Raw genomic sequence first — 57,671 nt, 5'->3', positions numbered from 1 at the left:
ACAGGATCTAGAAATTTAAACTGGGAGATAAAATTAAATTGTGACTGAGGCGTATTAAAAGTCAGATGAATCGATGAAAAATCCTTATATTCTCTCCAATGAGTTAAGTCGACTCCCAAAAGTAAAAAATAGTGATTTAGCCATTCGTTAAAAGAGTTTTGAAATACTCTGGTTTCCCAAAAAATACCCTGAAGGTAATTCAATAGAAATTGATAATTATCAAAAGGTATAATAATTCCGCTATGATTGGGTACGTTGATGCAATATCCACCTACCTGCTCTACCTCTGAGGTCATCATTACGGAGCTATCGGTTAATGCGGGGATAAAGATGCAATTGAGGATTTTGCCTTCTGTAAATTCAACAATACCCAGTACCGCATAACACCATTCTTTAAAAGTCATTCAATTAACTGTCTCTAATAAAATCACATTGGACTTATTATAAACCACTTGTTAAATAAATTGAACTGGAATATGAGGCATTCAATTAGAATAATAAATTCTAATTATGGGATTACTTAGGTTCTTCCAAGCCTAAATTATCTCGTTTGAACACTCGATCGGCTCTATAACTGGATCGCACCAAAGGACCCGATGCTACTTCAAAAAAGCCCTTTTGTAAGCCTATCTGTCTTAATTCGGCAAAAGTTTCCGGGGTCACATAACGCTCTATAGGCAAATGATTTTTTGTAGGCTGAAGGTACTGCCCCAAAGTTAAAATATCCACTTGATGTGCGCGCAAATCATCCATAGTTTTAATGATTTCTTCATTCGTTTCACCCAATCCCAACATCAGACTGGTTTTGGTTAAAACATCAGGTCTGTATCGTTTTGCAAAAGCCAATACGTTTAAAGTTTGATGATATCCCGCTCTGTTATCCCGAACTGGATGTGTCAAACGCTCTACGGTCTCAACATTTTGCGCAAAAACATCAACACCGCTATCCAACAAAACCGCTACGTCATGTTCTATACCCTGAAAATCAGGAGTCAGAGCCTCAACTTTGGTTCGTGGAGATCGTTCTTTAATCGCTTTAATCGTTTTCGCATAATGACTGGCTCCGCCGTCTGGTAAATCATCTCTGTTTACCGAAGTCAGCACGACATAATCCAGATTCATTAATGCAACAGTATTTGCGGTATTATCAGGTTCCTCCATGTCAAGCCAACCATGTGGATTCCCGGTATCTACAGCACAAAATCGACAAGCACGAGTACACACAGCCCCCATTAACATAATAGTCGCGGTTCCATGCGACCAGCATTCAGCAATATTAGGGCATTTCGCTTCTTCGCATACTGTCGCCAGACGGTGCTTCTGAACCTGTTCCTTTACTTGGTTATAAGCAGGAGTGGTGTGATTTACAATGCGTAACCATTTGGGTTTTGGTAAGCGCTCATGAGTAAGACCTGTTGACTTCACCCCATCTTTAATTGCGGTTACCCCATTTGAGGTTTTATATTTTTGCCCGCTTTCAACTACAACTGGAATATCAATGAGTTTACTCATAGTACTGCCCTAAAAACCAAGAGTTTAGATAATCCCAAATCATGGGTACAAGATCAAGTCAAATTTGTATCCAGCTAATCGCTTTATCAAGTGGACTTTAACTCATTAGGGTTTTGATTATAGTATTTTATAGTATCTCAATTCGATTTCTTCCGCTGTTTTTAGCTTTATACATTGCCTTATCAGCTCGCATAAATAAACTTTCAAGATCATCGCCTTCAATAACAGTGGTTAAACCAAAAGAAACGGTCACATCAACTTTTTTATCCCGATAATAAAACTGACAGTGTTCCACTAGATTGCGTAATTTCTCCAAAATAGAATAAGCCTGATTTCCAGGAGTATCTTCAAAAATAAATACAAATTCTTCGCCACCAATTCGCGATATAAAATCAAGCTTTCGAACTGATGATCTTAAAATCATTGCTATCTTTTTAAGAACTTTATCTCCAGCCAAATGCCCAAAATTATCATTGATGTGTTTAAAATGATCGATATCACCAATAGCTAATGATAATGATTTGGAATTCAGTTTCCATCGTTGAAAAGCATCCAAAACGTGTTCTTCATAAGCTTCACGATTAGGTAAACCCGTTAAGCTGTCGTGATTTATTCTGTATTTTTGAAAAGAAAGAAGATTCTTGATTTCTTCCGCATTTTGCTCAGAGACGGCTAATTTTGATTGTAAAGTTACAATCTGTTGTTCCAACTCTTTTTCACGCAATTGCTCGCTCTCTCGAAATGATCTGATTCGTTCACCAATAAGTTCTAAATTTTGACTGACTTTTGCTGACAACTCTTCAATTGTTTTAGAATTATCCAAATGATTTTTGATCTGGTCAATATTGTCTTGAATTCCATGTTCTAATTTACGACTTTCTAGAGCAGCATTTTTCTGATTTGTAGAAGATGTCTTTAAATAAATATCAAAATCATGCAGCTGACTTGTTAACTGTTGAAGAAACCCTTTAAACCTGTTTTGCTCTACATTAAAAGCATCTACAACCAATTCAGTTAATCCGTCAATAAATCTATTTAAATCATCATTTGTTAATTGATGCTCCAAGAGTAATTTTATCTCTTCTCTTTTTGCATCTAAATCTTGCGGTATCGATAAATGATCAATTAACTGATGTAAACTTTCGTTGATTTTTAAACTAATTTCTCCTTCCTTATTTTTTATTTTTTCATTTACGGTAGAAACTTGTGACAAATCATCAAGCTCTTTAATAACTGAAGACACGCATTGGGTGAGTACCTCGTTAAAATGAACCAGAATAGCCTGATTTTCTATCTCTGAATCCAGCATTTTTTGTAATTTGGAAACCGCTCTTTTATCCTGGGATTTATTGGCCAGACGACTTACCGAATCAACACCTTGCTTAATTAAACTCGAAATCACACGAGAATTTTCTGATTTTTTATTTTGCATTTTGGTAAATATTTCAACCAGTTCTTTTACCTTTTTTTCTAAAACAGCCGGATCAAACTCTGCATCCAATTGATCTCGAAATTTAGAGAGTTGATCATCCATTTCATAATTAATACCTAAGGGGGTTATGATCAATTGATTGATTACATTTTTTAATGCATTGATCTGCACTTGCATTTTGTCGCATTTTGTTTCATAACGGCCAATTGTATTGACTATTTTCTTCTTTAGCTCTTGATCGATCATTTAAGAAATCCTTTTCTTAATTCATGTGGTCTGCCTTTTTTTTACTAGTTCCAGTAATAATTTTGCATGTGATCCATCACACAACGGGGGATTTTTGGTTTGTTTGCAATTACAAAAATGAAGTTCTTCTGTTAAATCGGCCAGATAATAAATCGACTTTTGCCCACAATCATCTTTATCGCAAAAAGGTTGCTTTGTACTTTCACCGCAACTGCACCAATAATATTCCTGCCCTTGCTGAACTTCTACTGCAATTGGAAATAAATGTTTGTATTTCAAATCGTCCATGACAGGAACTTCTCCCTATTCAACGCACTGTACCATTCCGTTATCTATTATTAAGTTTATTCTATAAATCCTGAAAAGATCAAAATTCTGAAATTATTTTTTATTAATTCAGATATTTAATCTTTTACCGGGTTACGGTATCTACTTAAGAACCAACCACAAACAAATAAAGTGATTAAGGTAAATAAGGATAATGCCAAATTAGCCAGGGCCAAAGGATAAATTATTAAAAATAGCCCTATTGCCATTATATATAATAAACCTATCGTATTTAATCTTTGCCTCAATTTGGCAAAAAATTCAATACGAATGAGCATGACATATAAAACAAGAATAATTAATAAGAATAATAAATAGATGCCCTGGTATGCTAATTGATACAGGATCAATTGAGCATTGTTTAACTGTTGATTATATAACCATTGCCCAAAAATATAAGACCAGTTCATGATGCAGGTTTGTTGATAGGACTGAATCATAAATGCCAGCAAAAAGGTTAATAAAAATATTAGATGTGTTGATGTACGTTTCCTGTAATATTGGCCTGCAAGATAAAAAGAAAATAAACCAGTAAATGCTGCAGGTAAACGTAAGAAAGGTAACATACTAAAGAAAGTACTGGCATAAGCCTGTTGGAAATAATGTACTCCCCCTACCGTAATAATAAATAACAATCCAGCCAGAAACTGTTTTTTTCTCTTTTCGAGAATAAAAAGAAGGGCAAAAAATCCAGCAAGACAAAAGAAGGCACAGGGATTAAATGCATCCATTAATGCGATTGTTCCAATATATTTTGTTGCAGATGGATGCTCTATCATGGACGAACCAAACAAATTAGCATGTGCCCAACGTTTTAATACATTAACGGTAACGGGTGATAATGTTCCATTTTTCTCAATTTCATTTTTACAGTAAGTCAAACCTCGAAGCAGATCCTTACCCGTGGTCTCATTCGATGCAAAGCCAATCCAGCGCGAATTACAAAAAAATACAGAAGGTACGCTGAAGTCGTACATATTCTGTTCCATTAATAATTGGTTAAACTGAATCAGTGCCTTTTTATCTTCATTAATCGTATAGCGCTGTACATGCAACCATGGAGTGCTGGCTTGCAGTTCACTAAAAAAAGCATCTGCTTTATGACAATACTTACAGGTAGTAGACAGATACAATTCAACATTAAGAATAACCTGTTTATCCTCTTTCTGGGTATACCAGACGGAAGGATTATCAGCCGCCCAAAGATTGGACCATACTACAAATAACACTAATAGAATTCTGAACGTTGTTGTCATAGCTCGGATGTATAAGTCAAAAGATTACTATAGCACCCGATGAACATTTTGAGAAATGAAGAGATTTGGGTGTTTTAACACAAGACTAGCGAAAAACCCCAGAATCGAGGCAGTGGGAATTGGCGTAACGTCTCAAATACCGCAGAAATTTCGTCATCCTGAACGTAGAGAAAGATCTCCACAAGCAGGCATCAGACCGATTTCAGGAGATCTCTCACTTCGTTCGAGATGACGCCTCCCGCATTACTTAAAAAGTCCCTTTAACGAAGAGATTGGGTGTTTTTCGTAAGTACTGATTAAGTATGAATGTAATTTTCCAAATGCTCTATTACCCTTGCTTTATCATCCAGCGAATGAAAAAGTAAATCACCAATTGATAATATCGCCAGAAACTCATCATTTTCACGAATCAAAAGATGTCTTCTTTTCGTCTGGGTTATTACTTGCATGGCTTTTTCAACTGTATCATGTGGACTCAGTATACTTACGTTGGTAAATACTACATCAGATACCTTGCCTTTATTGAGATCCACACATTTATTCAAACAGGAGCGAACAATATCTCGTTCACTTACGATACCAATCAGTTTATTCTCTGCGTCAACAACTACAACTGCACCTATATCCAGATCCACCATTAATTCAATACACTTTTTTACACTTTCATTGGGATGAATGTACACAATTTTTCGCGGTGGCATTGGTAATACACTGTAAATTAAGTGAGCCATTTCACTCTCCATGAGTACAAATTACTATTATTGTTAACTTACTGTATAAATATAGCACAAACGTTGATGCTGTTTTGAAATTCTAGCTACTTATTTCGGACCGAACTCACGAAATACCTCCATGTTCAGTTTGCTTCTATCTACACGCTTGAGCGCACAAGAAAATTGAATTATGGGTTAACGCCTGGTGGCTGGAAGAGAGTGGGAGAAGATCCCATTAAGTTAAGGGTTTTTATTCAAAATTATCCATTCGGGCTGAGGACTTAGTACTCCTCTCTTAATTCTGGCGAGGAAAATTAGCTCCAATTCGGTATAAATTTTCGCCATTGCGAACAAAATGAAGTAATCCAGAACACATCTCCAATAAGTCTACGTTGTGAATTGCTTCGAGTTACTCGCAAAGATGGGGCCTTATATGATCATAGAGATTTAAAAAAAACATGTTCGGTTTTATGACTTATAAGAGGGGTTCTCAGTTCTCAGCCCGAACGGATCGAGGTGAAATCCTTAACTGAATGGCGTGATGTGGGGGCTATAATCAAGCCCCCTATATTAAAAGAATAAAACTGATTTTATTATTTTCTGAGAAGTATCTACAGATTAATTCACAACACGCCATGAACCGTCAGCCTGACGACATGCTTTACCATAGATTTGCTGCGTTTTACCGCCAATCAAGGCTTTGGTTATGTATTCACGACAAGGTTGTTGTGAACGATAATATGTTCTCGTTGGTTGTACCGTATAACGATTTCCATTATCAGGGTTGGACCAGACTACAGCCCTGCCAGTTGGAGCAGTTTCTAAAGCACGTTGCATTTCCATGCGATCCTGTCTGTCCATGGTCTTACCAATTTGACCACCCAGATAAGCACCTAAAAGGGCGCCTCCAGCTGCGGCCATTACTTTTCCTGAACCACTACCAAATTGACTGCCAAGTAATCCACCTACAACACCACCTGAAATAGTACCTACGCCTTCATTATTTATTGGCGCACAACCAACTAACAAAAACGACAAAGATAACGATGCAACAGTTAATTTTTTCATTACAGTTCACCTGATTAATGAGTTACAAATCGGTTGCCATTCTACCATCACGGCCAGATATTATCCATAGTTCGGGATTTTGCCCCAAATTACTGTTTAATCTGGAGGAATTATCGATAACCTATTCCTTAGTCATCACTAATCGTGACGCACCCGTTCGGAGATCTGACATAGCAGTTCATAGCCTATAGTACCCGCAGATTTCGCAATTCGTTCAACCAAAATATGATTTCCCCAAAGTTCAACAGGATCGCCTATTTTAACTTCAGGATGATCAGTTAAATCTACTGTCATCATATCCATGGATACTCTGCCTACAATAACAGCCTCTCTTCCACAAACCCAGACCGGAGTACCGGGATGTATATGCCTGGGATATCCATCACCATATCCTGCTGCAACGATACCAATCACTGAAGGTTTATCACTTTTCCACGTGCCACTGTATCCTACTTGAGCATGAGGCGGATGGTAATGAATGGCGCTAATTGCAGACATAAAGCGCATTACTGGAATTAATCCCAAATCTGGAGCCATCTGGTGAGTAAATGGTGACACACCATAAAGCATGATACCTGGCCTCACAACATCCCCATGCGTTTCTGGAAATGAAATAATTGCTGCTGAATTAGCGATGCTGCGTTGACTGAATCCAGGAACGTTAATATGTTCAAACTTAGAAATCTGGTGAAGATTCTCTTGTCTGTGGGATTCATCCGCACAAGCCAAATGAGTCATTAACCCAATATTTTTATCAATCCAGGAACAGGATTGCAATGCACTCATTATGTCCTGAAGCTCCTGGACTTTAAATCCTAACCGGTGCATACCTGTATTTACCTTAACCCATAATTTAATGGGGTTAGGCAACGGTGTATTAATAAGCCATTCTAATTGATGAGGATGATGCAGTACGCAACCGAATTGATTCTGAGCAACTATCAATAATTCATCGGGACTGAATACTCCCTGAAAAAGGATGCATTGAGTCTGACTCCCCATTGATCTAATGGCTAAGGCTTCCTCAAGGCAGGCGACTCCGAAACCATCCACTTGCCCTTCCAGTACAGGAACCACTGCCTTAACACCGCAGCCATAGGCATTGGCTTTAACCATAGCAATTATTTTTTTACCCGGAGCGTAACGTCTTATTTGTACTAAATTATGTAATAGTGCGCTTGGTTCTATTACCAGTCTGGTAGGTCTCGACACCTTAATCTACCCCTTGATACCCATTAAAAGCCAAATCTTCAAAACGCGTGAATTTACCAAGGAATGCCACTCGAACCTTACCGATCGGTCCATTCCTTTGCTTGGCTATGATAATTTCAGCAGTTCCTTTATCAGGGCTATCCTCATTATAGACTTCGTCCCGATATATAAAGCAGATTAAATCGGCATCCTGCTCAATAGCGCCTGATTCCCTTAAGTCGGACATTACTGGGCGTTTATCAGCCCGTTGCTCCAAACTTCGATTCAACTGTGACAACGCAATGACAGGTACCTGTAATTCCTTTGCCAAAGATTTTAGACTTCGTGAAATTTCAGATATTTCCGCAGTTCTGTTGTCAGCACCAAACCCTGGAGCTTTCATTAATTGAAGATAATCCACCACAATCAAACCCAGTGAGCCATGCTCTTTTGCCAAGCGTCTGGCACGCGCTCTCATTTCTCCTGGACTTAATGCTGGCGTATCATCTATAAATAATGGAGCTTCGGATAACATATGTACTGCTGAAGTAACACGAGGCCAATCATCATCATCCAGTTTACCTGTTCTGATACGGTGTTGATCGATACGACCCAGAGAAGACATCATCCTCATTGCAAGAGAATCTGAAGGCATTTCCATAGAGAAAACCAATACCGGTTTACCCGCCTTGATGGCCGCATGTTCTGCCATGTTCATAACTAAAGTTGTTTTACCCATTGATGGACGACCCGCAACGATCACCAGGTCTGATGGTTGTAAACCTGATGTCATTTCATCTAAATCGGATAATCCTGTTGCAAGTCCGGTAATCGCATCGCCACTATGATAGAGAGCATCAATCTTTTCAACAGCACGTACTAAAATCGACTTGATATTTTCAGGGCCGCCATCACCGCCAGTTTGTTCTCCAATAGCAAATACTTTGGATTCAGCCAGGTCCAATAATTCAGGTACTTGCCTTCCTACTGGATTATAAGCTGAATCAGCAATCTCTGTGGCGACTGCGATTAACTGTCTTTGAACTGATTTTTCCCTGACTATGTCTGCATAGGCCGATACGTTAGCCACACTTGGGGTATTATTTGCCAATTCAAATAAATAAGCTTCACCACCAGCGTCATCCAACTCATTATGAGACTTCAGAGCATCAAGAAGTGTCACTACGTCAAAAGGTTGATCTTTTTTCGCTAAAGCAGCAATAGATCTGAATAAAATTCGATGTTCAGTGCGATAAAAATCTGCTTCACATAGTTTGGTACTTATTTTATCCCAAACCTGATTATCAAGCATTAAACCACCAATGATGGATTGCTCTGCTTCTGCAGAGTGAGGTGGACGTTTCAATGGATCAACTGATTTTTTAGAAGTTTGAAGCTCTAGCATAGTCGGGGCACGATAGTTAAGTTACAGATACTTTTTTATTGATACCATTGTAATGTGCTTTTAACAAAAAAGGCACACTTTAGTGTGCCTTTTTATACTATTTTTTATAAATCAGATTATCTAACCCAGGTTTGAGTACGACCCAGAACAGAAACACCAATATAACCTCTTACATAAAGTTTGTTACCTTGAAGGGTCATCTTGGCTTTATAAATTTTTCCAGTTTTGGGATCCAGTATTGAACCGCCACCCCAAACTCCATTACCTTCGTCTTTTAGACCCCATACAAAACCAATGCCTTGAATCTTCTTACCTTTGAAGGCTCCAGGACATTTTGAGCAAATACCAGTATCACCTGGTTGTGGATACACTTTAACGATATAACCGCTTAAAGTTCCGTTGGAGATAGACAAATTAACTACAGCTCTTTTGGCGCCTGTTTTATCATCAATAGTCGTCCAGGTTCCAGCAGGTGTTCCTGCAGCGATAGCTATAGGTAAATAACACACTGCAATCAAAAAACCACATAATGACTTCCATACGTTCATAACCATTCTCCATAATTAGCAACCAATAAAAGCATAAGCCATGATCATCAACTTTGCCAATTTTTTTTAAATCAGATATTTATTAAGCAGTTAGAAGTGCCCGTTTCCTATTTTAAAAAAACAACTTCAGGATTGTCAGTTCTTAGCCAGTATTAGGCGAAGCCGCAATACGAGCCTCATGATTGAACTTCTATTCCAAAACTCATCAAATTGTATTGAATGGGCAGATTTGAGTGCAGGTTGAACGATCTCGTCTGCAAAAAAAGCGCAGCATACACAAGTATGTGAGCATTTTTTTGCGGGCGAGATCGTGCAAGATCCGCCAAATAGGCCCATTCAAGTGAGGGGCATGAAAAATTGATCCAGGTCTGCTTCCGTCAAAGTCATGGTCTTGGACGCATCTGAGGACAAGATACCATCTACCAACAATCGTTTTCTTTCCTGCATCCCCAAAATCGCTTCTTCTACAGTTCCTGAGGTTATTAATTTATAAACAAAAACCGGATTTTCCTGTCCTATCCTATGAGTTCTATCCGTTGCCTGATCTTCAACTGCAGGGTTCCACCAAGGATCGTAATGAATCACGGTATCAGCCCTTGTCAAATTGAGCCCAGTTCCACCAGCTTTTAAACTGATTAAAAATATGGGAATCGTACCTTTTTGAAATTGCTCAACCAAAGCCTGTCTGTTTTGAGTTTGCCCTGTTAATTTCAAATAATCGTATTTTCTTTCGTTTAATGACTCTTCTATTAGTTTTAACATTGAGGTGAACTGAGAAAAAACCAATACTCGTCTCCCTTCTTCAACCAGATTATCCAGTAGCTCCATCAAAGTCTCTAATTTACTGGAAGTACCATGAGCAATAGCCGCTTCTGGCAGGGTTAATAATCTGGGATCGCAACAGACTTGACGCAATTTCAATAATGCATCCAATAACAGAATATGGCTTTTCCCTAATCCCTGTTTGGCAATTGCGTCTCTGACTTTTTTCTCCATACTCATACGAATTGCTTCATAAAGATCTCGTTGAGGGCCTACGATTTCTATAGTACGCGTCATCTCGGTTTTAGGCGGCAATTCACTGGCTACTTGATTTTTCGTTCGCCTTAACATGAATGGCTTAACCCTTCTGGCTAATAATTCCCTTCGCGCTAAATCAGCGTATTTTTCTATAGGAGATCTAAACCAAAGTCTGAATTGTTTCGCATCACCCAGCAAACCTGGCATTAAAAAGTGAAATAAAGACCAAAGCTCGCCTAAATGATTTTCTAAAGGTGTTCCTGTAAGACACAAACGATGCTTTGCTTTTAATTGTTGAATAATCTGAGTTGTTTTAGTGCGCGCATTTTTAATAAATTGTGCTTCATCAAGAATTAAATAATAGAAATTATAATTAATAAATTTCTCTTTATCCCGATGAATTAAACCATAAGTAGATATCACTAAATCGTAATCATCAAAATTATCCAGGTGCCTGTCACTGCCGTGATAGGCGACAACAGATAAATCCGGAGTAAATCGTTTCGCTTCCGCCAGCCAGTTTCCTACCAGACTGGTAGGGGCAACAATCAAGGTAGCCTGGGTCAATCGTCCTTGTTCCTTTTCATGAAGCAAATGAGCAAGAGTCTGTACCGTCTTACCTAAACCCATATCATCCGCCAAAACCCCATTAAATTTACTTACCCGTAAAAACTGCAACCAATTCAGTCCATACTGCTGATAATCTCTTAAACTGGCATGCAGTCCTGAGGGTGTTGGAATTTCTGGTAAATCGTTCAAGGTAATTAACTGACTCAATTCCTTTCGTAATGACTCAGCGCCCTGCCAACGTGATTTCGTCGCAGCTAGTGCCAGTTCAGCTTCCTGCATCAATATGAATTGATATTTATTTATTTGTAATTGATGATTTTCATCTATTTGACGCAATCCAAATTGGAACAACAGGCGAATCAACGGTTTAATTCGTCCCATTTGTAACTGCAAAACCCGTCCATCTTCCAGAGGAAGATTAACGCGTTGTTCATCAGGCAAACCATCCAGATCATTTCCACTATATCGTTGAATTAACTCTGCAACCAAAGGTACGATACTGACGGGTCTGCCTTCTACTAAAATACCCAGTTGGTAAGAAAAGAAATCGGTAGTGCTTTCCTGAATATCTGAAAACCACTCCACATCCTCGGCGCTCACTACTTCCTGATATAATGAACTTTTAAATTCCACCTGCCAGCCCTGGCTTTTTAAATAAGGCAAGGATCTGGCATATAAAGGTTCAAGATCTGCTGGCACAGTCGCATTTTTAAACACGAAGCACTCATGCTCACTTAAATTCCAATTATATTCTTCCCATTTATGAGTGGGTCTTAATTCAATTGATTGTTGTAACTCTTCCAATTTTAATTGTTCAAAATCTTTGTCCCGTTTATATTCGACCAATACATCTTCGTGCTGACGCATCACATTGAGACAGGGTTCAGCATAAGGGATAATCAAGCCATTGTAGTCAAAGGAAACCTTTGCGATAAATACCGCATTGATGTCTTCATCTCGATCGTAAAACCAGGAAGACTCACTATCAAACTCATTAATTGTATCCAGAGTTAAAATAGGTATTGGTTTAATTTCTTTAACTTCACGGTTTTTAAATATGTGTGGTGTGGGAAACTCTGGACAAGTTTTATCCATTTTTTGAGCTAACAATTCAGCTTGATCTATAGGTATCGGAGGTGCTTCCAATAAATGACGTAATTGCCTTACAGGATAGGGTGTAAGCAGTCGACCCATCACAGGCTCAGAACTGTCAAAATACCAGCTTTCGTCTAACAGTAAAGGCTCAAGACTGATTCCATCGTGCATTAATTTTAAACTTTGATTTCCATTTGAGGCCAGAACCCACTCACAAGTTCCAGTCAAGGTTTCTCCTAATTGGATAGGGATGTCTTCATTTTCAATAAAAAATGCACGTCCTGTAGCAATAATTTTTTCCAATAATTCCGTATTACGAATCGTTAAATTATCAAACCAACCGGATACACCACATTTGAATAATAATTGCGCGACTATGTCATCATCATTATCTATAAAGTGTTGTTTTTTGGATTCTGGCAAACTATTAAAAACACTTTTTTTACCATATCCACCGCGTTTTAAAATTTTAGCTAAAGCCAGTTTAATGGAAACTTTATGTTCATAACCCGAAAGTTTTACGGTAATTAAATAATTTAAATGATGAGTAGCTTCATACTTTTTAACTTCAGTCGCTTCCTGAGCGCGTAGGTTCTTCAGCCAGACATCCAGTTTTTTATCCAATTTAGTGGAAGATTGCGACTGAAGATTCAGTTTTTCCCTATCTCGCAAGGCGAAGAGGCACGCGGCTGCATGTTTACAATTACTATGATAGGAGCAGGAACAACGGGAAGGTTTACCCGGCCATGTTTTCAAATCCATGTGAATATCGTAAATCTGACTGCTGCTGCCTTTAACTCGTCCTTTCAATAATCCATCACTCAAGCGAATATTGAGTACTTGGCCATGTTGAAAGTACTCTAATCCCCGGAGCAGTATCTTCGATTCAAAAGCCTCGGGCATTTTTGATATTGCTTCATTTAGCATAAAATAGAATTATCCAGGCAAAAGGGTCTATTGTAGTCAATTTTGGTTCTGAATGACAATTGTCTCTGTAAAAGGATGTCTGTGTACTGTTCTTCATTATCTTCATCAAGTAGTACAAAAATTTCTTGGTGTACTGTGACCGGACCTTAGCCATTTTTTGCAATCAAAAGCAAAAGGTCATCTTTGCGTGCATTTGCAAGGAGAACTGGCGCAAATGGATAAAGTCCTATTTGATACCCTATTATTAATACATTAAAATTTATACACAGAAACAAATTATGATAAAATATGGTTTATTAATAACTGAGTAAGCCAATTTTAGATCATTTCTTTTATTAAAAGGTTAACGATGCCCTATGATCCAAATTAACACGCACAAATCATTATAAAAGCAATTCTTTAAGATTTTCATGTACAAGCCGATAACTCGATTTGAATAAATAGAATTCCTGTTAACAAAGTGATTGGGTGTTTTCATAAGCCCTGACAAGAATGAATAAAAGAATAATGGCTATGACGAATAGGCACTTAACAGGGTGTGTTAAGAATACTGATTTCGACATCACGGGATGTTGGAACTGGTTTGATCCCGTGTTAACACACCCGAATGGCACTATAAAAATTAAAGGTCCTTGAACCATGATATTTCATTATCGGACAGCACATTCGCCAAGGCTTTATGTAAAAACAGGTAAAATATGAAAAAATATAATGCACATAACAGCTTATTACCTTTCTTGATGGCACATCAACTTGAGGTCGATAATCATATCAATAGATATAATCTGTGCTTCTCTTATCAATTACACGATGAACATTCAATCACAGTATTAATTGAAAAACTGCAGGAACTTGTTAAAGCCAAGTCTTATTTAAGACAAACATTCAAACTGGATCACCATAAAGTTATTGGACGTATTCATGCGAATCTTCCTCCCGAAATACATTATGTAACTACATCCATGGCGGATCTTGATACAGTTGAGAACACACTGATCAGAGAACGGCATGATATCAGCAATAACTCATCCATCCGATTAAACATCATCACTATCACAGATAATTCGAGTTATGTTGCATTGTTTAATATTCATCACATCTTATTGGATGCCAACACTCTGGATCACTTTGTTAACGATCTTAATCAATTAATTGCAGGCAAATCCATCAAAAAAGACACTCCTGAAGAATATATTAACAGATTGGAAAAGGAAGTACCGTTACACACGGAAAGTGACTATTCAGAACTAAAAAACTACATTCAATCAATAAATAGCATTGCTAAAAATATGGATAACACTGAATACAACCCAAGTCAGAACGTCTTATATTTTAAAGAACAAATGCCCGGCGGAGTGATGCAAAAATTGGTGAGTGCAAGTAAGCGCTACCATGTAAGTATGTTCAATTTGCTCCTGCTCGCCTGGAGCGTGTTTTTTGCAAAGCTGAATAATCAAAAAAACATTCTGGTGAATTACCCCACTAATATTCGAAAAGATAAAACCATTCCTGGCTGTTTTATCAATACGCTCATCTTGCCGTTAAGCTTCGCTGAAGAAGAGACCTATTTGTCATTAACTTATATGTTACGCGACAAAATGCCCTTTTTTAAACACCTCGCGTCACTCCAGTTAAATAATCAACTCAAACTCGGTGCTGTCTCTAATTTTTCCAACTCCAATCTCGCCAAACCTGCGGATTTGATCCTGCAGGAAGGACAGATACCAAGCAAAGGCTACGCACAAATAGCGAACTCAATAGTGTGTATCAAGTATAGAGAATATCAGGACTCGCTGTATTTTAGTGCAGATATACTCTCAGATATACTTCCAGAATATGTTGCCGCATCACTACTGCCTCGTTATTTTAATTACCTGAATAAATTATTAGATGACCCGAAACAATTATTATCACAAATTGACCTTACATTCCCTGAAGAAAAAAGACAGGTTTTATATGAATTTAATCAAACTGCTCAACAATTCCCGCAGGATAAAACCCTTGTAGACCTTTTTGAAATGCAAGTACAAAAAACACCTGAAGACATCGCGCTGGTATTTGAAGACATTAAATTAACTTACGATCAGCTCAATCAAAAGGCCAATCAACTGGCTCATTACTTGATAAACTGCCACCAGATTAAACCGGATGACCTGATTGCATTATTACTGGATAGAAATGAATTTACTGTGATCTCAATTCTTGCCATATTGAAAGCCGGAGGAGCTTACGTACCTATTGATCTCAGTTATCCGCAAGAACGAATTGAGTATATTCTTGAAGACACGCAAGCAAACATAATTATCCTGAATGAACATCATAGAGATAAAATTAAACCTCAATTGGCTTATCCAGGCTTCGAGTCAAAATCCCGTTTTGACCATTTGGAGATCATTGCCATTGATAACTATAAAACGCAACAAGAACTCGAGAAATTCGACAGTACCAACATCATTACTGCAGATACCAGCACTAACCTTGCGTATGTAATTTATACGAGTGGAACTACTGGAAAACCCAAAGGAGTCATGATCGAGCATAAGAATGTCATTAACACCCTGCGAGCGCTCTCGGATGTTTACACACGTGATAATGAAGCTATTCCATTAAAAATTACTGCTTTTACCAGTTACGCTTTTGATGTCTCTGTTTCCGAATTTTTTGTCCCACTTATTCAGGGCGATGAATTACATCTTTTAAGTAATACCTTACGGCAGGATATTTTATTAACCAGCAAATACATCATTGAAAATCAAATCAATTATATTTACCTGCCACCTGTGCTGCTTGCAAATTTACCGAGAATAAAATACTCATCACTGAAAGCAATCATCTATGCCGGAGAGCCTTGCGATAAAGAAACCGCAATGTACTGGTCAAATAAAACAAAATTATATAATTACTATGGGCCTACTGAGGCATCCATCTATGCTACCGGATTGCAGATTAAAGCCAGCGAAGTTCACTTGATTGGAAAACCAATAGTTAATACGACAACTTATGTATTAAATACCGAACAACTACCTCAACCTATAGGAGTTATTGGGGAGCTTTATATTGGTGGTCAGGGAGTAGCCAAAGGCTATTTGAATCAGAGAGAACTCACTGAAGAACGTTTTATTTCTAACCCTTTCCAATCAGAAAAAGAACAAATTCAGGATATTAACAGTCGTCTATATAAGACAGGAGACCTGGTTCGATGGTGTCCTGATGGAAATTTAGAATACATCGGGCGTAATGATTTTCAGGTAAAAATCAGAGGATATCGCATAGAGCTTGGCGAAATTGAAGCAGCGATTTGCAGTTATCCTAATATTCAACAGGCTGTAGTGCTGGTTAAACATCTGATGGATTCTGAAGACAACCAGACACATAACAAATATTTAGTTGGATACTATGTCGCAAACAAAAAAATCGATGAACGTAAAATTCAGGAATATCTGGCATTACATTTACCCGATTACATGCAACCCAGCGCCTTGGTACACTTAACCCATTTACCACTGACACCTAATGGAAAACTGGATAGAAAGGCATTACCTGAACCTGAGTTAACAGCAATGAATCAATACTCACCTCCAACAAATGATAAAGAATCACTGGTTTGTGAGGCCTTTGCTAAAGTACTCACTTTACGTCAAGTGGGTATTGAAGATGATTTCTTTAAAATTGGCGGGAACTCCATCATCGCCATCAGCCTCGTAGCCAATTTACAATCCAATTTTAATATTAATGTGACGGATGTGTTTCATTTAAAAACCCCTAAAAAAATTGCACGAGACATACCGTTTATTAAGGATAATCTGAAAAAAAATCTGGAAGCTATTAAGGAAGCTTATCATTCCCAGGCGCAGAGTTCGTATTCCTACAATGAAGCCAGATTTCAAAATAAACTGGACTCTTATTACTCATCCATACGGCAACTGAATGTTGATTTTGAAAAAGCCCCGATAAGCAATGTATTGCTCACTGGAGCAACTGGCTTTTTAGGATGTAATCTACTTCATACACTTTTAACATCTACTAATTACAGTATCTTTTTATTGATAAGAGCAGACACGGATGAACACGCATTTGAGCGAATCAATAAACAATATAAATTTTATTTTGACCACCATTTAAATCACTTCCTGAACAAGCGCCTTTTTGTTTACGCCGGTGATCTGGAACAAAAGGATTTAGGGATTTCCAAAGAAACCTATCAAATGCTTATCACACAAATTGACAGTATCATTCATTCTGCAGCCCTTACCAAACACTATGGGGAATACGATACTTTTTATCGGGCGAATGTTCAGGCTACAAGTCATTTGCTGGAATTATCCAAATTAACCAAATTGAAACATTTTCATTATATTTCCACCTCATCTGTTTTAAATGAAGGCTATATTCCGAACTGTGATCATCATATTTTTACAGAAGATGATGACGGGGATAATATGGAGGATCGTTCAAATATTTATGTAAAAACCAAATATGAAGGCGAAAAAATTGTAATGAAATACCGAAAGCATGGGATTCTTGGATCGATTTACCGTGTTGGCAATTTAGCGTTTAATGCCAGTACTCATCGAGGACAGGAAAATATCGAAGAAAATGGTTTTTTTACACGGATCAACTGTTTAATTAACTTAAAAATGGTAGCGCCTGAAATCAGCATGGAAGAAATCTCTCCAGTGGATTTAACTGCACAGGCAATTGTTAAACTTTTTGATATCAGCGCATTAAGTAACACTATCTTTCATGTTTTTAATCCCCAACCGTATAATTTAGGAGATATTCTCACTCAGGACGACAGTCTTGATGTTAAGATGGTTACAATTAACCAGTTTATAACTACTATAATGAAACAATTGGAAAATAAAGAATACAACCAATCGCTTGAACTCTTTTTGCTTCACAGGCGGTGGTTAAATGAGCAACATCGATATACTACACAGATAAAAATACTTCAGGATAGGACACAATCGATACTAAAACAGCTCGGTTTTGCATGGGACATGATAACCAATGAAGACGTGCGCAAATACATAAAAAGGGAGGTGGAGCATGTCAAAAGCAAGCATTCTTAAACTACTTGAAATCGTTGCTCCCATTCTGCCTGCGCCTATTTATTGGGAAGATGTGAACAGTGTACTGTTGGGTGGTAACGAAGCCGTATTCAATGCGACCGGGGCACGCTTTGCAGAAGCCTATGTGGGTAAAACCCTTTTTGAACTGTACCCCAAAGAAATGGCTGCCTATATCAAGCGGCATAATGAAGAAGTCATGAGAACCGGAATGGTTTTATCCCAGGAAGAAGTCATTAAAGATATATCCACTGGAGAAACTAAATATTTTACTGCCATCAAAGCGCCCTTACGCGATGATGATGGAACTATTATAGGTATAGTCGGAACCTCAATTGACATCACTGAGCAAAAAAAATTAATGGTTGCACTAAAACAGGCCAAAGAGAAAGCAGAGGCAGCGAACCAGGCCAAGGATGAATTCATCCGTAATATGAGTCATGACATTCGTACTCCATTAAGTGGCATTATCGGTATGTCTACCATTTTAGAGCAATCGGTAAGTTCGCAGGAAGAAAAAGACCACGCCCATCTGATCAATATCAGCGGTGAACAATTACTGGCGATGCTCAACAGTGTATTGGATATTATTGCTACAGGTAGTGAGAAAGAAAATCAGGTTAATCTATCTGTTTTTAACGTAGTCGATTTAATCCAGAATATTGCAGATTTGGAATTACCAACCATTAAACTGAAAAATCTGGATTTAAAAATGACTATTGAACACGATGTCCCTGTGTTCATAGAAACGGATAAAACCAAACTGCATCGAATTTTGCTGAATTTACTAGGAAATGCAGTAAAATTCACGGAAAAAGGATTTATTGAAATCGGAGTCAAACTAAAAGAATCTTCTGCTGAAAAAACAATTTTGTCGTTTTATATAAAAGACAGTGGTTCAGGAATCAAACATGAAGATAAAGAAAAAATATTCAAACGCTTTTATCGTGGCACACCTTCTTATGAAGGAATTTATGCCGGTCATGGCGTAGGATTACACATAGTCAAACAATACACCCATATTCTACACAGCCATATCACAGTGGACTCAACTCCAGGAGTTGGTTCAACGTTTACTCTCAACATACCCGTGATGTTACCTGCCCAGGCGCCCTCAACAAGGGACAAAACGACAGTTGACGTGAATCAATCGGTATCAGCCACTTTGGGTGCTGATACACAGGAACACCTACAAAAAGATAAAACATGTAATTCAAATGAATACATTCCGTTAATATTATTGGTAGAGGATAATGCCATCGCACTAAAAATGGCTGAAAATGCACTAAAACAAGCCCATTGTAATTTTCTGTCAGCTACTACTGGCAAAAAAGCGCTGGCACTGTTTAAGGCTCATTCATTTGATCTGGTATTAACCGATATTGGACTACCTGATTTTTCCGGGACAACTTTAGCAAAATTATGCCGCAGATATGAAAAAAAAATCGGACAAAATCCTGTACCTATCATTGGATTAACAGCTCATTCTATAGCTGATGCCGAACCAGAAGGATTAAAAGCGGGTATTAACAAAATGCTGACCAAACCCATCAGACAGGATATGCTCACTGCTTTGCTAACTGATTATGTATTAAATAATAAAGACACATCCTTCGGAACAGTAAATAACTCATCGTTCAATCAACTACTCAATTTTGAGCAACATCCGCTATTGGATATAAACAGCGCTCTTGAGCATATAGAAACAAAAGAAACCCTTCCTGAATTATTAAAAATGCTGCTGACTCAAACCGAACAGGATCTTCAGGAAATGGATCAAGCCTGGAAAAAACACAACTTTACTCATGTACAAAAGATCGCACATAAAATGAAAAGCAGCGCTCTTTATTTCGGAACCATCCGTATGCGATACGCTTGTGAAGCATTGGAAAATTATTTCAAAGATAAAAAACCCGGAATTCCCCAAAAACTGTATGAAGAATTTTATTTAATCAATAAACAAACAATGGAAACAATAGAGAATTGGCTGCAATAAACATTCTGTTTTTACTCAAGTAGATTAGGACACCTCATCGCCGCTTATATGCCAGGCCTCTTATCCTCCTCCTTGTCAACCTTCCCTGGCTTGCCCCTTAGCGCTCCTCATTTTTTATACGTTATAAAATATACCAATTAGGTTTAATTAATATGCTTTTTAAAAAGTGAGGATATCTCAGCGCTTGGCCGCGGGACGTCATTGAAGGGAGTCAGACTGGTTTTAAGATAAATCAAAACTTCGATTTCAAACTATAATAATGGACAGAGAATAAATCTGTCTTTCTAACACAGACTTAACCAATATCAATTTGTTTACAAACCAAACCAATTGAATTAAAATTAACCTATATTATGTGTTAAGGAAGCAAATATCCTATGTCAGACCCTAGAGAGCGCCAGATTGCCCTTGCTGCAGAGAAAGAACAAAGCACGCACGATAGGATTGTATCGAATGCAGCGGCCTCGCTTGCCATTCGTCTTGCGCCAAAATATCTTTTTCCTAACCGTAACGCAAGCTCTTCGTCGTCCTCCTCATCCGCAACATCACGTATGTCCCTCAGCGCCGAAGGCAATGCTGCAGCGCAAGCGCGTATGAAACACATCAGGGAGCGATATGTAAAGCGTGAAACCACATCGCTCCTCACCGACACGACTAAATCCTGGCTGGCTACAACCTTGCTCCCTCGCCCTCTGAATCCGGAACTGGATCGGGTCACTTTAGTGCGTACCAAGAGTGATTCTGAAATTTCGGAGGAATGGTACCTGCCGCTGCCAGAAGTCTATGCTATTGTACTTTCCGCTTTGATAGATACCGATGTAGACGTCTGGCCAGTTCCGCCTGGTAGTTCGCCCAAAAACGAACGTGGTCTGCGCCTTCAGGAATTCGATCGCATCAACAACGCTCTTGCCACTGCTTATCCCCCCATCTGTCCCACCGGGATTCGCCATTCCTGGCTTATGGCACTCAATGGCTACGAAGGCAAACGTCTGCCTCTTAATGCAGATGACCTGTTATTTCGAGGGCTGTTTGATTTTATGGCTCATAAAGTGCTCGGCGAACAGATGAAGATAGCTCTGCCGGAAGGACGAGACCCAACGGGAGAGGAGCGTCAAGTGTTCAACAAGCAGTTCCAGCCGCTGTTTTTGCCATGGATATTCGAGGGCATGCCGAAGCAGGTCGAAGAGGCGATAGTAGCCGCTGGTGGGGCTGAAAGCGCACAGGCTTTAGTGCTTTCGCGTTTTCATGACATTGAGACCCTGCCCGACAAAGGCATGATGAACACGATTCAAAATTATTGCACCATGGAAGGGCTTAAAAACATACCGTGCAATTTCACCCCGCTTCTTGCCGCGCTGAACCATCCAGCATTATTGAATGCCGCGTTAGGGAGGGACACTACTTCAGCCACGGGATTTGAGCAATTAGCCCGTGAACTACTCAGCTGGCTCCGGGGGCCAAATTTCCTGCCCGAAACGTTGGCTGAGACGGATGCAAACGACGATTTTAAAAGAGTGTATCTGCTCATCCGCCTTCTGGACGCCCTTCATCAGTACCAGACGCATAAAAGCCTGCTGGATATAGGTGACATGCCAGCAGAAGACCATCTTGCCTGGGAGGACTCCAAAGCTTTTATGTCCAGATGCCTCGAAAACCCAGCTCTTAGCCTTCAAGAGCTTCTCTCTGACGTCGGGGCGATTGAGCGCAACCTGCGGGCATTTGAACGCGGTTTTGGCATGTGGCGAAACTCTACCTTTCACGATTTTATCAGCAATTACTTTGCCAACTGGTTTGCCGCAGCCGGAGATAACGAGATAACGGTGCGAGCGAATCTGTTCACCAAACTTTTTGAGCTGTTTCTTCAGGATTGCCCGCAGCAGCAAGATGCCAAGCATGCAATCCACGTCAGTGACAGAATGCTTACCGAATGGACCGGCCAGATGAATGCTGACGGTGTGCTCGAAATTACTCCTTATCAGATAAACCGCATCCTGCTCCATGCACTGTGCTATTCTAAAGACACCTGGTCAGATGCATTTCAAATGAATCTTCGCATCCTCCTGCAATTCCTGCGCAATCGATTCAATGAGGCGCAGGGCATAGGCGCACAAACTCTTGCGCACGACTCCTATCCGGATGAACTCCTTGACTATATCGCGAATAGTGCTAACGGCGTGGCACCAGACACAATATCTCCGATGGTCTCGCCCGGGAATATTACCCCCGCCACCAGCCTTGATATAGTAAAACTTCTTGCCGTTTCTATGGATACACCGGAAGCTGTTATTCAGACTGTCGTGAAGCATCCGAATTTCAATCCTGATGCTGTCGATGATGACGGATTGACGCCTTTTTACCTTGCCGCAGAGCAAGGCAACATCCCCCTTGCCTCCGCCCTGCTTTCAAGGGATGTGGACTACCTCGTTCAGTTTAATGGTTACCTTCCGCTCAGCACAGCGCTGCATAATGGCCATCTGTCTTTTGTGTTATGGTTCCTTGGCGCCCTGCCTGATGACAAAAGGGCGGGAGCCGTGATGGAAGAGGATGGATTTGCAAATACTGTATTGATTGAGGCTGCAATAAACCCGGAATCCCTTAGACTCCTTCTTACCTCTTTATCAGAAACCGCAAAGGCAGCGGCCGTGATGATCAAACTTAAGGATCAGAGTACCATCCTACACCTTGCGGCAAGCAACCCGGTGTCTCTGAAGCTCCTTTTGGACTGTACTGCCTGTCTGCCGGAAGACACAAGAACAGAACTATTGATGGCAAAGAACACTAATGGTTTCACCGTACTTCACTATGCTGCAAACAACCCGAAATCCCTGAAGCTCCTACTGGACTGCCTGGGGGAATCCGAAAGAACTAATGCCGTCATGGTGACGAATAGGATTGGTAGCACTGTGTTGCACGAGGCGTCAAACAATCCGAAGTCTCTGAAACTCCTTCTGCGCTACCTACCGAAAGCTACAAAAGCAGCGGCTGTTATGGCCAAGGACATTAATGGTTATACCTCACTGCACCGCGCGGCAAAAAACCCCGAGTCTTTGAGACTTCTTCTGACTAACATACCGCAAGACGAAAGAGCAGCAGCCGTGAATGAGAATGACCGAAAAGGCGAAACGGTTATTGACTTGGTTCTAGGAAATCCAGAATCACTAAACCAGCTTCTTATCTGCCTGCCAGAGAAAGCCAGAGTAGCAGTCGTTATGGCGAAAAACTGGAAAGGCGAAACCTTGCTGCACCGGGTAGCAGCTAATCCTGACTCCCTGAGACTCGTTCTGGCCAGTCTGCCTGAAGATATTATGGCGGCGGCCATAATGGAAAAAAACAGAGATGGGGAGACCGTACTAGATTGTGCGTTTCATAATCCAAAATCGATGCATCTCCTTTGGCCTTACCTGACAAAGGTAACAACGGCAACACTCTTGATGGACAAAAAAAGATCTGGCAATACCATACTGCACATATCGGCAATCGATCCGAAGTTTCTGGAACTCATTTTGACCTATCTGCCAGAGCAAACCAAGGCAGCAAAAATTATGGAGAAGAACCAAAATGGCGAAACCGTGCTGCTCAGAGCTGCAAACAATCCGGAATCACTGAAACTCCTTCTGGCATGCTTCCCGGAAAACGAAAGAGCAGCAGCCCTGATGACGAAGGACAAATATGATTTTACAGCATTGCACTATGCTGCGAATAATCCAGAATCCCTGAAGCTTATTCTGGCCTGCCTTTCAGAGGATACAAAATCAACAGCTGTTATGGCTAAGAACAGATATGGCAAAACCGTACTGGACTATGCGGCAAGAAACGAGGAATCCCTGAGTATCCTTCAAGCGTATGCTACGGCAGCAAAAAGCACCGCCGCATCCTCTTCGCCTTCGTTTTTTAGTCACGATCACTCATCTCAACCCTCAAGTTCCGAAAAGATGGATCTCGATAGCGAGACATCTCAAAGACCAAGGCGCTAATTGTCAGTCCAACGTAGCCTGGGAGTAGGCCCAAAGGGCCGTATCCCAGGTTTACATTGCCCCTTCATTCAATCGCGCCGCACTCCTTAAACATAATGAAACCCTGGGATACGGCCCTTTGGGCCTGCTCCCAGGCTACCCCTATGCGGCTAAGAATCCTTCTGACGTATACTACGGTGGGAAAGAGGATAGGTCTCAATATATCTTTAGGTTTATATACGATACAATAGCAATTAAACAACTCAATTAACCTAATGACATGCAAGCGAATATCAAGCTTTTGATGGCACAGATCAATCCAACAGTTGGCGCGATTAAGTCCAATGAAACCAAAATAATTGAAATCATTGAAAACAAACAATCAGAGCATGATTTAATCATTTTTCCTGAACTGTCACTAACGGGCTATCCCCCTGAAGATCTGTTGTTTCGCAGTGATTTTTATCAGGCAATTAATGAAAGTCTGCAACGAATTCAGTCAGCGACTCAAGACTGCTATGTACTGATTGGTCATCCTGTTGTAGTTAACGACTGCTGTTATAACAGCATGAGCATGTTCCATATGGGTCAAAAAATCAGAGAATATCATAAACAAAAATTACCTAATTACCATGTATTTGATGAAGCACGATATTTTACTCCTGGAATAAAGGATCCATGCACCTTAACTATAAAAAATCACATATTGGGAATTTGCATCTGCGAAGACTTATGGCAACCAGGTCCAGTAGAGGATTTAATTGAAGCAGGAGTGAGCGCTATCATAAGCTTGAATGCCTCTCCATTCGATTATCATAAATATCCTGCCCGAGTAGAATTGCTTCGCTCTTTTGCCAAAAAAGGGATCGCGATGATTTATGTGAACCAGATTGGTGGTCAGGATGAATTATTGTTTGATGGTCAATCATTTGCTATGGACAAAACAGGTGCCCTGTGTGCTCGAGCACCTGCTTTTGAAGAAGATTTATGTACTGTAGAACTCTCACAAGAGACAGTTAAGGGAAATCTAACGCCCCTTCTTTCAAAAGAAGCATTAATTTATAAAGCATTAGTCTGCGGTACAAGAGACTATGTCAAAAAAAACAAATTTCCGGGCGTTCTGCTTGGTCTTTCAGGAGGCATAGACTCTGCTCTAACTTTAAGCATAGCAGTGGATGCCCTGGGATCCGAACAGGTACATGCGGTCATGATGCCATCGCGATATACTGCGTCAATGAGTAAAGAAGATGCTTTGCAGCAACTGAATACCCTCAAGGTTACTCATACAACAATTTCAATTGAACCTGTATTTCACTCCATTCTGTCTGTACTTGATCCGGTTTTTCAAGGATTAGCAACTGACACTACTGAAGAAAACATACAAGCCAGAATTCGCGGCATGTTGCTTATGGCCATGTCCAATAAAAGTGGAAAAATGGTACTGACTACCAGCAATAAAAGTGAATCAGCAGTAGGCTATGCCACATTATATGGAGATATGGCCGGTGGTTTCTCTGTACTAAAAGATGTACTTAAAACGCAGGTGTATGATCTGGCACATTACAGGAACACCATTTCGCCAGTCATCCCGGAACGGGTCATTACTCGAGCCCCATCAGCTGAACTAAAGGAAAATCAAACAGACCAGGACAGCCTGCCTGAATATCCCATCCTGGATGCAATTATAGTTGCTTATATGGAGCAACGAATGAGTGCCAAAGCGATTATCAATCAGGGCTTTAAACCTGAGGAAGTCAATAAAGTCATTAAATTAATAAAGCGCAATGAATACAAACGCCGCCAGGCTGCTCCGGGAATCAAAATCAGCCCAGTGGCATTCGGAAAAGACTGGCGTTATCCAATAACTAATGGTTTTTATTAACTACCTGGCGTGGACATTTGAGCAGGCGAATCTTCATCTAATTTAATATCCTGCTCTCCTCCAAATTTGGAGACTACAGTACTGAACAGTTTCATGTTGAGTTTGCCTGGTAGAGGTAATTTCGAAGTATTTTCTTCTTCTTGAGCACGTTGCGATTGAACAGCAGGAACTTTCCTTTCCTTTTTCAAACATGCTTCAAGATCAGCGAATAAACTTAAATCAAGTTTTTTAACAGTAGTAGGTTCATCTAGATCTTTAGGTGGAGGTGGTGGTGGCCTTTTTTCCAAACAGTTCTTCAACTGAGTTTTAAATTCATCCATGCCAATTGATTTTGATGTATCTACATACATTAAATACGATCTCAATTTGTAAATATGCTCTTCTGTTAATGATTGTTGCGAATCAAGCCAGGTTAACATTTGAGGGTATTTATCTAAAGAAATAGACTTATCCGTACCTAATGAATTGATCCAACACAAAGAATAATTCTCAGGTTCGCCACGTAAAACAAAAGTAGTCAAGTTCCCTTTGTTTACCAGTTCTTCATTACTCATCTCTTTATTAGTTCTAGGGTCTTTAGGATTTACCAAGATCTGAACTCTATCAAGAAACATGTCCCTTGCTTTAACACATTCCTTCTTCAATCGCTTCATAGTCATAGGATGCACACTATCCAGATCCCCGGATTGTTGATTAAGAAGTATCTTGATTAATTCTTCGCCCGGTTCAATGCTGTATGCTTTTCCCAAAACATCAACCCAATGCAATTTCCAAAGATCTTTTTGTCTGGATAAAGAAAATTGAATTTTATCAGTTGAAGATTGAGCAGAACTTGAAGCGATTTCCATATTTTTAGCAATAAGTACATTATCAACTGTTTGTTGAATGCTTTTTTGCGCTTGTTTCAGTTCTCGTTCCTTTGCTTCAATCAATTTACGATTTGCTATGTATTGAGCAATAAAGGAATCGATTCGTTCTAAAATTAATTCACTAACGCGCTCAATGACCGCATCCCGATTTTTATCTGTCAAAGGTTCATATCCGGGAACACTACCGATTAAGCCATCAAACAAATAATAATTATAAGAACCGACGTTCCATTTACCTTTACTGACTAATAATTTAATTTCTTGCAATCGAGTACAGGTATCATGAAATTCTTCCATACTTTTGATCGCCAGGTCCACTTCGGAACCTCTGACTCTGGAATATTGATAAATGAATCCAAAGAACCAGGATTGAATTGGTTGGTTGTATTTTTTTTTTGCTGTTTCACATATTTCAATTAAGTCAGCGCGGGCTTGTTCTGATTCTTCCGCAACTCGAGTTAATAATTTTTCAACGAATAAATCCAAATTATCCAGAATGACTAATCTCTTCTTACCATCCTTGAGAGGCATATAAGCTCCTTTTTATGTCCATCTATCATATTACCTCAATAATATTTTTATACAAGCAACAAAATTCTTAAGCTCAATTCGTTAGTAAAATTTAAGTCTGTTGACAATTCTCTATAACCCCTACGTGACGCGGCTTGTCCACGCCATCCAGAAGATCTCTGGATACCGCGGACAAGCCGCGGTACTTAGGCGTTTATGGGTAATTGATAAAATGAGTTGTCAACAGACCCTAGGTTAATTTTTAAAGCACCATCCATATGAGAAAAAAAATTCAGCACTGCTCGAGGTAAAGCACTACAGAAGGCTTGCAAATTTAAAGTAAATCGCTAACATGGTTTAGTTAAAAAATAATAACAAAGGGATGTCATGAGAATTTCACTACTTTCAGCGGCTTTATTAGCCACTGGCGTTGCTTCAGCAGCAACACCAGTTGACGGTTGGTATAGCAGCGTATTTGGTGGTTATACCTATATACCTGCAAATATCGAAAATTATACGACCATTTTTATATATAGAGACCGTACAGGATATAAAAGTGGTTATAATGCCGGCGGACGCATCGGATTTCAGAGTAATCCGTTACGCTATGAAGCCGAATATACTTATCTTCGCGGCAATCTGAAGCATTTCAGCATCAATAACATTAATCAGCTGGGTGTTTCAGGCTATTCATCAGCCAACTTGTTAATGGCCAACATCTATTATGATTTTCCTGAAATGTTACCAGCGATATCTCCATATTTAGGTTTGGGTATTGGTTATGCGTATCTTCAAGCCAATCTTTCCAGTTTAGGTCCTTTTGCACCAACCTTTTTCTCTGTTAGTGATAGTGTTTTTGCTTATCAGGGAACTGCAGGGATTACTTATAATTTTGCGGAAAATTATGCCGTGAACCTGGCGTACCGCTATGTAGCAACTGATAAACCGAGTAGTTTCGGAAAAATCTTCCAGGCGCATATGGCCAATGTTGGGGCAATTTATCGTTTTGATCAGGTTAATTATAAGTAAGGATTTTTAATGAAGCAGCTAATTCAACTGGGTTTGTTATCGAACCTGCTAATCAGCAGTTCAGCCTTTGCAGTAAACCCGGAACAAGGGTTTTATATGGGCTTGCTGGGCGAAATGAGTTCTGGTCCTGCGAATCATGAAATTGCATTTGTAGAGCCGCCTGATCCAACGATTTGGGTGGGTAGAGTAGATAATAGCAGAATTGGAGGCGGAGGTGGCGCTATGCTCGGTTACCGCTACCATCAATTCAGGGTTGAGGGTGAATTTCTTTATAACTGGAATGGTTCGGGTTCTGTAGATATTGGCGATTGTACTCTGCTCAGTCCAATTGTTCAGACACCCACAGGTATTTGTCCACAGGATCATTTTCAGGCGAATAATCTCGCGTTTAATGGCAGTGTAGCAACCATGTACGGTTTAGCTAACCTATTTTGGGATTTTATAAACTATGACAGCGACAATCAGAGTGTATTCCCCTATGTAGGATTAGGTGTTGGTTATGCGCGTGTTACGAGCAGAGGCAATTTCATTCGAAACTATTACGAACTGGATAGTACCTCTCACGGTTCAAGCAGAACCTTCACTAGCGGAGCCGCGCAAGGTATTCTTGGTTTAGGTCTCTTTATGGACGATTTCACCTGGGCCGGGATGGACTATCGCTATCTCACGACCAATACATTGAAAAACTACGGAAACGAGCGATATGTAATTAATTCACTCAACTTTACTGTCAGTTTATCTTTCGATAAAAGCAGTACTTAGGCTCGTTCATGTTGTTTACCCTGAGGCTCTTGCCACAGGGTAACAAATAAAACCATGACCATAGGCCCCAGAAATAATCCCAGCAAGCCTAAAGTTTCCACACCTCCCAGGATACCAAATAAGACCGCTAGAAACGGGAGTTCTATAGCCCCGCCAATCAGCACCGGTTTAATAAAATGATCTGCAACAAACATAACCAATGTTCCCCAGACCAAAACAATTATGGCGCTTATCAAACTGCCAACAGAGAGTAAAACTAATGCCACTGTGATAAACACTATAGGCACAACAAAAGGAATCATTGCCGCCAACGCGGTGATAAATCCGGTTAATGTAGGTGCTGGGAACTCTACAAAAGCATAGCAAACCCCCATCAAAATACCCACACCAATACCTACTACTATGGTTCCATTTACTGTGGCACGCAATGCCCTTGGCAATCGATCGGAATAACGAAACCATCGATTTCCCAGACAATATTCTCCCACATGGTGAACTTGTAATAGTAATTTATCGCCATCACGATAAAAAAAGAACAACGTTAATAAAGTAAAGCCAACCTGAAAACTTCTATGCGCCAGGTTAAATCCAATTTGTTTAATATAATAACTTGCTGGAGTCAGTGTGACATGAAGATTGGATAAGAAATCTTTTATATTGCCGGGTTTACCAATATTGTTATCCCAATATTGTACCAATTCATTACCTACAAAAGGAAAATTTTTAAAAAACTCAGGCGCTTCCCCACCATCCTTATTGATTTGCTGCAAAAAATTGATGAATAACTGCGACTCTTTAATGAGTATCCCCACTAACCAACTTAAAGGAATAAGAAACAGCAACCCCATAAGCGTAGTAAATAATAATGCAGACACATTATCTCTCTTGCCAAAAAAATCACACCATTTTTTATACAAGGGATACGTTGCTATAGCAATAATTGCCGCCCAGATCATTGAAGGAATAAATTTATGAACAATAAAAATAGAGAGAACAACGATGCCAACGGTCAATCCCATACTGATTAATTCTTTATGATTTTCATTCATCACGAAAAACTCCAGGCTAAGGCTTGCATGATCAACCAGGCTGGAACAGCAGCTCCAACATCATCCAGCATGATGCCCAGACCTCCATGTACTTTTTGATCAATATAACGGATTGGCTGGGGTTTCCAAATGTCAAAAAGACGGAATAAAAGAAAACCGGCAATCATCCAACATAATCCTGTAGGGGCTAAAAACATGGTTAATAAATAGCCTACGACTTCATCCCAAACGATGCCTTTGTAATCATGAACTCCTAAGTCTTGCGATACTTTATCACTGACCCAGACTCCTAAAATAAAAGCCAGGACAGTCAACGTCAGATAAACACTCCAATGAGTACCAATCATTAAAAGATATAAAGGAACAGCAGCGAGAGTACCCCAGGTTCCCGGAGCCACTGGCATCAACCCAGTACCAAACCCGAACGCTATAAAATAAGCAGGATCCTGCCATACACGATTAACCAAATTTACCTGATTCATACTTTATTTATCCAATTTAAAAATGAGAATAACCAACTGGTTTTAATTCTTCCAACTGATCATTTGAGGTTTTAATCCTTAAACCAGGGAGCTCTTCTATAACTCCAATCGGATAACACTCTAAATTTAATACATTCAACTCGTGTTTTAATTGCTCCAGGTGCGAAGCATTAACTGTAAAACATAATTCATAATCATCGCCCCCCATTAAGGCCAAGTCAACAGCCTGTTCCCTCAAATATTTACTTACCAGTGGATGAACAGGTATATCTCTTTCATTTAAACAGGCGCCAACTCCACTGGCAATACACAGATGATTCAAATCAGCACTTAATCCATCTGAAATATCTATAGCAGATGTTGCATATTGGCGAAGCAGAGTGATCAAATCAACCCGAGGATTAGGATGCAATAATTGATGCATTAACTCGGCTTTTTCATTGGCTGGTATATTCTGATCATCAAGTGATTTAACGGCCAGGGCAGCCGCACCCAGAAGACCAGAAACCAAAATAACATCCCCTGACTTTGCACCGGAACGTCTGATTGATTTTTTATGCGGTGCAAGACCCATTATAGTCAATGTAATCGATAAAGGACCATGGGTCGTATCACCCCCAATTAAATCAATATTAAAACGATCCAGTGAGTCCCTTAATCCTTTTGAAAAGCCCTCAAGCCAGGGTTGTTGTAGTTCAGGAAGTGTTAATGCCAAAGTCACATAACCTGGTTCGGCTGCCATCGCAGCCATATCACTTACATTGACCATCACCGCTTTACAGGCAATGTCATAAGGATCCCATTCGGGCAGAAAATGAACGCCTGACACCAAAGTATCTGTACTGACTAATAAATCGAATCCCTGAGGCAGATGCAAACAGGCTGCGTCATCACCTATGCCGTACATCACCTCTTTATGCCGGACAGGGAAGGACTTAAAATAATAATCAATTAGAGAAAATTCATTCATTGCCAAGATTGATTTCTACGGCACGTACCTGCTTTGCCAAATTATTCAATACACCGTTGACATAACGATGTCCATCCTGCGATCCAAATTCTTTAGTCAGCGAAATGGATTCATCAAGGACTACCTTATAAGGAATTTCGGGACAATGAAAAAGCTCAAATGAACCAATACGTAAGACGGTTAATTCTATAGGATTCAATCCACTCACATCTCTGTCAAGAAATGGAGAGAAACTTGCTTCCAAAGCCTCTACATGGGCCGGAACTCCATGAAGTAACCGTGCGAAATATTCCACATCTACTTTATCCATATTATTAATAACCCGGAACTGCGCTTCAATTTCATGAAGATCAGAACCTGACATTAACCATTGATACAATGCCTGTAATGCTAATTTGCGTGCTTTCCTTTTACCACTTATAGATTGTTTTTCCACTCGTACCTCTTAATTTAGAATAGATTAGGGCTAAAGCCCGTAACTTCTCAATAAATACCGAATTAGTGTCATCCTGAACGCAGAGAACGGTCTCCTGATTGCAGTATTGCTCCTGCATAACGAGATCGTTCTCTGCATTCAGGATGACTGTACTGCAATAATCGAGAAGTAATAAAAGTTACTCTTTGTCGTTTTTCATCTGATCTATAGTCTGTCTAAAATCACTCACATCTTTGAACCGTTTATAAACTGATGCGAATCGCACATACGCGACATGATCCAGTCTGAATAGCTCATTCATAACCAGTTCACCAATAAGTTGTGAATCCACTTCACGTTCACCTCTACGGCGAATCTCCTGAGTAATAGAAATGATTGCTTCTTCCAGACTATCCACACTTACCGGTCGCTTTTCCAAAGCGCGAAGCATGCCTGAACGTAAGTTATCGATATTAAAAGGCTCTCGTCTTCCATCACGCTTGATTATTAAGGGCATAATCAATTCAGCAGTCTCAAAAGTTGTAAAACGTTCATGACAGAGCAGACATTGTCGCCTCCTGCGCACCTGTGCGCCATCAGCAACTAAGCGAGAGTCAACAACTTTGGTTTCTTCAGCATGACAAAAAGGACAGTACATGATTAACCATAAACCGGAAATTCACGGCACAAAAGCAAAACTTGTGTTTTTACTCGTGCGTTGATCGTCTCATCATTCACATTATCCAGGATATCGGCCACCCAATTGGATAGAAGAGTAATTTCCTTTTCTTTAAATCCTCGTGTAGTTGCTGCAGGAGTTCCCAATCGTAACCCACTGGTTACAAAGGGCGAACGGGGATCATTAGGTACCGAATTCTTGTTAACCGTGATATTGGCTTTACCTAAAGCAGCATCCGCTTCCTTACCTGTAATATTCTTATTAATCAAATCAACCAGCAATAAATGATTATCGGTACCTCCGGAAACAATAGTATATCCTCGACTTTTTAACACGTCGCACATCGTTCTGGCATTGTTCAGAACCTGTTGTTGATAGGCTTTAAACTCTGGTAGTAATGCTTCAGCAAAAGCGACTGCCTTCGCTGCAATAACATGCATTAATGGCCCACCCTGCATACCCGGAAACACTGCAGAATTTAATTTTTTTTCAATTTCTTCATTTTCTTTACACAGTATTAAACCACCTCGAGGACCTCTTAAGGTTTTGTGAGTAGTAGTTGTAACCACATCAGCATAAGGTAAAGGAGATGGGTAAAGACCAACCGCAACCAAACCGGCGACGTGTGCCATATCGGCCATTAAATATGCACCTACTTTATCAGCAATTGCTCTGAATCGTGCCCAATCCAGAGTTCTCGAGTAAGCGGAAAAACCGGCGATGATTAGTTTGGGTTTATGTTGCACGGCCAGACTTTCTAAAACATCATAATCAATTAAACCCGTGTTCACATCAACACCATATTCTACGGCCTGGTATAATTTACCGGAGAAATTCACTTTCGAACCATGAGTAAGATGACCACCATGAGGCAGTGCCATTCCCATAAAAACATCCCCAGGTGATAACAAAGCCATCATTACTGAAGCATTAGCCTGAGAGCCTGAGTGCGGCTGAACATTAACATAATGAGCGCCAAATAATTTTTTTGCTCTTGCTATAGCCAGATCTTCAGCGATATCAACATACTCGCATCCGCCATAATAACGTTTCCCTGGATAACCTTCTGCGTATTTGTTTGTAAGTACAGAACCTTGAGCCTGCAATACCCTGGGACTCACATAATTTTCAGAGGCGATGAGTTCAATATGTTCTTCCTGACGACGCTTTTCATTCGCAATAGCCTGAAAAAGCGCATCATCAAAATGTTCTATAGTATAACTTTCATCAAACATGAGAAATTCCTTAGCCTGGATGATAACTATCGTGATTTAACAATAATGTCGTTTCGAACGCTTTTAACACCACCTACTCCAGCAGCAATAGTTGCAGCTCTTTGTTTTATTCGCGGTGAATCTACAAAACCACTAAGCTGTACCTGATCTTTATACGTCTTAACTTTAACAGCAAATCCATCTGTTCCTAATTGATCAACCAAACTTGCTTTAACTTTTGTAGTCGTCGTTGTGCTGTCAAGGTATTCTCCAGTGCTTTCAGCTTGAGGAGAGGCAGCACAGGCAATAATGATCATGGATATAGATCCCACCAGTAACATCTTCAGTGAGTCAATCATAAAGGCTCCTTAAAGAAAAAACGTTATTAGAGTACCACAAAATTTATCCAGATACGAAGGGGTAATCACCTTGATTAATTTCTATAGACAGGACGTAGAACGCTCCTTTGTGGGATTGGATCCCCGCTTTCGCGAGGATAACCTATCAAAAATGTGGCTCGACCAGAATCAAGTCAAGGGAAATCGAAATCAGAATTGACAACACCCCTTAAGCATGTCCATGGGATTTAGCCTGAACCTCAGAGTTTTTTGGATGTTCCTGGGCATTACCGCGGTTAACCATCCCAGAAGGATTACTTTTGGCTTGATTTGAAACGCCGTTATTTTGAGAATGCTGCAACACAACATTATCATCAGTTGGAGCATGGCCGTGAACAACTCCGGAATTACCCGTATGTCCATGGACAGTTCCTGAATTTCCAGCGTGACCATGAACTGTTCCGGAGTTCCCAGCATGACCATGTACATTTTGTTGTACTTCAACCTGAGCTGAACGAGGTCGTGGGGCAATCAATACCGTATTACCATTGGTTACAGGGTGACCATGATAAACTCCGCCGGTTCGAGCAGGTCGATATACCGGGTTAGCATGATAGTGTCGATTTGGATTTACAGGTCTTACTTCAACTCGTGGAGCTGGAACATAATATCCACGGTCATAATATTGCTCTTCAATTACAGTGCAGGAACTCAGTAAAGGCAGGACTAAAAGACTTGAGACGAGGTATCTCATAAAAAACTCCTCAGAAATAAAAAAGGTTCATCAGTGATGAACCTTTTTTTTGTGATTTATCGGGTTGATAATTCGGCTTTTGCTTGTTTCAAATAAGGAACTACACGAATTGTACTGTTGACATTAGTCCAACCGGAGTAGATGGTGTAAAACGGTGAAGTAATAGTAATGTACATGCCACTATGACAGTAGAAATTATAGAATAAGCTAATATAATGAGGTGACTCATAACGATAAATATTAAAATCTACAGTAGAACCATCATCAAAAGTTCCGAATACATTAACGTCAGTATAACTTTGGTTAATGATTTCAATTTGACAGTACCCAGGATAAGTTACGCCTTTTTGAATGGATTGTTTGTCTTTGCTGTCAGCATTTGGATTAAGGTGAATATTTGCTGCAAAAACATTGGTAAATAAGCTAAAACAAACTAGAAACAATAACGACTTCAACTTCATGGTTTACCCCCTTATTAAGATGGAAGCCGCATAGTAACAAAGTATTCAATTTAGTCAATAGGTTATTTTTATATCCATGAAATAAATAAAAATTGAAACAAATCGAAACAATAAGATGATTAAGTATATCTTTATGTTATATTTGACAAATTCAAAAATTTACCGAATATCTGCAGGGGAAGACAATGAAAAAACGTATGACGATCATGGGAATTACCTTATTGGTTGTTTTCGGTGGGATCATTGCCTTTAATCTAATTAAAGCCATGATGATTAAGCAATTTTTTGCCAGTTACGAACCTCCTGCCGTAACCGTTTCTTCCGCAGTTGCTGAATCAGTGGATTGGTTACCAACCATCAGTGCCATTGGTAATTTCGTTGCGATTAATGGAGTTGATGTCAATTCTGAAGCATCAGGAAATGTAGTTAAAATTGACTTTGAATCAGGTCAATTTGTCAATAAAGATGCGCCATTAATTACAATTGATGACAGCATTGATCAAGCCTTGCTTAAATTTAACCAATCTGAATTAACTCTTAAAGAACTGAATTACAAAAGACAAACGGATTTGTTTAAACGTGGCGCTACTCCCAGTTCAAATGTTGATGAAGCAAAAGCGAATCTTCAACAAGCGCAGGCTAAAGTAGAGCAAATGCAGGCACAAATAAATCAGAAACACATCACTGCCCCTTTTTCCGGCCGCCTTGGAATTCGTCAGGTGAATCTAGGTCAGTACGTCTCCCCGGGACAAACTTCCATTGTTTCACTCCAATCATTGGATCCTCTTTACCTGGAATTCTATATACCAGAACAACTCTATAAACGAGTCCAGTTAAATCAAACCATTTCTTTTTCAGTTGAAGAATTCCCCAATGCACTTTTTGAAGGGACTATATCCGCTGTTAACTCTAAAATTGATTTGAACACACATAACGTTCTTATTCAGGCAACATTACCCAATTGCCCTTCCCTGGCAATCAAAGACCCAACAAAATCATCCCTTATTAAAACTCGTAAGGAAGTCAGGGGAAGCAAACTCGTCATTTCCTGTAACAGTGAAGTCAACCGTCAAAATAAAATAAGTGAATATGTATTTATTCCTGGCATGTTTTCTTCCATTGAAATTCCACAACCGGCGGAACCTAATACAGTAATTGTTCCCTCCACAGCCATATCGTACAGTCTGTATGGAAACTCCATCTACACCATTGAAAAAAATACAGAAGGCAAGAAAAACAAGGATGGTTCGGATCAACTGGTGGTGAATCGTGTATTTGTGGTTACCGGGGAACAACAAGGTAATTATACAGTAGTTAAAAAGGGAATAAAGGCCGGACAACTGGTTGTCAGTACTGGAGATCTAAAATTACAAAATGGAACACCTGTTGTTATCAATAACAGCGTCCAACTGACTGATATCAGTAATCCAGATAGCATGGGACAATAATAGAAATCCTGAGATTTCTCCTGTTTCAAGTGCAGAGCTCAATAATTTGAGCTCTTTAGTTTAATAATTGCTGGTTTTTTTGCAGGATAACTTATGAAATTTACAGATTTATATATCAAGCGCCCGGTGCTTTCGATAGTAGTAAGTATGCTGATTTTTCTATTTGGTATTAACTCCATTAATAAAATGCAGATTCGTCAATACCCACGTATGGATAATACGGTAATCACCATTATTACCGCCTATCCCGGCGCTGACGCAGAGTTGATTGCCGGTTTTATTACTTCACCCCTGGAAAGTTCTGTAGCAAGCGCTGAAGGCATAGACTACATGACATCAACCAGTGATCAAGGTCTGAGTACCATCACCCTCACCATAAAACTGAATTTTGATCCCCAAATCGCTTTTACAGACGTAATGAGTAAAGTCCAGCAAACACTAAATCAGTTACCCAAAGAAGCACAACAGCCCGTGATTCTTAAAAAATCGGATTCATCTACTGCCTTGATGTACATCAGTCTGGACAGTAAGGAAATGACGCCTCAACAAATTACAGACTATGCAACTCGTGTAGTACAACCTCAGTTACAAACTGTTGATGGGGTGGCCAAGGCGGATATTTTGGGCGGAGCGACCTACTCCATGCGTATCTTCATGAATCCGATTAAAATGGCGGCTCTAAACGTTACTCCAGCCGATGTGGCATCTGTACTGGCCAGTAACAATTTCCTCACCGCAGCGGGCAACACTAAAAGTGAATACGTTGCAATTAATATGACCGCGAAAACCGATCTGAACAACGCAGAAGAGTTCAGTAAACTCATCGTAAGAAGCTCCAAAGGCTCCATAGTAAGACTTCGAGATATTGCTAAAATTACTTTAGGCTCTCAAAATTATGACAGTTCAGTAACCTTTAACGGTAAAAAAGCGGTATTTATCTCAATTACCCCAACCCCAACAGCAAACCCGCTGACAGTGATTAGCGATGCCAGAAAACTGATGCCCTCTATCGTAAAAGAATTCCCACCATCATTAACAGGTACAATAGTTTATGATGCGACTGCCTTTATTCGAGCGTCAATCAGTGAGGTGATGCATACCATTATCGAAGCTGGGGTAATCGTTATTATTGTTATCTTTTTATTCCTTGGATCCATTCGTTCTGTGCTGATTCCGGTAGTCACCATACCGCTTTCTCTGGTTGGGGTATGTACTCTCATGCTCATGCTGGGGTATAGCGTTAATCTGCTTACCTTGCTAGCCTTCGTTCTGGCTATTGGTCTGGTGGTTGATGACGCTATTGTCGTTGTAGAGAACGTCCATAGACATATTGAAGAGGGAAAAACCCCTTACGAGGCAGCCATTATAGGGGCCAGAGAAATTGCAACTCCAGTGATCGCGATGACGATTACACTAGCAGCTGTATATGCCCCGATAGGATTTATGGGAGGATTGACAGGTGCTCTGTTTAAAGAGTTTGCTTTTACTTTAGCCTGTTCCGTTATCATCTCTGGAATTATTGCCTTAACCCTATCTCCTATGATGTGCTCTAAAGTATTAACTAAAGAAATAAGCAGTGGAAAATTTGTACACTTCCTGGATGAGTTATTTAATAAACTGAAAATGAAGTACCAGAATGCATTACATCATTTATTAGATACACGATCTATTATGCTTGTTTTTGCTGCGGCTGTTCTCTTGATGCTGCCTTATTTATATAATAACACTGCTGCTGAAACAGCTCCCGATGAAGATCAAGGATTCTTCTTCGTCATGGCAGTAGCGCCTCAATCTGCAACACTTAATTACATAGAGGCATTTACCAAACCTTTTGATGAAATCTATAAAAGCTTTCCCGAAACAGAAAATTACTTTACGGTTAACATGGCGCAACCGATTTCGGGAATGGTGCTGAAACCATGGGATCAAAGATCAACCAACCAATTTGACTTGAAACAACCTCTTCAGAATAAATTATCAAGCATTGCGGGTTTAAATGCTTTTGCGATAGTACCTCCTCCTCTTCCTGGTGGTGGTGGCGGCCCAGCAGTACAATTTGTTATAAAAACTACAAATGACTTCCAGAGTTTATATGATGTTTCGAATAAATTAACGCAACGTGCTAAAAAAAGCGGACTGTTTATCTATATTGATAACTCACTCAAATTCAATCAACCTCAGGTTGAGTATCAAATAAATCGTTCGAAAGCTTCAGAAATGGGGCTGGATATGCGTGCGATAGGAAGCAGTTTAACCAGTGCGCTTTCAGGTAACTACATCAACTATTTTAATCTGGAAGGCCGTAGTTATCAGGTTATACCCCAGCTTGATCGAAAATATCGCCTGACGCCAGAACAATTAGGACAAATCTACGTTAAAACATCAAACGATGTTATGGTTCCACTCTCAACAGTAGTAACCCCGGTTGAAAAAACGCAACCTAATGCCGCAACTCACTTCCAACAATTAAACTCAGCCACCATCCAGGCTGTAATGATGCCAGGGAAAACCTTGGGAGATGGGCTTAGCTTTTTACAAAAAGCAGCTGATGAAACCTTACCTAAAGGATTTACCTATGATTACGGTGGTGAATCAAGACAATTCATGCAGGAAGGAAGCGCTCTGGTATTTGCCTTCCTGTTTGCGATCGTCATTATCTTTTTAGTGCTTTCAGCTCAGTATGAAAGCTTCAGAGATCCTTTAATCGTATTAATCAGCGTGCCCATGTCCATCTGTGGCGCATTAATTCCCCTGAATTTAGGTCTGGCAAGCATTAATATTTATACTCAGGTTGGATTGATTACCTTAATAGGCCTTATCAGTAAGCATGGTATTTTGATTGTTGACTTTGCGAATCATCTGCAACGAGAAAAAAATCTTGATAGACGTGCCGCTGTAGAGGAAGCAGCTGCAATCAGATTAAGACCGATATTAATGACAACCGCAGCAATGGTTTTCGGCGTTGTACCTCTGCTTATTGCAACAGGAGCAGGTGCCGTCAGTCGATTTGATATAGGTCTGGTTATTGCAACTGGCTTGTTAATTGGAACCTGCTTTACTCTGTTTGTGGTTCCAACCATGTATACCTATATTGCCGAAGATCATCGTCATAAACCTGATGAACCCGCGGATGTACACTAGGGTGTGTTGACAATTCATCTATTTATATCCAACGTCCCGCGACTGGTTCCTGAGAGATCCTCAAGGCCAAAACCGCCTACGTACCGCGCTTTATGCGCGGTATCCAGTGCCATGTCACATTTTAATTTGAGTTTGATGCATTGATTAAGCATCTCTGGATACCGCGCATAAAGCGCGGTACGTAGGTACTTTAGCATTTGTTATTTAAAAACATGATCTTACATTTAAATTTTGTGACCATCTCTCAGGACTCGTTCGCGGGATCCAGAGATCGAGTATCATTAACAAACATAATGTATTCATCAAAATTGAACTGGATCCCGCGAACAAATCGCGGGACGTCGAAATTGGAAATATCAACAGCCCCTAGATCACTATCCTACAATAAAGCTGTCAATTCAGATGGCACTGATCCACAGTAAACAGCCCGTATGAACCTCATGATATCCGCCATAATATTGGCCATGATCCCTTAGTCTGTGATAATATTCTCTGTTTTACCAGTACAGGCTCAAACATGGATAAAACCTATTCCCCCGAAGCCATAGAACAGGCTTCCTACAAGAAATGGGAAAGTCACCATTACTTTCAACCCCGAGGTGATGGAAAGCGATTCAGCATTATGCTCCCTCCTCCCAATGTTACAGGTAGTCTGCATATGGGACATGGTTTTCAACACACCATCATGGATGCTTTAACTCGCTATCATCGCATGCTTGGAGACAAAACTCTGTGGCAACCTGGAACGGATCATGCCGGTATTTCTACTCAACTCGTCGTTGAGCGTCAATTAGAAGCACAAGGTATCTCCAGAAAAGATCTCACTCGCGAGCAATTTCTTGAGTACGTGTGGAAATGGAAAAATGAATCAGGAAACACCATTACCCAGCAAATGAGACGTATTGGGGCATCAGTGGATTGGAGCCGCGAACGGTTCACTATGGATGAAGGCCTGTCGGCAGCTGTTCAAAAAGTATTTGTTCAACTCCATGATGAAGGATTGATCTACCGTGGTACTCGTCTGGTCAACTGGGATCCCAAACTCGGTACTGCTGTTTCTGATCTTGAAGTACTTTCTGAAGAGGAAGAAGGATCACTTTGGCATATTCGCTATCCAGTGGTTGATTCCGATGAGTTTGTAGTAGTCGCGACCACACGGCCAGAGACCCTTCTTGGTGACTCTGCAGTGGCAGTCCACCCGGAAGATCCACGATTCAAACATCTGATTGGCAAACAGGTTCATCTGCCACTTTGCGATAGAACTATCCCCATTATAGCCGATGACTATGTGGACATGGAATTTGGCAGTGGCTGCGTCAAAATAACACCAGCACATGATTTTAATGATCATGAAGTTGGCAAACGGCATCAATTACCGTTAATCAATATCTTAACCAAGAAAGCAACAATTAATAAAAATGCGCCATTAAAATATCAGGGTATGGACCGATTTGTTGCCCGTGAGCAAATCATTAAGGATTTGGAACAAACTGGAGCACTGATTAAAACTGAACCGCATCAATTAAAAGTACCACGTGGCGAAAAATCCAATGTAGTTATCGAACCTTTATTAACAGACCAATGGTATGTAAAAACCAAACCATTAGCTGAGCCGGCCATAGCCGCAGTTAAAAAGGGAGAGATCCGTTTTATACCTGAGACCTGGACTAAAACCTATTATCAATGGATGGATAATATCGAAGACTGGTGTATCAGCCGCCAATTGTGGTGGGGACACAGAATTCCAGCCTGGTATGATAACCATGGTAATATTTATGTGGGTTACAGTGAAAATGACGTTCGTTTTAAATATAAAATTGATGATGCCACACCACTAAAGCAGGATGAAGATGTTCTGGATACCTGGTTTTCATCCGCACTATGGCCATTTTCAACACTGGGTTGGCCTGAACGTACTCCTGAACTGGATCAGTTCTATCCGACCTCAGTACTGGTTACAGGATTTGATATTATATTTTTCTGGGTAGCCCGCATGATCATGATGGGCTTGAAATTTACAGGAAAAATTCCCTTTAAAGACATCTTTATTACAGGTTTAATTCGAGACAGTGAAGGACACAAGATGTCCAAATCCAAAGGAAACGTTCTTGATCCTCTGGATATAATCGATGGAATAGATATTGAATCACTTGTTGCAAAACGAACTTCCAATCTCATGCTCACCTCTGTTCGTGACAAAATTATTAAAGCAACCCGCAAGGAATTTCCTGAAGGCATTAACGCTTACGGTACCGATGCATTACGTTTCACCTATTGCTCGCTTGCATCAACCGGCCGTAACGTACGTTTTGACATAGGACGTGTTGAGGGATATCGAAACTTCTGTAATAAATTATGGAATGCAGCCCGCTATGTGTTACTTAATACCGATGAAGAACAAATTGATTTTGGGGATGGCGCGTTCCAATACAGCCCTGCCGATCAATGGATACTGTCACGTTTGCAACGAACTATAGACAAAGTACATCATTATTTTGAAACCTATAGATTTGATTTATTAGCAAATACTCTTTATGAATTCGTATGGCATGAGTATTGTGACTGGTATCTGGAATTATCCAAACCTGTATTACAGGATGAAAATGCACTGAGCGCTATGAAAAGAGGCACTCGCAGAACCCTAATCCATGTGCTGGATCAGATATTAAAATTACTCCATCCTTTAATGCCTTTTATAACAGAAGAAATTTGGCATAGAACTACCAAATTTACTAATGAAAATGGCAATAGCATTATGCTAAGCAGCTATCCTCAGGTCGATGAACAATTTATCAATGATACCATTGAGGAAGAACTGGATTGGCTCAAATCAGCGATTCAAGCCATCCGTACCATTCGTAGTGAGATGTCTATTTCACCTGCTAAATTAATCCCGTTATCGATTCGTAATATAACGCCCACATTAAAAAAACGCGTTGAAAAATATCAGCAAACACTTAAGGCACTCAGCAAAGTGACTGATATACATTATCTGGCTGCTGATGAAAAAATCCCGGTTTCAGCAACAGCTGTTTTGGGTGAAATCGAATTACTCATTCCAATGGCCAATTTAATTGATAAAGAAGCTGAATTAGTTCGTCTGGCGAAAGAAGTAGCCAAACTGGATAAAGATATTAATCTTGCACAAGGCAAATTAAATAATCCCAAATTCACTGATAAAGCTCCTGCAGAAATTATTGCCAAGGAACAGGAAAAACTTTCTCAGGCTCAAATAGCCAAAGACAAACTATTACAGCATAAAATCAGGATTGAAACTTTATAATCACATAAGACATGCATTGCTCAAGAAATATTTGAGTAATGCCTAGTACAACGACTCACTGATTCTGTCCTGAGTGGCTCCGATTCAGTGAAACGTTGGACTAGTTCTCTTCAAACGAAAGGAAGCTCTGGCGAGTGATAACACAGTACAAAACCTTAAAATCGTATACCTTCCCCATTATTTTAGTCATATCAATCGTGATGGGTGGTTTAACAGGATCATTTCTTGATCATGGCGATGCTCTGTGGTTAAAACCGTTTGGCGATATTTTTCTTAATTTGATTTTTACCGCAATAGTTCCATTGATCTTCTTCAGTGTCTCATCTGCAATTGCTCGCGCCGGTTCCATAGGAACACTTGGGTCAATAATGTTTTATATGACAGTAGTATTTCTTTTTACGGGACTAATGGCAGCAATGTACGCAATGATCACCGTACAATTATTCCCTCCTGCTGAAGGAGTATCGTTGCAATTGGTTATGCCAAAACAGATGAATACGATCAGTTTTTCCAGCCAAATTTCCAATATATTCACCGTGTCTGATTTTTCCAAATTATTATCACATGAGCACATTCTTGCTTTAGTCGTCTTCTCGATTCTGGTTGGTCTCGCAGTCGCTGGCTCTAAGGAAAATGGAGCAGCATTTAGAACTTTTTTACAATCAGGTGAAGAAATATTCATGAAGGTTTTTGGGCTAATCATGTATTACGCCCCTATCGGATTTTTTGCTTATTTCGCTGTATTGGTAAGTGAATTGGGAACACAATTGCTGGACAGCTACATTCGTATCACCGTATTGTATTATGCTTCTGGCCTGCTTTATTTTTTAGTGTTCTTCACCTGGTATGCCTATTTAGCCGGGAAAAGTTACGGGATCAAATTATTCTGGAGCAATATCTTCCTTCCCATGATTACTGCAATTGCGACCTGCAGTAGTGCGGCAAGTATTCCAGCGAATTTAGCAGCTACAAAACAAATGAGCGTTGCTCCTGAAATTTATGAAACTGCAATACCACTTGGAACCATTATTCATAAAGACGGCTCAGTGATTGGTGGGATTTTTAAAATTGCTTTTCTGTTTGGGGTATTTCAATTAAATTTTTCCGAATTACCGGTTATTCTCACTGCGTTAGGTGTATCCCTGTTGGTTGGTACTGTCATGGGAGCAATTCCAAGTGGAGGAATGCTTGGGGAATTATTGATCCTGAATGTTTACGGTTTTCCTCCCTCAGTTTTAATAGCAATCGCAGCCATCAGCATCATCATTGACCCCCTCGCAACCATGCTCAATGTAACAGGTAATAGCGTAAGCAGTATGATGATCGCTCGGTTGATTGAAGGAAAGAAATGGTATCATCCAAAAAATGAACCAGCGCAGCCGATGTAAAGCAAGACTCATATAAAACCAAACGAACTGTGATCTACGTTGTACCATCCTTAGGCTATAATCAACTAAGCGGACCCATCTGGATAATTATTATGAACAAAACCGTTTGGTATCTCTCAGGAATTGTATTGTGCCTCCAAACTTTTGCCCTGGGAACTACAGGAACAATTTTAGATCCCAATTTTACTCTGTTACCTTCACCCTTTCCTGTGTATATTCTTAAAGATACTCAAGTAATTAATCACCCATACCCTGGAGCCACTCAGGTACTGTTACCGACGGACAACAGTTATTTTGAACCGCCTGGTTGCTATGTAGCCTGTTATTCGCATAACCCAGGTGTGTACTCTGTTTCTGCAACCATATCAGTAATGGGTCAAATTCGAGTTAAGGGACACTATGTAGAACGTATTTGCCAACCTGATGGCTATAAGGGTAAGGATATCAGTGCCTCTGAGACCTTTACACAACTTTGTGCCGATAAAATACCGAATTGTAAAAACAGTGCTTGTTGGGGAGGCGGTGATACAGGGGGTTGGTTTGGTATTCAATAAATTGAATGCCCAAAACATCTTTATAAAAATCAGGATTAGCTTATGAATCCACATAAAACTTCAGTTAAAAACCTGGGAATAGTACTGTTTCCCAATTTTGAAACACTCGATGTATTTGGGCCGCTGGAAATGTTCGGAATGATCCCCAATTACCTGAACTGTATATTGATTTCCGAGCAAAAGGGATTGATAAAATCAGCACAAGGGCAATCAGTCCTCTCTGACTACAGCTGGCACGAAGCTCCTCATTTGGATCTTCTGCTCGTTCCAGGCGGCATGGGAACACGAACAGAAATTTATAATGAACCATTAATTCATTGGCTTCAAAATCGCTGTGTCAAAGCTGAAATTATCTTATCTGTCTGTACAGGAGCCGCATTACTTGCTAAAGCCGGTATACTTGATGGACATAAGGCAACAACAAACAAACTGGCTTTTGAGTGGGTGACGCAACAAAGTAAACAGGTTCAATGGATAAAAAAAGCACGCTGGGTAGAGGATGGCAAAATCATTACCTCATCAGGAATTTCAGCTGGCATTGACATGAGTCTCTATGTTATTTCACGATTGTTTGGTGAATCAGTCCGCAATGATATCGCTAGAAAAGCAGAATATACCCTTAATACAGACCCAGACAATGATCCGTTCATGATTACCTGACAGAGTTCTACCCAATCACGATGTATGCCCGAAATTATCGAGCATGATATATTGTTCCAGTCTGTAATCCTTCCACACTTTTACTGAACGCACGAGCTACACGTTCAACTGGAACAGGCTCGTATCCGCGAAAATAAGAACCATAGACATCCATTGCTTCGGTTACTACGGTTGGACTTACCGCATTAATCCGAATTCCTCTGGGCATTTCGATGGCTGCAGCTGTAACAAATCCATCAATGCCGCCATTAACCATTGCAGCAGAAGCACCTGCAGCAATAGGATCGTGATTTAAAATACCACTGGTCAGTGTAAAAGACCCCGCATCATTCAAATAGTCCAAACCCAATAAGACGCAATTAACCTGCCCCATCAGCTTACTGTTTAATCCCACATTAAAATCGCTGGTAGTCATTTGGGATAAACCAAGAAAAGTTACTCGTCCCGTAGTCAGGACTACAGCATCTACTCGACCAACTTTTTGATACAGTGTTTTTATCGTTTTAGGATCTTCTATATTTACGGTGTAATCGCCACTGGAATGACCGACGCATATAACCTCATGACGAGGTTTTAATTCTTCAACTACCGCTGAACCGATTAATCCGGTACCGCCTATCACCATAATTTTCATATCCATCCTTAGTATATTTGCAGGAACCAAGATTAATTCTTTTTATATTAATCTACAAGATTGATATCGAAGACTAATCAATTGTACTGGAGGGTTAATCGCTATTTTATTTCACTCATGATTGAAATAATTGTTATAAATGGCAAGATAAGAGCCATCAGACTCCATTTGTAATAAAGCTGAATTAATTTTATTGATCAATTTCTTATTCTTTTTAAGTGCTAATACACCATAACCATTTCCTAAAGGTATGGGAGAGCCTACTAACTTAAATTTACGCATATCATTAAGAGTTATAAATCGAGCCACATTGTTATTTAAAATAATAACGTCGACATTCTTGTTTACCAGTGCAGAAATTAAATCAGGCATGGTTGAGAATTGTTTGATTACGTCTTTCGAACTAAATTGGGAATTAATAAAAGAATAATATAAGGTACTCGTTAAAACACCTATAGTCAGATTCTTAATATCCTTTAAGCTATTAATCGTATCATTATTTTTTAAAGTTACAAATTGAGCATCACTGTTTATATAAGGCAAGCTATATATAAAATCTACTGTGCTGGTTTTTTCTATTGGAATAGCCGAGAACACTAAATCAATAGTACCTTGATTGAGTGATTTAATCTGATCCGCTAATTTTGTCGCTTTATAGGCGCATTTGAGCTTACTACGCTTACAAAGTTCATTCATTAAATCTATATGAAACCCGTAAAAACTTTTACCACCATCGGTCGAAGTAGAAAAAGGAGGAGCAAACCCCATGACGCCAACATTTATTGGAGCACTGTAAACAATAACTGTACTGCACAATAAAATGATACAAATACACAATTTCATACAATAAATCCCTTTTGACGTTATTATAAATCTAGAAGGGGTAGAACATATTGTCAAACAATTGCGCTTAATGGATGTAATAATATCGATTTAGACTATTTACTGACTCTTTATAACTACCTCTTCAAGTGTCTCTATCAATGAAGGTGAATAGTTAACAGGATAAATCAACTGTCATTAGTACCTGTTGGAAGAATATAGAGTGCCAGATAGGTTAATAATTGAAACCCTCCTTGTACCATATGGTTTTCTTCCAAATCAAATTTCATAATCAATTGATCTGCTAAAAACATCGCTAACCAAAAACTGAGTGAAATAATAAAGGCTGTATCCGCTCTTTTCATCCATCGCTCGGTTTCCTGATTCATAGCAAGACAGGTCCAGATAAACGCGAGTGAGGAAATGAATGACCATATCATGATCCCGGCAAAACACAGCTGTGGAACCAAAGCGGGTACCTGATACATTTTTAAAGATTCGACCAGAAATGGATAATTAGCATCGGGAGCCCAACTTTCTTTAATCAACTGCAAATGAGCAAACATACCAATAAAATCAGTCCAAAATGTCAAAATCCACCAAAGAGTCCAAAAAATAATGATGGTTTTTTTAAACCAGACTATGTGCCGATCTTGATAGTACACTATTGAATTATCCCTAAACGTGTTTTACTCGATATTATCCTTATTTATTAGTCGATGTCACCTAATCCAGAAAAGAGTATTGTGTTAAATTAGTACATCGAGTCGACGATCTTCCCTATCTTGCTTCAATTGTACAGAAAAATCCGAAGATACTTTACTTAGAGCAAATAGAGCGCCCGCTCCTGCTCCAATAATTGAAGAATAGATGGGAATAAATTCCGAAATTGCAGGGGTAATTCTGTTAACGTGTCGATTACGGGAAAAATGAAGAAATTCCTCGGCATCAGGAACATAGCCGTCTACAAGATCAACAGCATCATGTTTCTCCTGAGCAAATTGAACAATTGAGTTTTTACAGGCAAATGCTGTTCCGAACCCTAAAATAGCACCAAGAAGCCCATACTGTACTGTATGTTTAATTACCTTGGGAACGTAGCGGACTGTAAACAATAAATCATTATAGAGATCAGGAGCAACACAGCTAATGGTCATAAAACGGTCTTATTAATTAAATAGTGACCCATTATACTCTATTGGCACAAATCAAATCCAGTTGTTTTTTATTTATACATTATGGAAAGAAGAATACTCTAACCTCAGATTTTATGTTTGCAAACTCTGTGACTGATCCACCAAGCCAGAACGAAGGTAGTAAATACCCCTAGATAGACACCTTTTTCCTTCCATTCTGGCCCTACCAACTGCAAAGCATCAGGACTATGGAAAATAGAAAAGGGTATAGCGAGCACTACATCCATTATTGCAGAACCAGCAACCAAACCGCAGGCGATTAAAGTACCTTTTTGTTTTCGGGTTATCGCTTCTTCTGGACCTGTCTTCATTTTCTGTAACCGTTTTTGCACAAATAAAGCAATCATCCCGCCTATAAATAAAGGAAAAGATGAAGACAAAGGCAAATACATTCCAATAGCTATACCAAGGATTGATAAATTCAGAATACGTTTTAAATTAAAAATACGATTCAAGACTATAGCGAGTAAAATAATTAAAGAACCAAAAAACATCATGTTCCAGGGCAATGAATTTCTAAAAACAGCTTCGGTAATTGCTGCCATCAATGCGGCCGTTGGAGCAGGCAAAGTCTGAGTGACATCCATACCAGGATGAGGCATAACTCCAGCGATTCCATACACATTGAATAATAATTGCATTACAGGAGGAATCACTAAAGCAGAAACGATCACTCCCAGCAATAACATGACTTGTTGACGCCAAGGGGTTGCTCCGACTAATTGCCCTACTTTCAAATCCTGAGTATTGTCGTTGGCAATTGCGGCGATACCCGTCACCACCGAACCAATAATAATAGTAATCGCTTCTGCAGCCTGTATTTGATGAGCACTTAAAGGAAGAGGCAATAAATGATCAATCGCGGTTAATAGTAACCATGCAGCAAACAGCATCCCGGAAATAACCACAGAGCTGCCTGGGCTTGCTGTTACTCCAACCATGCCGGAAAAATAGGCAGTAATAACAGAAAAAAGAAATCCAATAACCAAAACATAAACCACACCAAAGAACACTAGGGTCGGAGAGTAAGTGTTATCCAGTCCTACTTGACCTAAAGGAAAGATAAACTGGAAAAATAAAAACAGAATGGCTGCTATGGTTCCTACACCCATAAAGATAAAAGGTAGCGGTATATCTTTATCTGTTCGCAAAATATCCTTATCGGCATTGTTTTTTGAGATAAAAGCGCTTAAGGATCCTTTAATGCTTTTGGTTAATGGTTTTATTAATTTAATAAACGTCCACATTCCAGCGAACAACATGGCACCAATCCCCAAATAGCGCATTTCGCTATTCCATAATAAGGTCGTCGCCTGTTCGGGAGGATATTGAGTAATAAAATCAGGGTAAAACTGACTGACTATAGGTAAGGCGACCAACCAGGATATGACAGCCCCAAGAAAAATACTGATGGCCATATCATGTCCGACAAGATATCCAGCGCCTATCATTGTTGCTGAAAAACCAGCACCCAGACCAAACAAAGACCTTTTTACAACAAACCAGTAACCCCAACTATTGGCTACCAATTTGAATCCAATTTGCAGCAACTCAATAAAACCACCTATAGCGCCACCAATAAAAATGTCCTTTATACCAGCCTTCTCAGCAGAAGATTTCAAAACTTCAGCAATTGCGCGCCCCTCAGGAAATTTCAAAGATTGGTCATTTACCAAAATTCGGCGCAATGGAATTGAAAATAAAACGCCCAATATGCCACCGCAAGCGGCAATAAAGAAATTGGTGAGATAATCAAAATGGTTCCAAAATCCAATAATAATCAAGGCAGGAATTGTATAAACAATACCGCCTGCAACTGCCTCTCCGGCAGAAGCAGCGGTTTGCACCGCATTATTCTCAAGAATGCTGGAGTTTTTAAATAAGCGCAAAATCCCCATAGAAATAATAGCCGCAGGAATAGATGCCGACGTTAAAATACCTAATTTGAGTGCAAGATAAGCATTAGACATCGCTAATAATACGGTAAGTACTATTGCCAAGAGGATGACTCTCAACGTTAATTCTGGTACCTGTTGATTCGCGGCTATAAAGGGGGTATCAGACATTAATTACCCCACACTGATTTTGCAATTTCAGATGTGACAAACCTGGAGATTAAAGACAACGGAATCTTCACGGTTTGTTCGCCATAGACATATGCGGCAACCTGATAACTATTAAAAATTATGGCGATACCTTTAGGGGTAAAATACCAGACTGAGTAATTTTTAGCAGTAGGCTTGGTACCGTCATTAATCCAATTGTCATCTGAAATATTTTTTTCGGTAATGTTCTTTTTAGCAAAAGCAGCAATAGGCGTCAAATAATCAGATCCTGCTACAAATAAATCAGCCAGATTAACGTTTTTTCCATTGACAAAATTTTTCACCACAACCGTGTTTGAAGGATGTGCCGCGCCTTTATGAAAAATGGATATATCAAAGCGAACACTTAAGGCCGTTGGTGTTTTATAAGGGACTGAATAAGTAATATTAAGCCCTGTTTTACCAGGGGCATCAGCAGGAGTGGATGCATCTTCTGATAACTCACCCATAAAACTGTTTTGCGTCTTTGCGATAAACTCTTTTATCGATGCATTAACTGAGGGAGATTTAAAACCCTGAGGATATTTAATATCAAGAATGTATTGCGCGGTTTCCTGTTTAATCACTACAGGAGTGATGGAATAGGCCAGCAATGAATTTAATATCAGACCTAAAATCAGACCCGTTTTAAGTACCCGATTCATTCGATTAATCATTATTTAACTCCTGATCACTATTTGTATTGGATAACCACTCACCCGCTATCATCGTCTTGTGTGACAATGGGTAAGCGAAATAATAACAAAGAGACGCACTATCAGTTATAGACCATAATACCAAATCTGCTGCCTTACCCTGTTCAATGAGTCCCGTTTCCTGTTCCAAACCTAAAGCTTTTGACGCTTGAGCAGTTACTGCAGACAATACCTCAGGAATGGACATTCCAAAAAACTGACAGGCCATGCTCATCATTAACAATAACGAAGTAGTGGGCGATGAGCCTGGATTTGAGTCCGTTGCAATGGCCATTCGAACTCCTGCCTGTCGCAATAACTCAACAGGAGGCGTTCTCTTTTCACGTAAAAAATAGAACGCTCCCGGAAGCAACACGGCTACCGTATCTGATTTTGCCATGGCAGCAGCCCCTGCTTCATCCAGAAATTCAAGATGATCACAGGATAACGCTCCTGAATTAGCGGCCAATACACTTGCCCCAAGGTTGGATAATTGTTCTGCATGACATTTAATCGGTAGATTCAATGCACGCGCAGCTGCAAATATCTGTTCCGTTTGCGCTACTGAAAAAGCAATAGACTCACAAAAAACATCTACAGCATCAACCAATCCCATTTCGGTGATTGATGGCAACATGTCCTGACAGAGATAATCAACATAAGCCTGACTGTTTCCTTTATATTCCGGACCTATGGCATGTGCACCTAAAAAAGTGGTCTTCACTCTTAATCCGCTTAGCTCGCCAAGACGTCTGGCAACTTGAAGCATTTTCATCTCATTAACCAAGTCCAGACCATATCCCGACTTGATTTCAACCGTAGTCACACCTTCATTTCGCAACGCAAGTATTCTGGGTAAGGATTGTTGAATCAGTTCCTCTTCAGAAGCAGCCCGAGTATGCTTTACCGTAGAAAGGATTCCACCACCCGATTTGGCAATCTCGGCATAACTCACCCCTTCCAGCTTCATTCGAAACTCGGAAGCTCTGTTACCCGCATAAACAAGATGAGTATGACAGTCAATCAAGCCGGGAGTGATCAATTTACCTGAACAATCCTCTTGCTGTCCTGCTCGCTCGATAAATTCGCTTGGCAGATCCCCCATGAAACCGCACCATTTTATCCGGCCGTTCTGAATAGCAATCGCCTGGTTCTGCAATGGTAACCCTTGTGCCGTGATAGTCGTCGCATTCACTAATAATTTATCGCAGGCAAACATTAGAAATCCCAATGAAGAACTTGATGTGGTGGTTTAAGCCAGGACGCATGATGTGATGATTCATAGATATCCCATTCTTTAGAAACATAGGTTTCTTCATCAATTTCCAGCAAGAGCCAGGATAAAAATTCCGCGACTGTATCCGGAGAGATTAACCTGTTGTGCTGTTTTAAACGTTTATAAAAATCAACTTGTTCAGGATCCATATTGGAGCCATTTCTGGCAATTGCCTGCATTTCGGTATCAATAATACCAGGCATTACACTAGCAAACGATACTGCACCGGATTCCAGCTGCCAGCATCGAGTCAGCATTGCCAGTGCAGCTTTGGAAACACAATATGCTGCCCATCCTTTTATGGGAAAATATGCTGCTCCAGAACCAATGTTTAACACTCGACCATGCTGTAATTTATCAGCTAACAGTTGTGGTAAAAAAAGAGGAGCATCGAGATTTGTAGCAAGAGTCTGATGCCAGTCGGTCAAGGGGATATCCTGGATAGAAACAAGTGGTTCCAATGATCCGGCATTGTTAACCAAAGCGCTTATTTGAGGTATATTATTCAGATAGTCTCTTATCAACTCTCGGCCTTCACTGGTGGATACATCGGCGCATAAATATTTAATCGAAGTAAACGCGGCAGCAGTTTCCTGCAATAAAGACTCACGTCGGCCTATTATCAATACTGATTTACCGCGTTCAGCCAAATTCAAAGCTAAAGCCCTTCCTATTCCACTTCCTCCACCAGTAATAATAAACACGCTTTCCTCATTCACTATTCGACGATATGCGCAGATAATACCAGACATTGAACTAACATGGCATAAATTTAATACATAGGAGAAGTAGATGTTTGAATATCTACCCAATTATCAAAGAGCCAATCCCTCTCTTTGGCAAGGAAGAAAAGATACAGTAAATGAAGAGCGTTTTTTTCAAAAAATTCAATTTTTAAATGATGAAAACGAACTGATCACTGAGGATAAAAAAACCATTTTTCTCGGCTTTGCCAGTGATGCTGGTATCAAAAGAAATCTCGGCAGACCAGGAGCTCAATTGGGTCCAGATCAACTCAAACAACACCTGGCGAAGTTACCCTGTCCCTATGATCATCACTTTATTGATCTTGGCAACATTACCTGTGTCGATGATGATCTGGAGTCGGCTCAAACGCAATTCGCCGAATTAATACACCGTTGTGTTCAACAAGGGCATAAAACAATTGCTTTTGGTGGAGGACATGAAATTGCCTGGGCCCATTTTCAGGGCTTGTCTCGTCATTATTCTAAAATAGGTATAATCAACTTTGATGCCCATTTTGATCTTCGTCCCTATCAAGCAGGTCAACCCGGTAATTCTGGCACCCCGTTTTCTCAAATTGCAGAACACTGTAAAACCAATAAACTACCCTTTGAATACTGTTGTATAGGAATTCAAAAATTTGGAAATACGCCGTCACTCTTCAGCCGTGCCAAAGAATTAAATGTCAATTATCTCACTGCTGAAGAACTTAACGAACAAAGCCAGGCCTGGCAAATTGCGTTCCTTGATGATTTTATGCTTAATCTGGATCACATCTATCTGACTATTTGTCTTGATGTCCTTGCTGAGTGTTATGCACCAGGCGTAAGTGCGCCTCAAACCCTGGGACTCACCCCCTGGCAAATACTTCCTTTGCTTAAATATATTATGCAAAGCGGAAAAGTCATCAGTCTTGATATTGCTGAACTTTCTCCACCACTGGATCAAGAACAAAAAACTGCTAGACTAGCAGCTCTTATTATCGCAGAATTGTTAGATACTAATTAAGGAGTATAATTCATGAAGAAAACGATGCTGTGGGGTGCTTTATGTACACTTATATGTACTCAAGTACATGCAGAAGCAACCCAACAAGCTGTGCAGGCACAAACTCCAGGCGCAACCAATAGCGCTGTGACAACAAACCAAACGCCTGCTGCGAATCAAAATACACCAACTAACCAGACCAATCAGACGAATCAAAGCAACCAACCAGCACAGCAGGTTCAAACCACCAATCAGCAACCCGCTCAAAACGCTCAACAAAATCAAACCAGTCAGCCTCAAGCAACCCAGCCTGTGCAAACGACGACACAACAACCGACTCAAAATGTAGAGCCCCAGACAACACAACAGGTTCCTGTTGAGCAGCAACCAGTTTCCCAACCAATCAATTGCGACTATAAAATTTCTGCTGATACCAAAACTATAGATCAAGCTCTGGTCTTAACCTGGTCCGAAAAAGCGGCTACTCAGGCCTTTGATTTTGAACCAGCGTCTCTGGATGCTCAACTTCAAAAACTGCAAGCATGCTTTACTGATCAAGGATGGCAAGGATTTAACTCCGCCTTACAAAAATCAGGTAATATCGAAGCCATTAAATTGCAAAATTTGACTGTCAGCAGTCAACTGGATGGTCAGGCTCAAGTGACTGAAGCGACTGCAAATGAGTGGAAAATAACCCTGCCTTTGCAAGTAGTCTATCAAAATAATAAAGAAAAAGTGACGCAATTACTGATTGTGAATTTAACCATAGGTCGAAAAATGTCAGGTGATCTGGGTATCACTCAAATGATTGCTACTCCCAGAACATCAGTGACCATGCCACAATCAAACGATGCGAATACGACCACTAATCCAACCAGCACATCAACCACTCCCAATAATGTGGATACGGGCACACCACCGGCGAATACTGGCACAGAGGTTAACCCGACCAATACGAACACAACCCCGACAAACACCAATTCGGGTACTACCACTCCTGGAAATACTACTACACCAACTACACCGGCTAATTCAGGAACTCCATCGTCTTCAATTAATAACGGTTCCAATCAGCAAAATCCAGGTTCAGGAACGACTACTACTCCCAGCACAACTAATTAAGACATTAAACAAGCAGCATCCTGTAAACAGCATGCTGCTCTGATGATAGGAAAATCATGCGGAAATTATCTACAGGAGTTTTATGTATTTTAGCCTTTAGTGCACATGCAAACGTAATACAGTATTTTGCAGGTATCAGCTATAATAATCCCTCCGAATTATTTAAAGTTAAAAAAGAAAGTTTTATTGTTGGTGGAACCGGCTTCTATGGTGATTTAACATTTAAAGGCAGCGCACTCAATTTTAATACCTTTCAATACGACACTGGTGTTGGCCATTCACGAACCTACACTTTATTGCCCTATGGGCGCATTGCCAAACGATTCAATGATAAAACTGTTTTTGCTCTGGATGTAACTGAACCATTCAATTCAAATCTGGATTGGGGCAACGATACTTTTACTAAATATGCAGTGACACAAAACTACCTTACCGATGTCGATGTTAGTCCCAAAATGTCGTACGCCTTTAATCAAAACCTTCAGTTTGGCGGCGGTTTAAATTTCAACTTTCTGCTAAATAATGAAATAAACTGGGCTTTTCCTACAGGCCAGTTTACTTATTCCAACCTGGTCAATAAAACGCACAGTTTTGGTTTAGGCTATAACCTCGGAGCGACTTACATCATCAATCAAACCAACTTCCTTGGTTTGACTTATTATTCAAGAATTGTACAAAAAACGACGGGTTATAGTGTTCTAGGTTCCAATTACAGTAATAATCTGTCATTGAGTTTCAATATGCCAGCAACTACGATTGCAAGCTATGTTCATATTTTCAATCCAACCTGGCTTGTTAACCTTCAGGTATTTCAAAGTGAATGGAATGTGAATCAATATGCCCGTATTTTTAATACTGCGGCTCCACCTCCATTCAGTAACTTTGTGTTTGATATGCATTTCGGCAAATCTTATGCCTATCTTGCTGCAGTTCGAAACCAGTTTTCTGAGAAATTAGGAATTACTCTGGCGGGGATGATTGATGATGGACCTGAGCATGACAGCTTAAGAACTATTGTGTTTCCTTCTGATACACAATATTTCCTTGGATTGATTGGTGACTACCATGTCAACACCAATACTACGGTCGAACTGATTTATGGCCATGTATTGTCCTATCCATCCATTCAAAACAGAGTAATGGCAAATAACGCTTCGATTCCATTTACCACTGGATTTGTTAACATCCACGCCAACATTGTCGATCTTAAATTAAAAATTGAAGCATAAAATCAGAATCTGATGGCAATTTATAAGTAATTCTCAACGTCCCGCGAATAAGTCGCGGGATCCCGGATTCATTAGGTCATACTCGCCACTCGCTGCAATCTCCCGTCACCCTCCGCAATCTCTCCTCACCCTCCGCAATCTCCCGTCACCCTCCGCAATCTCCCGACACCCTCCGCAATCTCCCGTCACCCTCCGCAATCTCCCGTCACCCTCCGCAATCTCCCGTCACCCTCCGCGATATCCCATCACCCTCCGCGATATCCCGTCACCCTCCGCGATATCCCATCACCCTCCGCGATATCCCGTCACCCTCCGCGATATCCCGTCTCCCTCCGCGATATCCCATCACCCTCCGCGATATCCCATCACCCTCCGCGATATCCCGTCACCCTCCGCGATATCCCGTCACCCTCCGCGTAGGCGGAGGGTCCATAATGGTAAATCCAATACTGAAAATCCAAAACACATTTTCATATCAGTATATTGCAACTTATATAAATGAAAATCTTATATTCTGGTATTACATCAAATCGCATCAAGAGGAATGAGGAACTCACGAATAATGTAGTTTTGACACAAATAAATTGATAAAGAATGGACCCTCCGCCTTCGCGGAGGGTGACGATCATGACAGCGGAGAGTGACGATGATGACAGCAGAGAGTGA

General features: G+C 40.0%; 44 protein-coding genes (1 of these 44 running past the window's edge). 15 read left to right on the top strand and 29 right to left on the bottom strand.

Annotated elements, in window-relative coordinates; all coding sequences use genetic code 11:
• From Lqua_RS09990 to Lqua_RS09940, 11 genes are all read right to left on the bottom strand, one after another.
• Positions 1 to 404, bottom strand: the beginning of a protein-coding gene (locus Lqua_RS09990; RefSeq protein WP_058474138.1) for a hypothetical protein. The gene continues 1,561 nt to the left of window position 1, outside the view; the window shows 404 of its 1,965 coding nt (coding positions 1-404); its start codon is at positions 402 to 404; the stop codon falls past the left edge of the window.
• 112 nt (positions 405 to 516) lie between these two features.
• Positions 517 to 1,512 carry a lipoyl synthase gene (gene lipA, locus Lqua_RS09985; protein ID WP_058474137.1) on the bottom strand — a complete coding sequence of 332 codons (996 nt, stop codon included), beginning with the start codon at positions 1,510 to 1,512 and terminating at the stop codon, positions 517 to 519.
• Positions 1,513 to 1,639: 127 nt separating this feature from the next.
• Positions 1,640 to 3,190 (bottom strand): GGDEF domain-containing protein, encoded by a 1,551-nt coding sequence (locus Lqua_RS09980; RefSeq protein ID WP_058474136.1) that lies wholly within the window; start codon positions 3,188 to 3,190, stop codon positions 1,640 to 1,642.
• A gap of 21 nt (positions 3,191 to 3,211) precedes the next feature.
• Positions 3,212 to 3,478, bottom strand: a complete 267-nt coding sequence (locus tag Lqua_RS09975) for a CDGSH iron-sulfur domain-containing protein (RefSeq protein ID WP_058474135.1) — start codon at positions 3,476 to 3,478, stop codon at positions 3,212 to 3,214.
• Positions 3,479 to 3,594: 116 nt separating this feature from the next.
• Positions 3,595 to 4,746, bottom strand: a complete 1,152-nt coding sequence (locus tag Lqua_RS09970) for a hypothetical protein (RefSeq protein ID WP_338011279.1) — start codon at positions 4,744 to 4,746, stop codon at positions 3,595 to 3,597.
• Positions 4,747 to 5,069: 323 nt separating this feature from the next.
• A complete protein-coding gene (locus tag Lqua_RS09965) occupies positions 5,070 to 5,504 on the bottom strand; it encodes a CBS domain-containing protein (RefSeq protein ID WP_058474133.1) in 435 nt (144 codons plus the stop codon).
• Positions 5,505 to 6,104: 600 nt separating this feature from the next.
• Positions 6,105 to 6,554 carry an RT0821/Lpp0805 family surface protein gene (locus Lqua_RS09960; RefSeq protein ID WP_058474132.1) on the bottom strand — a complete coding sequence of 150 codons (450 nt, stop codon included), beginning with the start codon at positions 6,552 to 6,554 and terminating at the stop codon, positions 6,105 to 6,107.
• A gap of 138 nt (positions 6,555 to 6,692) precedes the next feature.
• Positions 6,693 to 7,766 (bottom strand): alanine racemase, encoded by a 1,074-nt coding sequence (gene alr / locus Lqua_RS09955; protein ID WP_058474131.1) that lies wholly within the window; start codon positions 7,764 to 7,766, stop codon positions 6,693 to 6,695.
• 1 nt (position 7,767) lies between these two features.
• Positions 7,768 to 9,150, bottom strand: a complete 1,383-nt coding sequence (dnaB, locus tag Lqua_RS09950) for a replicative DNA helicase (RefSeq protein WP_058474130.1) — start codon at positions 9,148 to 9,150, stop codon at positions 7,768 to 7,770.
• 116 nt (positions 9,151 to 9,266) lie between these two features.
• The gene (locus Lqua_RS09945) at positions 9,267 to 9,698 is read right to left on the bottom strand and encodes a DUF2147 domain-containing protein (RefSeq protein ID WP_058474129.1); all 432 of its coding nucleotides are present in this window, start codon (positions 9,696 to 9,698) and stop codon (positions 9,267 to 9,269) included.
• Between the two features lie 336 nt (positions 9,699 to 10,034).
• Positions 10,035 to 13,310: a DEAD/DEAH box helicase gene (locus Lqua_RS09940; protein ID WP_058474128.1), complete on the bottom strand. Its 3,276-nt coding sequence runs from the start codon at positions 13,308 to 13,310 to the stop codon at positions 10,035 to 10,037.
• Positions 13,311 to 14,008: 698 nt separating this feature from the next.
• Between Lqua_RS09940 and Lqua_RS09935 the strand changes: the two genes are divergently transcribed.
• From Lqua_RS09935 to Lqua_RS09920, 4 genes are all read left to right on the top strand, one after another.
• Complete coding sequence (locus Lqua_RS09935) at positions 14,009 to 18,382, top strand: non-ribosomal peptide synthetase (protein ID WP_058474127.1); 4,374 nt, start codon at positions 14,009 to 14,011, stop codon at positions 18,380 to 18,382.
• The gene (locus Lqua_RS09930; RefSeq protein WP_058474126.1) at positions 18,360 to 20,375 is read left to right on the top strand and encodes an ATP-binding protein; all 2,016 of its coding nucleotides are present in this window, start codon (positions 18,360 to 18,362) and stop codon (positions 20,373 to 20,375) included. The genes Lqua_RS09935 and Lqua_RS09930 overlap by 23 nt, the downstream gene beginning before the upstream one ends.
• Before the next feature lie 377 nt (positions 20,376 to 20,752).
• The gene (locus tag Lqua_RS09925; RefSeq protein ID WP_058474125.1) at positions 20,753 to 24,349 is read left to right on the top strand and encodes an ankyrin repeat domain-containing protein; all 3,597 of its coding nucleotides are present in this window, start codon (positions 20,753 to 20,755) and stop codon (positions 24,347 to 24,349) included.
• A gap of 259 nt (positions 24,350 to 24,608) precedes the next feature.
• Complete coding sequence (locus Lqua_RS09920) at positions 24,609 to 26,210, top strand: NAD+ synthase (RefSeq protein ID WP_058474124.1); 1,602 nt, start codon at positions 24,609 to 24,611, stop codon at positions 26,208 to 26,210.
• Here Lqua_RS09920 and Lqua_RS09915 read toward each other — a convergent pair.
• The gene (locus tag Lqua_RS09915) at positions 26,207 to 27,610 is read right to left on the bottom strand and encodes a hypothetical protein (protein ID WP_058474123.1); all 1,404 of its coding nucleotides are present in this window, start codon (positions 27,608 to 27,610) and stop codon (positions 26,207 to 26,209) included. The two genes, Lqua_RS09920 and Lqua_RS09915, sit on opposite strands and share 4 nt — an antisense overlap.
• 366 nt (positions 27,611 to 27,976) lie before the next feature.
• Here Lqua_RS09915 and Lqua_RS09910 point away from each other — a divergent pair, with 366 nt between their 5' ends.
• A complete protein-coding gene (locus tag Lqua_RS09910; RefSeq protein ID WP_058474122.1) occupies positions 27,977 to 28,618 on the top strand; it encodes an outer membrane protein in 642 nt (213 codons plus the stop codon).
• 9 nt (positions 28,619 to 28,627) lie between these two features.
• Positions 28,628 to 29,380: an outer membrane beta-barrel protein gene (locus Lqua_RS09905; protein ID WP_058474121.1), complete on the top strand. Its 753-nt coding sequence runs from the start codon at positions 28,628 to 28,630 to the stop codon at positions 29,378 to 29,380.
• On the opposite strand, the gene Lqua_RS09900 is transcribed toward Lqua_RS09905, so the two are convergent.
• The 9 genes from Lqua_RS09900 to Lqua_RS09860 all read right to left on the bottom strand — a co-directional run bounded on the left by Lqua_RS09900 (position 29,377) and on the right by Lqua_RS09860 (position 35,742).
• Positions 29,377 to 30,429: an AI-2E family transporter gene (locus Lqua_RS09900; protein WP_058474120.1), complete on the bottom strand. Its 1,053-nt coding sequence runs from the start codon at positions 30,427 to 30,429 to the stop codon at positions 29,377 to 29,379. The two genes, Lqua_RS09905 and Lqua_RS09900, sit on opposite strands and share 4 nt — an antisense overlap.
• Positions 30,429 to 30,911 (bottom strand): phosphatidylglycerophosphatase A family protein, encoded by a 483-nt coding sequence (locus Lqua_RS09895; RefSeq protein ID WP_058474119.1) that lies wholly within the window; start codon positions 30,909 to 30,911, stop codon positions 30,429 to 30,431. The genes Lqua_RS09900 and Lqua_RS09895 overlap by 1 nt, the downstream gene beginning before the upstream one ends.
• Before the next feature lie 16 nt (positions 30,912 to 30,927).
• Positions 30,928 to 31,881 carry a thiamine-phosphate kinase gene (gene thiL / locus Lqua_RS09890; protein WP_058474118.1) on the bottom strand — a complete coding sequence of 318 codons (954 nt, stop codon included), beginning with the start codon at positions 31,879 to 31,881 and terminating at the stop codon, positions 30,928 to 30,930.
• Complete coding sequence (nusB, locus tag Lqua_RS09885) at positions 31,874 to 32,317, bottom strand: transcription antitermination factor NusB (RefSeq protein ID WP_058474117.1); 444 nt, start codon at positions 32,315 to 32,317, stop codon at positions 31,874 to 31,876. The genes thiL and nusB overlap by 8 nt, the downstream gene beginning before the upstream one ends.
• 178 nt (positions 32,318 to 32,495) lie before the next feature.
• Positions 32,496 to 32,954, bottom strand: coding sequence for a transcriptional regulator NrdR (nrdR, locus tag Lqua_RS09880; RefSeq protein ID WP_058474116.1), 459 nt, complete (start codon positions 32,952 to 32,954; stop codon positions 32,496 to 32,498).
• Positions 32,955 to 32,956: 2 nt separating this feature from the next.
• Entirely contained in the window at positions 32,957 to 34,210 is a 1,254-nt protein-coding gene (gene glyA / locus Lqua_RS09875; RefSeq protein ID WP_058474115.1) for a serine hydroxymethyltransferase, read from the bottom strand.
• Positions 34,211 to 34,236: 26 nt separating this feature from the next.
• Positions 34,237 to 34,548, bottom strand: a complete 312-nt coding sequence (locus tag Lqua_RS09870; RefSeq protein ID WP_058474114.1) for a BON domain-containing protein — start codon at positions 34,546 to 34,548, stop codon at positions 34,237 to 34,239.
• Positions 34,549 to 34,756: 208 nt separating this feature from the next.
• Positions 34,757 to 35,281, bottom strand: a complete 525-nt coding sequence (locus Lqua_RS09865; RefSeq protein ID WP_058474113.1) for a hypothetical protein — start codon at positions 35,279 to 35,281, stop codon at positions 34,757 to 34,759.
• A 56-nt stretch (positions 35,282 to 35,337) separates the two neighbouring features.
• Positions 35,338 to 35,742, bottom strand: a complete 405-nt coding sequence (locus Lqua_RS09860; protein ID WP_058474112.1) for a hypothetical protein — start codon at positions 35,740 to 35,742, stop codon at positions 35,338 to 35,340.
• A gap of 185 nt (positions 35,743 to 35,927) precedes the next feature.
• Between Lqua_RS09860 and Lqua_RS09855 the strand changes: the two genes are divergently transcribed.
• The 6 genes from Lqua_RS09855 to Lqua_RS09830 all read left to right on the top strand — a co-directional run bounded on the left by Lqua_RS09855 (position 35,928) and on the right by Lqua_RS09830 (position 46,216).
• A complete protein-coding gene (locus Lqua_RS09855; RefSeq protein WP_058474111.1) occupies positions 35,928 to 37,190 on the top strand; it encodes an efflux RND transporter periplasmic adaptor subunit in 1,263 nt (420 codons plus the stop codon).
• 93 nt (positions 37,191 to 37,283) lie between these two features.
• Positions 37,284 to 40,331 carry an efflux RND transporter permease subunit gene (locus Lqua_RS09850; RefSeq protein WP_058474110.1) on the top strand — a complete coding sequence of 1,016 codons (3,048 nt, stop codon included), beginning with the start codon at positions 37,284 to 37,286 and terminating at the stop codon, positions 40,329 to 40,331.
• A 517-nt stretch (positions 40,332 to 40,848) separates the two neighbouring features.
• The gene (locus tag Lqua_RS09845) at positions 40,849 to 43,614 is read left to right on the top strand and encodes a valine--tRNA ligase (RefSeq protein ID WP_058474109.1); all 2,766 of its coding nucleotides are present in this window, start codon (positions 40,849 to 40,851) and stop codon (positions 43,612 to 43,614) included.
• 134 nt (positions 43,615 to 43,748) lie between these two features.
• Positions 43,749 to 45,002, top strand: coding sequence for a dicarboxylate/amino acid:cation symporter (locus tag Lqua_RS09840; protein WP_058474108.1), 1,254 nt, complete (start codon positions 43,749 to 43,751; stop codon positions 45,000 to 45,002).
• A 92-nt stretch (positions 45,003 to 45,094) separates the two neighbouring features.
• Complete coding sequence (locus Lqua_RS09835) at positions 45,095 to 45,556, top strand: hypothetical protein (RefSeq protein WP_058474107.1); 462 nt, start codon at positions 45,095 to 45,097, stop codon at positions 45,554 to 45,556.
• A 42-nt stretch (positions 45,557 to 45,598) separates the two neighbouring features.
• Positions 45,599 to 46,216, top strand: a complete 618-nt coding sequence (locus Lqua_RS09830) for a DJ-1/PfpI family protein (protein ID WP_058474106.1) — start codon at positions 45,599 to 45,601, stop codon at positions 46,214 to 46,216.
• A 34-nt stretch (positions 46,217 to 46,250) separates the two neighbouring features.
• Here Lqua_RS09830 and Lqua_RS09825 read toward each other — a convergent pair whose 3' ends face one another.
• From Lqua_RS09825 to Lqua_RS09790, 8 genes are all read right to left on the bottom strand, one after another.
• Positions 46,251 to 46,850, bottom strand: a complete 600-nt coding sequence (locus tag Lqua_RS09825; RefSeq protein ID WP_058474105.1) for a short chain dehydrogenase — start codon at positions 46,848 to 46,850, stop codon at positions 46,251 to 46,253.
• Positions 46,851 to 46,961: 111 nt separating this feature from the next.
• Positions 46,962 to 47,693 (bottom strand): transporter substrate-binding domain-containing protein, encoded by a 732-nt coding sequence (locus Lqua_RS09820; protein WP_058474104.1) that lies wholly within the window; start codon positions 47,691 to 47,693, stop codon positions 46,962 to 46,964.
• A gap of 167 nt (positions 47,694 to 47,860) precedes the next feature.
• The gene (locus Lqua_RS09815; RefSeq protein ID WP_058474103.1) at positions 47,861 to 48,337 is read right to left on the bottom strand and encodes a hypothetical protein; all 477 of its coding nucleotides are present in this window, start codon (positions 48,335 to 48,337) and stop codon (positions 47,861 to 47,863) included.
• Between the two features lie 84 nt (positions 48,338 to 48,421).
• Positions 48,422 to 48,829, bottom strand: coding sequence for a hypothetical protein (locus tag Lqua_RS09810; protein WP_058474102.1), 408 nt, complete (start codon positions 48,827 to 48,829; stop codon positions 48,422 to 48,424).
• 104 nt (positions 48,830 to 48,933) lie between these two features.
• Positions 48,934 to 50,934 (bottom strand): OPT family oligopeptide transporter, encoded by a 2,001-nt coding sequence (locus Lqua_RS09805; protein ID WP_058474101.1) that lies wholly within the window; start codon positions 50,932 to 50,934, stop codon positions 48,934 to 48,936.
• Positions 50,934 to 51,629, bottom strand: coding sequence for a DUF3298 and DUF4163 domain-containing protein (locus tag Lqua_RS09800; RefSeq protein ID WP_083501304.1), 696 nt, complete (start codon positions 51,627 to 51,629; stop codon positions 50,934 to 50,936). The genes Lqua_RS09805 and Lqua_RS09800 overlap by 1 nt, the downstream gene beginning before the upstream one ends.
• Positions 51,622 to 52,866 carry an imidazolonepropionase gene (hutI, locus tag Lqua_RS09795; protein WP_058474100.1) on the bottom strand — a complete coding sequence of 415 codons (1,245 nt, stop codon included), beginning with the start codon at positions 52,864 to 52,866 and terminating at the stop codon, positions 51,622 to 51,624. The genes Lqua_RS09800 and hutI overlap by 8 nt, the downstream gene beginning before the upstream one ends.
• Positions 52,866 to 53,675, bottom strand: coding sequence for an SDR family NAD(P)-dependent oxidoreductase (locus tag Lqua_RS09790; RefSeq protein ID WP_115148768.1), 810 nt, complete (start codon positions 53,673 to 53,675; stop codon positions 52,866 to 52,868). The genes hutI and Lqua_RS09790 overlap by 1 nt, the downstream gene beginning before the upstream one ends.
• Before the next feature lie 40 nt (positions 53,676 to 53,715).
• On the opposite strand from Lqua_RS09790, the gene hutG reads away from it, so the two are divergent.
• The 3 genes from hutG to Lqua_RS09775 are packed head-to-tail and all read left to right on the top strand — an operon-like array spanning position 53,716 to position 57,005.
• Positions 53,716 to 54,675: a formimidoylglutamase gene (hutG, locus tag Lqua_RS09785; RefSeq protein ID WP_058474098.1), complete on the top strand. Its 960-nt coding sequence runs from the start codon at positions 53,716 to 53,718 to the stop codon at positions 54,673 to 54,675.
• Positions 54,676 to 54,687: 12 nt separating this feature from the next.
• Entirely contained in the window at positions 54,688 to 55,776 is a 1,089-nt protein-coding gene (locus Lqua_RS09780) for a DotI/IcmL family type IV secretion protein (RefSeq protein WP_065240166.1), read from the top strand.
• A gap of 56 nt (positions 55,777 to 55,832) precedes the next feature.
• Positions 55,833 to 57,005, top strand: a complete 1,173-nt coding sequence (locus Lqua_RS09775; RefSeq protein WP_058474097.1) for an OmpP1/FadL family transporter — start codon at positions 55,833 to 55,835, stop codon at positions 57,003 to 57,005.
• Positions 57,006 to 57,671: the final 666 nt, after the last annotated feature.

Origin of the sequence: Legionella quateirensis (genome assembly GCF_001467955.1) — a bacterium.
In the GTDB taxonomy this organism is placed as follows: Bacteria; Pseudomonadota; Gammaproteobacteria; order Legionellales; family Legionellaceae; genus Legionella; species Legionella quateirensis.
The sequence above is the reverse complement of the archived record's forward strand: the minus strand, read 5'-3'. Positions and strand labels throughout refer to the sequence as shown.

Coding starts and splice junctions, on each gene's coding strand:
- Lqua_RS09910 (WP_058474122.1), top strand. CDS start 27,977: ATGAGAATTTCACTACTTTCAGCGGCTTTATTAGCCACTGGCGTTGCT.
- Lqua_RS09825 (WP_058474105.1), bottom strand. CDS start 46,850: ATGAAAATTATGGTGATAGGCGGTACCGGATTAATCGGTTCAGCGGTA.
- Lqua_RS09870 (WP_058474114.1), bottom strand. CDS start 34,548: ATGATTGACTCACTGAAGATGTTACTGGTGGGATCTATATCCATGATC.
- lipA (WP_058474137.1), bottom strand. CDS start 1,512: ATGAGTAAACTCATTGATATTCCAGTTGTAGTTGAAAGCGGGCAAAAA.
- thiL (WP_058474118.1), bottom strand. CDS start 31,881: ATGAATGAATTTTCTCTAATTGATTATTATTTTAAGTCCTTCCCTGTC.
- Lqua_RS09900 (WP_058474120.1), bottom strand. CDS start 30,429: ATGAATGAAAATCATAAAGAATTAATCAGTATGGGATTGACCGTTGGC.
- Lqua_RS09865 (WP_058474113.1), bottom strand. CDS start 35,281: ATGAGATACCTCGTCTCAAGTCTTTTAGTCCTGCCTTTACTGAGTTCC.
- Lqua_RS09790 (WP_115148768.1), bottom strand. CDS start 53,675: ATGTCTGGTATTATCTGCGCATATCGTCGAATAGTGAATGAGGAAAGC.
- Lqua_RS09805 (WP_058474101.1), bottom strand. CDS start 50,934: ATGTCTGATACCCCCTTTATAGCCGCGAATCAACAGGTACCAGAATTA.
- Lqua_RS09975 (WP_058474135.1), bottom strand. CDS start 3,478: ATGGACGATTTGAAATACAAACATTTATTTCCAATTGCAGTAGAAGTT.
- Lqua_RS09820 (WP_058474104.1), bottom strand. CDS start 47,693: ATGAAATTGTGTATTTGTATCATTTTATTGTGCAGTACAGTTATTGTT.
- Lqua_RS09810 (WP_058474102.1), bottom strand. CDS start 48,829: ATGACCATTAGCTGTGTTGCTCCTGATCTCTATAATGATTTATTGTTT.
- hutG (WP_058474098.1), top strand. CDS start 53,716: ATGTTTGAATATCTACCCAATTATCAAAGAGCCAATCCCTCTCTTTGG.
- Lqua_RS09800 (WP_083501304.1), bottom strand. CDS start 51,629: ATGATTAATCGAATGAATCGGGTACTTAAAACGGGTCTGATTTTAGGT.
- Lqua_RS09960 (WP_058474132.1), bottom strand. CDS start 6,554: ATGAAAAAATTAACTGTTGCATCGTTATCTTTGTCGTTTTTGTTAGTT.
- Lqua_RS09780 (WP_065240166.1), top strand. CDS start 54,688: ATGAAGAAAACGATGCTGTGGGGTGCTTTATGTACACTTATATGTACT.
- Lqua_RS09935 (WP_058474127.1), top strand. CDS start 14,009: ATGAAAAAATATAATGCACATAACAGCTTATTACCTTTCTTGATGGCA.
- Lqua_RS09945 (WP_058474129.1), bottom strand. CDS start 9,698: ATGAACGTATGGAAGTCATTATGTGGTTTTTTGATTGCAGTGTGTTAT.
- hutI (WP_058474100.1), bottom strand. CDS start 52,866: ATGTTTGCCTGCGATAAATTATTAGTGAATGCGACGACTATCACGGCA.
- Lqua_RS09925 (WP_058474125.1), top strand. CDS start 20,753: ATGTCAGACCCTAGAGAGCGCCAGATTGCCCTTGCTGCAGAGAAAGAA.
- Lqua_RS09830 (WP_058474106.1), top strand. CDS start 45,599: ATGAATCCACATAAAACTTCAGTTAAAAACCTGGGAATAGTACTGTTT.
- Lqua_RS09895 (WP_058474119.1), bottom strand. CDS start 30,911: ATGAATCAGGTAAATTTGGTTAATCGTGTATGGCAGGATCCTGCTTAT.
- Lqua_RS09850 (WP_058474110.1), top strand. CDS start 37,284: ATGAAATTTACAGATTTATATATCAAGCGCCCGGTGCTTTCGATAGTA.
- Lqua_RS09930 (WP_058474126.1), top strand. CDS start 18,360: ATGTCAAAAGCAAGCATTCTTAAACTACTTGAAATCGTTGCTCCCATT.
- dnaB (WP_058474130.1), bottom strand. CDS start 9,150: ATGCTAGAGCTTCAAACTTCTAAAAAATCAGTTGATCCATTGAAACGT.
- Lqua_RS09940 (WP_058474128.1), bottom strand. CDS start 13,310: ATGCTAAATGAAGCAATATCAAAAATGCCCGAGGCTTTTGAATCGAAG.
- nrdR (WP_058474116.1), bottom strand. CDS start 32,954: ATGTACTGTCCTTTTTGTCATGCTGAAGAAACCAAAGTTGTTGACTCT.
- Lqua_RS09920 (WP_058474124.1), top strand. CDS start 24,609: ATGCAAGCGAATATCAAGCTTTTGATGGCACAGATCAATCCAACAGTT.
- Lqua_RS09980 (WP_058474136.1), bottom strand. CDS start 3,190: ATGATCGATCAAGAGCTAAAGAAGAAAATAGTCAATACAATTGGCCGT.
- Lqua_RS09965 (WP_058474133.1), bottom strand. CDS start 5,504: ATGGCTCACTTAATTTACAGTGTATTACCAATGCCACCGCGAAAAATT.
- Lqua_RS09775 (WP_058474097.1), top strand. CDS start 55,833: ATGCGGAAATTATCTACAGGAGTTTTATGTATTTTAGCCTTTAGTGCA.
- Lqua_RS09905 (WP_058474121.1), top strand. CDS start 28,628: ATGAAGCAGCTAATTCAACTGGGTTTGTTATCGAACCTGCTAATCAGC.
- Lqua_RS09855 (WP_058474111.1), top strand. CDS start 35,928: ATGAAAAAACGTATGACGATCATGGGAATTACCTTATTGGTTGTTTTC.
- Lqua_RS09860 (WP_058474112.1), bottom strand. CDS start 35,742: ATGAAGTTGAAGTCGTTATTGTTTCTAGTTTGTTTTAGCTTATTTACC.
- Lqua_RS09835 (WP_058474107.1), top strand. CDS start 45,095: ATGAACAAAACCGTTTGGTATCTCTCAGGAATTGTATTGTGCCTCCAA.
- glyA (WP_058474115.1), bottom strand. CDS start 34,210: ATGTTTGATGAAAGTTATACTATAGAACATTTTGATGATGCGCTTTTT.
- Lqua_RS09915 (WP_058474123.1), bottom strand. CDS start 27,610: ATGCCTCTCAAGGATGGTAAGAAGAGATTAGTCATTCTGGATAATTTG.
- Lqua_RS09845 (WP_058474109.1), top strand. CDS start 40,849: ATGGATAAAACCTATTCCCCCGAAGCCATAGAACAGGCTTCCTACAAG.